This is a genomic window from Serratia sp. LTN-2, assembly GCF_059740205.1.
On sequence record NZ_JCAXDO010000024.1, the window covers coordinates 1 to 56,208 of the forward strand.

General features: G+C 60.7%; 55 protein-coding genes. 16 read left to right on the forward strand and 39 right to left on the reverse strand.

From position 1 onward, the window contains the following. On the reverse strand, positions 1 to 83 hold an 83-nt coding region (locus AC6BYQ_RS25535), incomplete at its 3' end, for a thiamine pyrophosphate-binding protein (protein ID WP_134267863.1). A gap of 238 nt (positions 84 to 321) precedes the next feature. Between AC6BYQ_RS25535 and loiP the strand changes: the two genes are divergently transcribed. Continuing rightward, on the forward strand, positions 322 to 1,074 hold the full coding sequence (gene loiP, locus AC6BYQ_RS25540) for a metalloprotease LoiP (protein ID WP_019456034.1): 753 nt from the start codon (positions 322 to 324) through the stop codon (positions 1,072 to 1,074). 42 nt (positions 1,075 to 1,116) lie between these two features. On the opposite strand, the gene AC6BYQ_RS25545 is transcribed toward loiP, so the two are convergent. From AC6BYQ_RS25545 to AC6BYQ_RS25610, 14 genes are all read right to left on the reverse strand, one after another. Next, positions 1,117 to 2,757: a thiamine pyrophosphate-binding protein gene (locus tag AC6BYQ_RS25545; protein ID WP_498057726.1), complete on the reverse strand. Its 1,641-nt coding sequence runs from the start codon at positions 2,755 to 2,757 to the stop codon at positions 1,117 to 1,119. 52 nt (positions 2,758 to 2,809) lie between these two features. After that, a complete protein-coding gene (locus AC6BYQ_RS25550; RefSeq protein WP_498057713.1) occupies positions 2,810 to 4,279 on the reverse strand; it encodes an aldehyde dehydrogenase in 1,470 nt (489 codons plus the stop codon). A gap of 16 nt (positions 4,280 to 4,295) precedes the next feature. Further along, the gene (locus AC6BYQ_RS25555; protein ID WP_063917993.1) at positions 4,296 to 5,090 is read right to left on the reverse strand and encodes an aspartate dehydrogenase; all 795 of its coding nucleotides are present in this window, start codon (positions 5,088 to 5,090) and stop codon (positions 4,296 to 4,298) included. A gap of 15 nt (positions 5,091 to 5,105) precedes the next feature. Further along, positions 5,106 to 5,900 (reverse strand): SDR family oxidoreductase, encoded by a 795-nt coding sequence (locus AC6BYQ_RS25560; RefSeq protein WP_019456038.1) that lies wholly within the window; start codon positions 5,898 to 5,900, stop codon positions 5,106 to 5,108. Further along, a complete protein-coding gene (locus AC6BYQ_RS25565; RefSeq protein WP_498057714.1) occupies positions 5,897 to 6,715 on the reverse strand; it encodes an alpha/beta fold hydrolase in 819 nt (272 codons plus the stop codon). The genes AC6BYQ_RS25560 and AC6BYQ_RS25565 overlap by 4 nt, the downstream gene beginning before the upstream one ends. After that, positions 6,715 to 7,239, reverse strand: coding sequence for a cupin domain-containing protein (locus tag AC6BYQ_RS25570; RefSeq protein WP_019456040.1), 525 nt, complete (start codon positions 7,237 to 7,239; stop codon positions 6,715 to 6,717). The genes AC6BYQ_RS25565 and AC6BYQ_RS25570 overlap by 1 nt, the downstream gene beginning before the upstream one ends. Positions 7,240 to 7,271: 32 nt before the next feature. Then, positions 7,272 to 8,528, reverse strand: a complete 1,257-nt coding sequence (locus AC6BYQ_RS25575; RefSeq protein WP_016930045.1) for an MFS transporter — start codon at positions 8,526 to 8,528, stop codon at positions 7,272 to 7,274. Between the two features lie 23 nt (positions 8,529 to 8,551). Beyond that, positions 8,552 to 9,763 carry an NAD(P)/FAD-dependent oxidoreductase gene (locus tag AC6BYQ_RS25580; RefSeq protein ID WP_498057715.1) on the reverse strand — a complete coding sequence of 404 codons (1,212 nt, stop codon included), beginning with the start codon at positions 9,761 to 9,763 and terminating at the stop codon, positions 8,552 to 8,554. Then, positions 9,760 to 10,701 carry a VOC family protein gene (locus tag AC6BYQ_RS25585; RefSeq protein WP_498057716.1) on the reverse strand — a complete coding sequence of 314 codons (942 nt, stop codon included), beginning with the start codon at positions 10,699 to 10,701 and terminating at the stop codon, positions 9,760 to 9,762. The genes AC6BYQ_RS25580 and AC6BYQ_RS25585 overlap by 4 nt, the downstream gene beginning before the upstream one ends. 109 nt (positions 10,702 to 10,810) lie before the next feature. Beyond that, positions 10,811 to 11,605 carry an IclR family transcriptional regulator gene (locus AC6BYQ_RS25590; protein WP_004937625.1) on the reverse strand — a complete coding sequence of 265 codons (795 nt, stop codon included), beginning with the start codon at positions 11,603 to 11,605 and terminating at the stop codon, positions 10,811 to 10,813. A gap of 37 nt (positions 11,606 to 11,642) precedes the next feature. Further along, the gene (locus AC6BYQ_RS25595) at positions 11,643 to 12,398 is read right to left on the reverse strand and encodes an SDR family oxidoreductase (RefSeq protein ID WP_498057717.1); all 756 of its coding nucleotides are present in this window, start codon (positions 12,396 to 12,398) and stop codon (positions 11,643 to 11,645) included. After that, positions 12,395 to 13,438: a Rieske 2Fe-2S domain-containing protein gene (locus tag AC6BYQ_RS25600; protein WP_025160349.1), complete on the reverse strand. Its 1,044-nt coding sequence runs from the start codon at positions 13,436 to 13,438 to the stop codon at positions 12,395 to 12,397. Before AC6BYQ_RS25600 ends, AC6BYQ_RS25595 begins: the two co-directional genes overlap by 4 nt. A gap of 20 nt (positions 13,439 to 13,458) precedes the next feature. Then, the gene (locus tag AC6BYQ_RS25605; protein WP_019456046.1) at positions 13,459 to 13,767 is read right to left on the reverse strand and encodes a recombinase-like helix-turn-helix domain-containing protein; all 309 of its coding nucleotides are present in this window, start codon (positions 13,765 to 13,767) and stop codon (positions 13,459 to 13,461) included. A gap of 2 nt (positions 13,768 to 13,769) precedes the next feature. Continuing rightward, positions 13,770 to 14,087: a non-heme iron oxygenase ferredoxin subunit gene (locus tag AC6BYQ_RS25610; protein ID WP_004937614.1), complete on the reverse strand. Its 318-nt coding sequence runs from the start codon at positions 14,085 to 14,087 to the stop codon at positions 13,770 to 13,772. Positions 14,088 to 14,484: 397 nt separating this feature from the next. On the opposite strand from AC6BYQ_RS25610, the gene AC6BYQ_RS25615 reads away from it, so the two are divergent. Further along, positions 14,485 to 15,726, forward strand: coding sequence for an MFS transporter (locus AC6BYQ_RS25615; RefSeq protein ID WP_239043847.1), 1,242 nt, complete (start codon positions 14,485 to 14,487; stop codon positions 15,724 to 15,726). A gap of 110 nt (positions 15,727 to 15,836) precedes the next feature. On the opposite strand, the gene AC6BYQ_RS25620 is transcribed toward AC6BYQ_RS25615, so the two are convergent. From AC6BYQ_RS25620 to yqgG, 7 genes are all read right to left on the reverse strand, one after another. Beyond that, entirely contained in the window at positions 15,837 to 15,989 is a 153-nt protein-coding gene (locus tag AC6BYQ_RS25620; RefSeq protein ID WP_004937610.1) for a Hok/Gef family protein, read from the reverse strand. A gap of 335 nt (positions 15,990 to 16,324) precedes the next feature. Further along, complete coding sequence (gene speB / locus AC6BYQ_RS25625; RefSeq protein ID WP_004937606.1) at positions 16,325 to 17,245, reverse strand: agmatinase; 921 nt, start codon at positions 17,243 to 17,245, stop codon at positions 16,325 to 16,327. Positions 17,246 to 17,606: 361 nt separating this feature from the next. Next, on the reverse strand, positions 17,607 to 18,341 hold the full coding sequence (gene msrA / locus AC6BYQ_RS25630; protein ID WP_498057727.1) for a peptide-methionine (S)-S-oxide reductase MsrA: 735 nt from the start codon (positions 18,339 to 18,341) through the stop codon (positions 17,607 to 17,609). Positions 18,342 to 18,354: 13 nt separating this feature from the next. Then, positions 18,355 to 20,088, reverse strand: coding sequence for a cytochrome c biogenesis protein DipZ (locus tag AC6BYQ_RS25635; protein WP_498057718.1), 1,734 nt, complete (start codon positions 20,086 to 20,088; stop codon positions 18,355 to 18,357). A 13-nt stretch (positions 20,089 to 20,101) separates the two neighbouring features. Continuing rightward, entirely contained in the window at positions 20,102 to 20,602 is a 501-nt protein-coding gene (gene msrB / locus AC6BYQ_RS25640) for a peptide-methionine (R)-S-oxide reductase MsrB (RefSeq protein ID WP_498057719.1), read from the reverse strand. A 181-nt stretch (positions 20,603 to 20,783) separates the two neighbouring features. Next, complete coding sequence (speA, locus tag AC6BYQ_RS25645) at positions 20,784 to 22,760, reverse strand: biosynthetic arginine decarboxylase (protein ID WP_019456053.1); 1,977 nt, start codon at positions 22,758 to 22,760, stop codon at positions 20,784 to 20,786. Positions 22,761 to 22,994: 234 nt separating this feature from the next. Further along, complete coding sequence (gene yqgG / locus AC6BYQ_RS25650) at positions 22,995 to 23,138, reverse strand: small protein YqgG (RefSeq protein ID WP_464017219.1); 144 nt, start codon at positions 23,136 to 23,138, stop codon at positions 22,995 to 22,997. Positions 23,139 to 23,668: 530 nt separating this feature from the next. Between yqgG and metK the strand changes: the two genes are divergently transcribed. After that, positions 23,669 to 24,823, forward strand: coding sequence for a methionine adenosyltransferase (gene metK / locus AC6BYQ_RS25655; protein WP_033654692.1), 1,155 nt, complete (start codon positions 23,669 to 23,671; stop codon positions 24,821 to 24,823). A gap of 123 nt (positions 24,824 to 24,946) precedes the next feature. On the opposite strand, the gene AC6BYQ_RS25660 is transcribed toward metK, so the two are convergent. The 7 genes from AC6BYQ_RS25660 to hrpB form a co-directional block, all read right to left on the reverse strand. Beyond that, complete coding sequence (locus tag AC6BYQ_RS25660; protein ID WP_004937610.1) at positions 24,947 to 25,099, reverse strand: Hok/Gef family protein; 153 nt, start codon at positions 25,097 to 25,099, stop codon at positions 24,947 to 24,949. Between the two features lie 311 nt (positions 25,100 to 25,410). Further along, entirely contained in the window at positions 25,411 to 27,399 is a 1,989-nt protein-coding gene (fhuB, locus tag AC6BYQ_RS25665; RefSeq protein ID WP_498057720.1) for a Fe(3+)-hydroxamate ABC transporter permease FhuB, read from the reverse strand. Then, positions 27,396 to 28,304 (reverse strand): Fe(3+)-hydroxamate ABC transporter substrate-binding protein FhuD, encoded by a 909-nt coding sequence (gene fhuD / locus AC6BYQ_RS25670; RefSeq protein WP_411748787.1) that lies wholly within the window; start codon positions 28,302 to 28,304, stop codon positions 27,396 to 27,398. Before fhuD ends, fhuB begins: the two co-directional genes overlap by 4 nt. Continuing rightward, positions 28,304 to 29,101, reverse strand: coding sequence for a Fe3+-hydroxamate ABC transporter ATP-binding protein FhuC (fhuC, locus tag AC6BYQ_RS25675; RefSeq protein WP_019456057.1), 798 nt, complete (start codon positions 29,099 to 29,101; stop codon positions 28,304 to 28,306). The genes fhuD and fhuC overlap by 1 nt, the downstream gene beginning before the upstream one ends. 47 nt (positions 29,102 to 29,148) lie before the next feature. Then, positions 29,149 to 31,353: a ferrichrome porin FhuA gene (gene fhuA, locus AC6BYQ_RS25680; protein WP_336843803.1), complete on the reverse strand. Its 2,205-nt coding sequence runs from the start codon at positions 31,351 to 31,353 to the stop codon at positions 29,149 to 29,151. 251 nt (positions 31,354 to 31,604) lie between these two features. Beyond that, the gene (gene mrcB / locus AC6BYQ_RS25685; protein ID WP_019456059.1) at positions 31,605 to 34,097 is read right to left on the reverse strand and encodes a bifunctional glycosyl transferase/transpeptidase; all 2,493 of its coding nucleotides are present in this window, start codon (positions 34,095 to 34,097) and stop codon (positions 31,605 to 31,607) included. A 118-nt stretch (positions 34,098 to 34,215) separates the two neighbouring features. Beyond that, positions 34,216 to 36,654, reverse strand: a complete 2,439-nt coding sequence (gene hrpB / locus AC6BYQ_RS25690) for an ATP-dependent helicase HrpB (protein ID WP_498057721.1) — start codon at positions 36,652 to 36,654, stop codon at positions 34,216 to 34,218. Positions 36,655 to 36,842: 188 nt separating this feature from the next. On the opposite strand from hrpB, the gene thpR reads away from it, so the two are divergent. The 6 genes from thpR to folK all read left to right on the forward strand — a co-directional run bounded on the left by thpR (position 36,843) and on the right by folK (position 41,821). Further along, positions 36,843 to 37,385, forward strand: a complete 543-nt coding sequence (gene thpR / locus AC6BYQ_RS25695; RefSeq protein ID WP_019456061.1) for an RNA 2',3'-cyclic phosphodiesterase — start codon at positions 36,843 to 36,845, stop codon at positions 37,383 to 37,385. Beyond that, on the forward strand, positions 37,382 to 38,089 hold the full coding sequence (gene sfsA / locus AC6BYQ_RS25700) for a DNA/RNA nuclease SfsA (RefSeq protein WP_019456062.1): 708 nt from the start codon (positions 37,382 to 37,384) through the stop codon (positions 38,087 to 38,089). The genes thpR and sfsA overlap by 4 nt, the downstream gene beginning before the upstream one ends. 183 nt (positions 38,090 to 38,272) lie before the next feature. After that, positions 38,273 to 38,728 carry an RNA polymerase-binding protein DksA gene (gene dksA / locus AC6BYQ_RS25705; protein WP_004937569.1) on the forward strand — a complete coding sequence of 152 codons (456 nt, stop codon included), beginning with the start codon at positions 38,273 to 38,275 and terminating at the stop codon, positions 38,726 to 38,728. 72 nt (positions 38,729 to 38,800) lie between these two features. Then, positions 38,801 to 39,712 carry a tRNA glutamyl-Q(34) synthetase GluQRS gene (gluQRS, locus tag AC6BYQ_RS25710; RefSeq protein ID WP_074055105.1) on the forward strand — a complete coding sequence of 304 codons (912 nt, stop codon included), beginning with the start codon at positions 38,801 to 38,803 and terminating at the stop codon, positions 39,710 to 39,712. A gap of 61 nt (positions 39,713 to 39,773) precedes the next feature. Next, positions 39,774 to 41,321 (forward strand): polynucleotide adenylyltransferase PcnB, encoded by a 1,548-nt coding sequence (gene pcnB, locus AC6BYQ_RS25715; protein WP_071532880.1) that lies wholly within the window; start codon positions 39,774 to 39,776, stop codon positions 41,319 to 41,321. Beyond that, positions 41,321 to 41,821 (forward strand): 2-amino-4-hydroxy-6-hydroxymethyldihydropteridine diphosphokinase, encoded by a 501-nt coding sequence (folK, locus tag AC6BYQ_RS25720; protein WP_498057722.1) that lies wholly within the window; start codon positions 41,321 to 41,323, stop codon positions 41,819 to 41,821. Before pcnB ends, folK begins: the two co-directional genes overlap by 1 nt. 5 nt (positions 41,822 to 41,826) lie before the next feature. On the opposite strand, the gene qseC is transcribed toward folK, so the two are convergent. Beyond that, complete coding sequence (gene qseC, locus AC6BYQ_RS25725) at positions 41,827 to 43,185, reverse strand: quorum sensing histidine kinase QseC (protein ID WP_239043856.1); 1,359 nt, start codon at positions 43,183 to 43,185, stop codon at positions 41,827 to 41,829. Continuing rightward, a complete protein-coding gene (qseB, locus tag AC6BYQ_RS25730; RefSeq protein WP_004937550.1) occupies positions 43,182 to 43,844 on the reverse strand; it encodes a quorum sensing response regulator transcription factor QseB in 663 nt (220 codons plus the stop codon). The genes qseC and qseB overlap by 4 nt, the downstream gene beginning before the upstream one ends. 167 nt (positions 43,845 to 44,011) lie before the next feature. Between qseB and panB the strand changes: the two genes are divergently transcribed. The 3 genes from panB to panD all read left to right on the forward strand — a co-directional run bounded on the left by panB (position 44,012) and on the right by panD (position 46,210). After that, positions 44,012 to 44,806, forward strand: coding sequence for a 3-methyl-2-oxobutanoate hydroxymethyltransferase (gene panB, locus AC6BYQ_RS25735; protein ID WP_004937548.1), 795 nt, complete (start codon positions 44,012 to 44,014; stop codon positions 44,804 to 44,806). A 23-nt stretch (positions 44,807 to 44,829) separates the two neighbouring features. Beyond that, the gene (panC, locus tag AC6BYQ_RS25740) at positions 44,830 to 45,684 is read left to right on the forward strand and encodes a pantoate--beta-alanine ligase (protein WP_019456066.1); all 855 of its coding nucleotides are present in this window, start codon (positions 44,830 to 44,832) and stop codon (positions 45,682 to 45,684) included. A 145-nt stretch (positions 45,685 to 45,829) separates the two neighbouring features. Next, positions 45,830 to 46,210, forward strand: a complete 381-nt coding sequence (gene panD, locus AC6BYQ_RS25745) for an aspartate 1-decarboxylase (RefSeq protein ID WP_004937544.1) — start codon at positions 45,830 to 45,832, stop codon at positions 46,208 to 46,210. A gap of 35 nt (positions 46,211 to 46,245) precedes the next feature. Here panD and AC6BYQ_RS25750 read toward each other — a convergent pair whose 3' ends face one another. The 3 genes from AC6BYQ_RS25750 to AC6BYQ_RS25760 form a co-directional block, all read right to left on the reverse strand. Beyond that, positions 46,246 to 47,526 carry a polysaccharide deacetylase family protein gene (locus AC6BYQ_RS25750; protein ID WP_498057723.1) on the reverse strand — a complete coding sequence of 427 codons (1,281 nt, stop codon included), beginning with the start codon at positions 47,524 to 47,526 and terminating at the stop codon, positions 46,246 to 46,248. 177 nt (positions 47,527 to 47,703) lie between these two features. After that, the gene (locus AC6BYQ_RS25755; RefSeq protein ID WP_019456068.1) at positions 47,704 to 48,474 is read right to left on the reverse strand and encodes an ABC transporter permease; all 771 of its coding nucleotides are present in this window, start codon (positions 48,472 to 48,474) and stop codon (positions 47,704 to 47,706) included. After that, on the reverse strand, positions 48,471 to 49,394 hold the full coding sequence (locus AC6BYQ_RS25760; protein ID WP_015379030.1) for an ABC transporter ATP-binding protein: 924 nt from the start codon (positions 49,392 to 49,394) through the stop codon (positions 48,471 to 48,473). The genes AC6BYQ_RS25755 and AC6BYQ_RS25760 overlap by 4 nt, the downstream gene beginning before the upstream one ends. Before the next feature lie 210 nt (positions 49,395 to 49,604). On the opposite strand from AC6BYQ_RS25760, the gene can reads away from it, so the two are divergent. Next, the gene (gene can, locus AC6BYQ_RS25765; RefSeq protein WP_019456069.1) at positions 49,605 to 50,261 is read left to right on the forward strand and encodes a carbonate dehydratase; all 657 of its coding nucleotides are present in this window, start codon (positions 49,605 to 49,607) and stop codon (positions 50,259 to 50,261) included. Between the two features lie 37 nt (positions 50,262 to 50,298). On the opposite strand, the gene hpt is transcribed toward can, so the two are convergent. From hpt to cueO, 4 genes are all read right to left on the reverse strand, one after another. Continuing rightward, positions 50,299 to 50,835: a hypoxanthine phosphoribosyltransferase gene (gene hpt / locus AC6BYQ_RS25770; protein ID WP_048234659.1), complete on the reverse strand. Its 537-nt coding sequence runs from the start codon at positions 50,833 to 50,835 to the stop codon at positions 50,299 to 50,301. Between the two features lie 90 nt (positions 50,836 to 50,925). After that, positions 50,926 to 51,039, reverse strand: coding sequence for a hypothetical protein (locus AC6BYQ_RS25775; RefSeq protein WP_498057724.1), 114 nt, complete (start codon positions 51,037 to 51,039; stop codon positions 50,926 to 50,928). Between the two features lie 165 nt (positions 51,040 to 51,204). After that, complete coding sequence (gene relB, locus AC6BYQ_RS25780; RefSeq protein ID WP_004937521.1) at positions 51,205 to 51,396, reverse strand: type II toxin-antitoxin system RelB family antitoxin; 192 nt, start codon at positions 51,394 to 51,396, stop codon at positions 51,205 to 51,207. A gap of 105 nt (positions 51,397 to 51,501) precedes the next feature. Beyond that, a complete protein-coding gene (gene cueO, locus AC6BYQ_RS25785; RefSeq protein WP_019456070.1) occupies positions 51,502 to 53,178 on the reverse strand; it encodes a multicopper oxidase CueO in 1,677 nt (558 codons plus the stop codon). Between the two features lie 217 nt (positions 53,179 to 53,395). Between cueO and AC6BYQ_RS25790 the strand changes: the two genes are divergently transcribed. The 3 genes from AC6BYQ_RS25790 to speD all read left to right on the forward strand — a co-directional run bounded on the left by AC6BYQ_RS25790 (position 53,396) and on the right by speD (position 55,554). After that, a complete protein-coding gene (locus AC6BYQ_RS25790) occupies positions 53,396 to 53,743 on the forward strand; it encodes a YacC family pilotin-like protein (RefSeq protein WP_004937515.1) in 348 nt (115 codons plus the stop codon). A 125-nt stretch (positions 53,744 to 53,868) separates the two neighbouring features. Continuing rightward, complete coding sequence (gene speE, locus AC6BYQ_RS25795; protein WP_498057725.1) at positions 53,869 to 54,732, forward strand: polyamine aminopropyltransferase; 864 nt, start codon at positions 53,869 to 53,871, stop codon at positions 54,730 to 54,732. 27 nt (positions 54,733 to 54,759) lie between these two features. Further along, positions 54,760 to 55,554: an adenosylmethionine decarboxylase gene (gene speD, locus AC6BYQ_RS25800; RefSeq protein ID WP_126171765.1), complete on the forward strand. Its 795-nt coding sequence runs from the start codon at positions 54,760 to 54,762 to the stop codon at positions 55,552 to 55,554. 37 nt (positions 55,555 to 55,591) lie between these two features. Here the strand turns inward: speD and yacL are convergent, their stop codons facing one another. After that, entirely contained in the window at positions 55,592 to 55,954 is a 363-nt protein-coding gene (gene yacL, locus AC6BYQ_RS25805) for a protein YacL (RefSeq protein WP_004937507.1), read from the reverse strand. Positions 55,955 to 56,208 lie beyond the last annotated feature (254 nt).

The following is a 56,208-nucleotide window of genomic DNA, read 5'->3' on the forward strand; positions in this document are numbered from 1 at the left end:
CCCGGGTGGCCGGAATTTGCTTTTTGTACGGCGTCCATGCTGAGTGCGCGGATGGCGTTGGCAAGCTCTTTACGAGAGGACATGTTTTACTCCAGGTCGGATAAAAAAAGCAGTCAAGTTCCCTATTTTCTCAGACTCCACATCACAACGGCAATCCCTAATGCCAAATGAGAGCGAGTTCACCACTTATTAGCACGATTGGACGCTTTTTCGGAATAACACTATTCTCGCCCCGGCTGGCGTACACTAGGCTCTTGCGACAAGATTTCCTCCAAGCAAAATGACTTTTTTACCTTGTTACCTTCACAGGAAGATGGCGTTATGAAGATCCGTACCTCTTTGATTGCGTTGGGCATTGCCACCTTGGCAACCGGCTGTCAAAACCTGAACACCGAAACCTTGATGCAGTCCGGCGCGCAGGCGTTCCAGGCGGCGACCCTGAGCAACAACGACGTTAAGGCCCTGAGTGATAAATCCTGCGCCGAGATGGACAGCAAGGCACAAATCGCGCCGGCCGACAGCACCTACGCCAAGCGCCTCAACAAAATCGCCGCGGCGCTGGGCGACAACATCAACGGCACCCCGGCCAACTACAAGGTCTACGTGACCAAAGACGTCAACGCCTGGGCGATGGCCAACGGCTGCATCCGCGTTTACAGCGGCCTGATGGACATGATGAACGACAACGAAGTGGAAGGCGTGCTGGGCCACGAAATGGGCCACGTGGCGCTGGGCCACACCCGCAAGGCGATGCAGGTGGCTTACGGCACCGTGGCGCTGCGCACCGCGGCGTCCTCCGCCGGCGGCGTCATCGGTTCACTGTCGCAGTCGCAGCTGGCAGACATCGGCGAGAAGCTGGTCAGCGCCCAGTTCTCGCAGAAGCAGGAAAGCGAAGCGGATGATTACTCGTTCGATCTGCTGAAAAAACGCGGCATCGATCCGAACGGCCTGGCCACCAGCTTCGAGAAGCTGGCCCAGATGGAAGCCGGCCGCCAGAGCAGCCTGTTCGACGATCACCCTTCTTCCCAAGCGCGCGCGCAGCACATTCGCGATCGCATCGCGGCAGAGAAATAACCGCGAGAACGCCCGGCGATTGCCGGGCGTTTTTTTTCCGTCTCAATACAGCGTTTTCTGCGGCGGCCCGGCGAAGGTCAGCGGCCCGACCTGCTTCATGTCCACCTCGACCACCGACGGCCCCGGGTAGTTGATCGCCTCGGCCAACACGCCGTTGAACTGCGCCGCAGCTTCCACCTTCCAGGCTTTCAGCCCCATCGCTTCGGCGATCTGGGTAAAGGCCGGCGTATGCAGCTCGTTGTAATACTGGCGCCCGGCGAAATACTTGTCCTGAATGCCGCGCATCACGCCATAACCGCCGTCATTCATGATAAGCAGAGTGATATTCACCTGTTCCTGCGCCATGGTCGCCAGCTCGCCCAGGCCCAGCGCCAGACCGCCGTCGCCCACCAGCCCCACCACCTTGCGCTGCGGGTTGGCGATCGCGGTGCCGATGGCCATCGGCAGCCCCATGCCGATGGCCCCGGCCAGCGAGTGAACGTTGCACAGCGGCGAGATCGCGCGGAACAAACGGCTGCCCCAGACGCTGCCGGAAACGGTGATATCGCGCACCAGCAATCCATCCTGCGGCAGCGCGGCGTCGATGGCGTCATTGAGTTTGGCGTATTCACCGGACTGCTGACGCAGCGCGTTCTCCGCCTGCCGCACCGCTCCGGCGATCTCGGCATCCCACTCGGCGTTGACCTTCTCGCCGGGGGCCAGCCGCGCCGCCAGCGCCGTCAGCAGCGCGACGCAGTCACCGTTGACCTGCTCATCGGCCAGGTAATTGCGGTTGGCCGCCGCCGGATCAATGTCGATCTGCACCAGCGGGCGCGGCAGCGGCAGCGTCCAGGTGCGGGTTTCATTACTGCGCAGGCGCGAACCGGCCACCAGCGTCAGATCGCACTGCGTCAGGATCGCTTCGATGCTCGGTGAGTTATGGAACGCCCGCAGGCTACGTGGATGGCTGTCCGGCAGAATGCCGCGCCCGTGGGTGCTGGAGATTACCGCCACGCCGGCGTCCGCCAGCTTGCGCACCGCGTCGCCGCAGGCCAAGGCGCCGCCGCCTAACCACAGCAGCGGACGCTTGGCCTGTTTCAACCGCTGATGCAGCCGCTCCACCGCCGCATCGTCCGCCTTCGGCAATGGCGCCGGCGCCAACGGTTCGCTCAGCACCGAACGGGAAACCAGGCTGCTTTGAATATCGATCGGGATCTCGACCGCCACCGGGCCGCAGGGCACGGTTTGCGCATCCAGGATCGCCCGCTGGATCACCGCCACCGCCTGCTCAGGCGAATTGACCCGATAAGCGCGCTTGGAGCAGGCGCGCAGGAAGCCGAGCTGATCGCGGGTTTCATGAATAAAGCCGGCGTCGGCGTCCAGATAGGCTTTCTCTACCTGGCCGGTGATATGCAACAGCGGCGTGTTGGCGTTGAGCGCCTCAATCATCGCCCCCACCGCGTTGCCGGCGCCGGCGCCGGTGCTGGTCAACGCCACGCCCAGACCGGAGAAGCGCCCGTGCGCGTCGGCCATGGTGACCGCACCGGCTTCGCCGCGCGCCGGCACGAAACGGATCTTATCGCGCTGCCCCACCGCATCGGCGATCGGCAGATTATGAATCGAAATGATGCCGTACATCGCCGACACCGCGTACTGTTCCAGAGTCCGGGCTATCGCCTCGCCAACCGTGATTTTATCGCTCATCATCTGCCTTCTTAGGGTATTCGTTATTAGGATTATGCGTAGAGGTGTCGGCCTAGTCGCTCCAGCGGTTCACCTGATGGCTCAGCGCCAGATACAGGCTTTTCTGCTGCATGTAGGCCTTGATGCCGTTCAGGCCTTTTTCGCGGCCCAGCCCGCTTTCCTTGAAACCGCCGAACGGCGTGGAAATCGAGAACGTTTTGTAGGTGTTGACCCAGACGGTGCCGGTTTCCAGCCGTTCCGCCAACGCCATCGCCCGCGGGAAATCACGGCTCCAGATGCCGGCCGCCAGGCCGTACACCGAGTCATTGGCCTGTTCAATCAGCCGTTGTTCGTCGTCGAACGGCAGCGCCACCAGCACCGGCCCGAAGATCTCCTCCTGGCAGACGCGAGCGTCGTTGTTCAATCCTTCGATGATGGTCGGCAGGTAATAACTGCCGTTCGCCAACTGCGGATCGGCCGGCGCTTCGCCGCCGATGAGCACCCGGCCGCCCTCCTGCCGCGCCAGCGCCACGTAGTCCGCCACGCTTTGCCGATGTTTGGCGCTGATCAGCGGACCAAGATGCACACCCGGCACCAGCGGGTTGCCGATGCGCAACCCCGCCGTCAGTTCGGTCAAGCGCGCCAGCAACGGCTGATACAGCGAACGATGCACGAACAGCCGCGAACCGGCGATGCACGCCTGGCCGGCGGAGCTGAAAATGCCGTAACAGATGCCGCGCGCCGCCTGTTCCAGATCGGCGTCCTCCAGCACGATGGTCGGCGATTTACCGCCCAGCTCCAGCGACGTGGGGATCAGCTTGTCGGCGGCGATGTGCGCCAAATGGCGCCCGGTGCCGGTACCGCCGGTAAAGGCGATCTTTTTCACCAGCGGATGACGCGCCAACGCCTCGCCGATCACCGAACCTTTGCCCGGCAATACGCTGAGCAACCCGGCTGGCAGACCCGCCTGTTCGAACAGCTCAGCCAGCTTCAGCGCCATCAGGGGCGTGGCTTCGGCCGGTTTGAGCACCACCGCGTTGCCCGCCGCCAGCGCCGGCGCCACCTTCTGCATTTCGCTGGCGATCGGCGAATTCCACGGCGTAATGGCGGCGATCACCCCCATCGGCTGATACTGGCTGAGCGTCATCACCTCGGCGCTACGCGGGGTCGGCAACTCGCCTTCCAACGCTTCGCAGGCGGCGGCGAAGTAGCGCGCGGTCGCCGCCGCGCTGGCCACCAGGCCGCGGGTTTCCGCCAGCGGCTTGCCGTTGTCGCGGGTCTGCAGCTCGGCCAACTGCTCCTGCTGCGCCAGGATCAGGTTGCTGACGCGGTAGAGGATCGAGGCGCGCTGATGCGGCACCAACCCGCGCCACTCCGGCGCGCGCCAGGCGCGTTCCGCCGCCTCCACCGCCTCGTTCACGTCCTCGACGTTAGCAGCGCGCAGCCGCGCGTTGACGCTGCCGTCGGCCGGGAATACCGAAGTCATCTCTTCGCCACGCCCTTCACGCCAGCGCCCGGCGACAAAAATATTCAATCGTTCCATGCTTCGCTCCTGCCCTTCAGGCAATAAAACCGCCGTCCACCAGACGGCGGCAGGCTTGTACCGCGCTCAGCGCCGCCAGGGTTGATGTTTTGGGATTGCTCGCCAGCGGGGTGCCGCTCAGCTCGATGTGGAACTCGCCAAAATCGCCGCACACCTGCAGACGATGGGTATTGCGCCGGGTGGCGGGATCGACCTGCAGACGCACCCGGGTGGCATCCATCCCCAGGCCGTTGAGCGCAATAGTGGCCGCCACGTTGGCGTTGGCCGGGAACAAACGCGCCGCTTCGCGCGCCGATCCTTCAAAAAATACCTGCGCCTCGCTCACCGCATCGAGGTCGATCAACTGCTCCGCCTTGCTGCCGCGCCAGCTGGCCGGACTTTTGCTGGCCTGGTAGGTCACGCTCTCCAGCCCGCCTTCGCGCGCCGACGCCAACCCGTCCATTCCCGCCACCGCACCGGACAGCACGATCAGCCGCCCTTGATGGCTGCGGCAGGCCTGCTGCAGCCGCTGTTGCAATGCGGCGTCCGCCAGCGCGCCGGTCGAGATCACCGCCAGCGGCCAACCGCGTTGCAGCACCGCTTCGCCGAACTCCGCCACCGCCTGCTGGCTGGCGCACTCCAGCACCAGATCCGGCCGCTGCGAACACTGCTCGGGATGGGTCAGCGCCTGCACCTGCCCGCCGAAGGCCTCGGCGATCGCCGCATGATGAGCTGCGCGCGCCAGGATCCAGCCGACCTCCACGCCTTCCGGCAAACGGGCGATCACTTCCTTCGCCATCGCACCGTAGCCAATCATCATGATCTTCTTCATCTTTTTCGGCCCCTGCTACACATGGCGGTTAAAGCCGCCGGAAACGTCCAGCGCCGCGCCGGTGGTAAAGGAAGCCAGCGGCGAAGCGAGGAACAGCAGCGCCTGCGCCGGCTCCTGCGGTTTGCCGAGGCGCTTCATCGGGATGCCGCGCCGTTCGGCGATCGCCGCCGTCCACTGCTCCCAGCTTTGATCTTTATCGCTGCGCTCTTCGAAACGGCGGCGCCATTGGCCCGACTCCACCATCCCCAACAGGATCGAGTTAACGCGAATGCCTTTGTCCACCAGCTCTTTCGACAGCGTCAGCGTCATGTTGAGCAGCGCGGCGCGTGCCGCCGAGGTGGCGATCATGTGTTCTTCCGGCTGCAGCGCCAGCAGCGAGTTCACGCAAGTGATCGACGCGATCGCCGAACGCTCCAGCGCCGGTAAAAACGCCTGCACCGGGTTAATCACGCCGAACAGCTTCAGCTCGGCTTCATGCAGCCAGGCTTCGCGCGGCGTCTGGTCAAAATGCGCGACGAAGCCCTGGCCGGCGTTGTTGATCAGCAGATCCACGCCGCCGAAATGCGCCGTCACCTGGGCGGCGAACTGCGCCACCTGCTGCGCGTCCAACACGTCACAGCGCAGCGCCAGGATCTCCGCCTGCGGGAAGTCCGCGCGCAGGCTGGCCTCCGCGCCGGCCAGTTTGTCCGGATCGCGGCCGCAGAACGCCACCTTCGCCCCTTCGGCCAGCAGCAGCTTCAGGGTTTCGAAACCGATGCCCGACGAACCGCCGGTCACCACCGCCACTCGATTCTCAAGCTGAAAATTCATCGTTGGATTGCTCCCGTAAAGTCCCGCAGATAGCGGTTGAAACACCCCGGTGCATCGAGGTAGCTGGCGTGGCCGGCGGCGGCGATCAGGCGCAGCGTCGCGTCCTGATCGCGCGCCAGCTCGCCCGCGTTCTCCGGCGGCGTAATGCGATCCTGTTCGCCGCACCACACTTCCAGCGGGCCGCGATAGCGCGCCAGATAACGGCCGATATCGTCGTTGGCCAGCATCCAGGCGGCGCGCAGAAAACCGTCGGGATCGAGCTGCTGCATGCCGTTGCGCACCCAGGCGATGTCCTGCGGATCCGCCCCTTCGCGCAGCAACGCCGCCGCCCGCTGCTCGCCGTAGCCGACCGGCCCCAGCGTCTCTATCATTTGTTGGCGCTGGCCGTATACCTGCCGACGTTTTTCCTCCGGCGCCGTGGCGTACCCCTGCGCCGGATCCGCCAACACCAGCCCGCACAGCCCATCCGGATAGCCGGCGGCGTAGGCGCTGCCGATCAGCGCCCCCAGCGAATGGCCGACGATCAGCGGCTGCACCAGCTGCAGCTCATCAATCAGCGCCGCCAACGCCGCCGCATAACCGGCGGCATCGGCCTGCGGTTCCGCCAACGGCAGGCTGCCGCCGTAGCCCGGCGCGTCCCACGCCACCAGACGGTGACTGTCCGTCAGGCCGCTCTCGTTGAACTGCTTGATCCACGAGGCGGATCCGGAGCTGATGCCGTGCAGCAACACTACCGGCTGCCCCTGCCCAGCCTCGCGCCAGCTCAGGGTGTACGCCCCGCAGCGCGCCCGTTGGCGTTGCGCCAGGCCGTTCATCAGTTGCGCTTCACTTTGGACAGCGGGTGATCCGCCGGATAGGTCGGGATCTCCGGCTTGGCGGTGCCGAGCATCACGCACATCAGCGCCTCTTCCTCGCCGTGATTGAACAGGCCGCGATACACCCCCGCCGGCACCGAGATCAGATCGCGCTCTTTCAGCTTGGTCTCGTAATACTCTTCGCCATCCTGGATCATCAGCGTGATGCTGCCTTTCAGCATGAAGAACACTTCCTCCACGTCGTCATGCAGGTGCAGCGGGCCCTCGCACTTCGACGGCAGCACCATGGTGGAAAAGGTGAAGTTGCCCGCCGGAATGGTATTGGCGTCGCTGGCCACGCCGGTGGCGCCGGTACCGATGTAGCGCATCTGCGCACGACGGTATTTCGGATCGAAGTCGGCCTGGAATTTCAGCGCATTCCAGTCGTATTTCCGGCCTTCGAAACGGGCGATGCGCGACTCCACCCAGTTCTCTATCGACAGATCCTGCGGCTTGACGCCGGCTTTGTTCTCAACCTGAGACATGTTGTCACTCCTCTGTTGAATCGATTGATTAATCAGTACTTTCTCAGCAACGGCAGCAGAATGAGGCAACCGACGAACGCCATCACCACCAGGAACAGCAGGCCGTTATCCATATTGCCGGTGGCGGCGATCAACGCCCCCATCAGCACCGGCGCCAGCGCGCCGGCAAAATTGCCCAATCCGTTGAAGATGCCGCCGGCGGTGGCGCTGACCTTGCTGCTGGTCGCCTTTGCCAACAGTGCGAAAATATTCGGCGCGCCGGCGCCCCACATAAAGGTGCTGAAGGCCATGGCGGCGATCACGCTGTAAGTGCCCTGCAGATGCAGCACCACTGCCAGGCCGAGACCGGCGCCGCACAGCGACAGGAAGCAGGCCAGCGCGCGGCGATCCAGCTTGTCCGACAGCCAGGCGCCCAGCACTTCGCCGAGCAACATGGCGATGAACGGCAGCGAAGAGAGGTAACCGGCATGCTCCAGATGAATGCCTTTGCCCTTGATCAGGTAGCTCGGCAGCCAGCCGTTCATGCCCCACAGGTAGGTCAGGAAGGCGATGTTGAACAGGCAAATCATCCAGAAGTGCGGACTGCGCAACAGCTCGCGGCGGTGCTGTTTGCGCTCGGAAACCGCCGGTTTGGCCGCCGCCGCCGGACGCGATACGTTCAGGTGGCGCATGCCGAACAGCACCAGCAACATCACCGGCAGCGTCAGAAACGCCATAAAGAAGAAGGTCGCCTGCCAGTCGAAGGTATTGAGGATGTACAGGGTAACCGGGAAGCCGAGCGCGGCCCCCAGCGGCGTGCCGAGCAGCCACAGCATGGTGGCGCGCGCCTGCAGCTGCGGCGGGAAGGCCTGGCGAATAATGGCGTAAGCCATCGGCAACAGCGGCCCTTCGGCGATGCCGAGCAGAATGCGCAGCGTCATCATGGCGTGATAGGAACGCACCAGCCCCATCAACACCATCAGCACGCCCCACACCACCATCATGCCAATCAATACTTTGACCGGGTTAAGCCGATCGCCAATGCCGCTGAGCAGCATCGAAGAAATGCCGTACGAGAACAGAAACGCGCTCATCAGCAACCCCAGCCGCGCCGGGTCAAAACCGATGCCCAACGCCTGCTGAAACTCGGCGTCGGAAAACAACGCCGCGATGCTGATCTTGTCGAAAAACGCCAGCAGTACGCAGGCAAACAGCGCGATCGGCACCGACCAGCGCACCCGCTGCTGCGGATTTTCGGCAACGGTTTCCCCCGCCCGTCCAGCGCGGGCGTCAATGTCTTGCGTAGTCATAAAACGCTCCCGAGGTTCGGGCGTTATTTCAACGCCATCAAAGAAAACTCCGCATCCGCCAGCTGCTGCGGATCCAGCACCCGGCCGCTCGCCAGCCAACGCTTGCCGAGCTTGATGGTGCGCGCATCGTTGAACGCCACCATCTGCACCAGCTGCCGATCGGCGTTCAACGTGAAGAACACCTGCGACTGCGGCGTGCGGCGCACCACATGGTGCACGCCGCCGCTCGGCACGCCGAGGATCTGGATATTGGCGTCGTATTGATCCGACCACAGCCAGGCCACGTCGTCATACGGGGCGGCGAAGGCATCGAGCATCGCGCAGGCGGTGCTGATGGCCTGATTTTGCGCGTAGGCCCAGGACTGCAGGCACAGGCCGAGCGTCGGGTGGCGCGCCACGTCGCCGGCAGCGAAGATCGCCGGATGGCTGGTGCGCCCCTGACCGTCGACCACGATGCCGGACTCGATCGCCAGCCCGGCGCTGCGCGCCAGTTCGAGATTCAGCTCGACGCCGATCCCCACCACGACCAGATCGAACGCCTGCGGATCGCTGAGTTCGCTGCCGATCCAGGCCGCGCCGTCACGATCTTCCAGCGAGATTTCGCCGCAGCCGCACAACAGCGTGACGCCCTGCTGGCGATGCAGCTCGAGCAACGCCTGTGAGACGTCGGCGCCGACGCTGCGCATGCACAGCGCGGGTTGGCGTTCAAACACCGTCACCTCGGCGCCGAGACGGCGCGCAGAAGCGGCGATCTCCAGCCCGATCCAACCGCCGCCGACGACAGCCAGGCGACGGCAGCCCTGCAGCCCCTGCCGCAACCGGGCCGCATCGTCCCAGGAACGCAACGTCATGACGCGCGGGTGCTGCGCCCAGGCGGCGCCCGGCAAACGCGGCCGCCCGCCGGTGGCGATCAGCAACTGCTCGAATTGCAGCCGTTGCCCGTCGCTGAGCGTGACGATTTGATGCTCTGCGTCGATGGATTCGGCGCGCAGCGGGCGGCGCCAGTCGATGTTCAGCTCTGCCACCGCCTGTTCGCTGAACAGCCGGCTGAGGGGAGCGGCGGCATCCAGCAGCGCCGCTTTCGACAGCGGCGGCCGCTCGTAAAAATCGTAGGGTTCGTCGCTGACAACCGTCAGCCGGCCGCTGTACCCCCGGTCGCGCAGCGTATTGGCCGCCCAGCCGCCGGCCTGGCCGCCGCCGACGATGACGATGCCCGCGTGTTCCGGCTGGTTCATAACGCCTCCGCCTTTTTATGCTGGCGGCGCGTGTCGTGATCGATGCCGCCTTCTACCGCCCATTCGGTGAAGGAGACCAGCGAATGCTCTAGCTCACGCGGCTGCCAGTTTTCCGTCAGATAATCGTCGTTGGTGTAGTACTCGAACGCGCCGCCGGTCGGGCTGTTGACGTACCAGAAATAGGCCGAGGAAATCGGGTGACGGCCGGGGCCGATAAAGGTGCTCCACCGCTCTTTGTTCATGGCGATGCCGCCGCCGATCACCTCATGGATATCGCGCACGGTGAACGCCACATGGTTCAGGCCGCGTGGACGATTAGGCAGCTTCAGCAGGAACAGGTTATGGTGGCCGCCGCGCGGCTGGGTGCGCAGGAAAACGGCGCGATCGATGTAGCGATCCGATACCTGGAAATCCAACAGCTCGCGGTAGAAACGCTCGGTCGCCGCCAGATCCTCAACGAAGAACACCACGTGGCCGATGTTGATCGGCTGCGCTTGCGAATAGACCGGGCTGGGTTGATCGATGCGGCGCACGTCGCCCCATTGGTTGATCGGCGTGACCGGCACCTCGACCGCCTGCTGGCGGCTGACGACGAAGCGCAGCGTCATGCCGTTAGGATCGAGGCATTCCAGCGCATCTCCCACCTGACGGAAGCCGGGCATCAGCGCCAAACGCGGCTGCAGGCGTGCCAGATCGGCGGGCGAGGCCACGCCCCAGGTCATGCGACGCAGGGTGGAACCGCCTTCAAACGCCGCAGGCAGCGCCGCGCTTTGCATCGGATGCAGGACGACCCGCGCCCCGCTCAGGGTAGTGAATTCGCGCTGCGGTTCGCCCTCTTGTTGTGCGGCGGGTTGCAGGCCGAAGTCTCGCATGAATTTTTCGCAGGTTGGCAGATCTTCGACGCCAAATTCCAGTTTTTCGATTCCGATTACGCTCATTGTTCAGCCTCTCGTTCTCGCTGCATACGTTTTTCAGGCATGATCGAACCCCGGCCCCTGTTTGCTATGGACCTTATCCCTGCCTGAGTAAAAGAGTCGGTTCTGTCGGTTAGCCGACGTTGGCCTGCGGCGGCGCGCCCAGGAAGCCGGAAATTTTCTCCGCCGCGTCGCGCACTTCCATGCGCAGCCGCTCGCGATCCGCTTTCGGGATCTCATCGGACGGCACCATGATGCTGACCACCGCCTCGACCCGCTGCTCGCGGTTGAAAATCGGGTAGACGATCGAGGAGATGCCGTGGCGGAAGAACGATTCGCCGATCACATAGCCGCGCGCTTTGTCTTGCTGCACCATTTGCCACAGCGTTTCGCGATCCGCCGGGGTGCCCGGCGCATTGCCCGGCAGCTGGGCATCCGGGTAAAGCTGTTCGAACTCGCTGCGGGTGGCGCTGGTCAACAGCATGCGCCCGAGCGAGGTTTGGTGTACCGGCAAGCGGGTGCCGACGCTGACCTGATTGATCTGTGAACCGGCGGCGCTGACGCGGGCGATATAGATCACGTCGCGTCCGTCGCGGATCGCCAGATGGCTGCTGCACTGGCTGCGATCGCGCAGCTGCTCGATCACTGGCTGGCCGGCCTGTGCCACGTCCAGCGACGCGATGTATTCGAAGCCAAGGCGCAGCACCTTGATGCCCAGCGCAAAAGTGTTGGTGCGCGGATTGCGCTCCAAAAAGCCCAGATGCTCGAGCGTTTGCACCACGCGGTAGGCGGTGGCCTTCGGCATATCGACCAGACGGTGCAGCTCGGCGAAGGTCATTTCCTTATGCTGCTCGCCAAACGCCAGCAGCAACTGCAACCCGCGATCCAGTCCCGGGATCAGATATTTACATGCTTGCTCGTCCGCCATGTTTCGCTCCTGCGCTGTGCGCCTGCCCTGTGGGCCGTCAGTTGAATACGAAGCCGCCGTTGACCGGCAACAGTTGGCCGGTGACGAAATCCGCCAGCGGCGACAGCAGATAAAGCACCGTTCCATTTACATCGTTCGGATGCTGCGCGCCGGCCAGCGCACGCCCCTGCTCATACAGCTGATGACGTTCGGCAGGCACATACTCGGTGGCTTCCACCCGCGTCAGGCCCGGCGCGATGGCGTTAACGCAGATACCCTGCGGGCCAAGCTCGCGCGCCATCGATCGGGTCATCGCGATCACCGCACCTTTGCTGGCGACGTAGGCCATCAGGCGCGGCGCACCCCACAGCGCAGTGTCCGACGCCACGTTGACGATCTTGGCGTGCGGGCTGCGCGCCAGCAGCGGCACCGCCGCCTGGCTGACCAGCCAGGTGCCGCGCACGTTCACCTGCATCACCCGATCCCATAGATCGATATCGTATTCCATCATGGTTTTACCGCCGACGCCGGTCGCCAGCGCCGCGTTGTTCACCAGCCCGTCAATCCCGCCGCCGCCGGCGATCTTATCGAACGCCGAGCGGATCGAATCCGGAGACGCCAGATCGATGGTTTGCGTTTCCACCTTAGCGCCCTGCTCACGCAGCGCGGCGCCGCTCGCCGCCAGCTCATCCGCCAGAATGTCGCACATCACCACCTGCGCGCCGGCGGCGGTAATGGCGGAGGCGAAGCTATAGCCTAGGCCGCGCGCCGCGCCGGTGACCACGATGCGTTTACCGTTCAGCAGGCCGTTCACTGCGCCGCCTCCCGCTCGCGCAGCGTCGCCAGCTGTTTCTGCGCTTCTTTCTGCATCAGGCGGCGCAGGCGAGAAAGGCCGACGTCGTGCTGGTACAGATATTCGCGGCCGCGGGCGTTAGGCGCCATGTTTTCAAGCACGATGCGATCCTGCTCGAGCACGTCCCAATGCAATGATTCCAGGCGATTGCGGTACATGAAGCGCCACATGTCGCGCTGCCAGTCTTTGACCTTACGGATGCGCCAGAAGAACACCCGGCAGTGATCCTTGTCTTCCGGCACCACCATGCCGATGATCCAAAAGTGGCCGCCCGGCCCGAAGCGCTTCTTATACGGGATCGACAGGCGCATCCAATACGCGCCGCTGTTGCCAAACTCCACCCAGTCGAAGTTGACGCCGATCTGGCCATTCTTCTTGAAGATAAACCCGCTGTCGGTCGGCTCCAGCCCCATGTCCGCCTTGCGGTCCCCTTCCGCCATCGAGTGCGAGGAAGAGTGCAGGTAGGTGCCGTGCATCGGATCCATCACGTTTTCCAGGGCGTATTGGTAGTTGCAGTTCCAGCTGGCGGTGCACAAGAAGTGGCTGTACGACGCTTCGTCCGCCAGCTCTTGCGGGAAAGTCAGCTCCGCCGGCGCTTCATCCGCCGTCACGCCGAAATAGAGGAACACGGCGCCATAGGCTTCTTTGGCCGGGTAAGAGCGCAAGCATTTTTGGCCCACCAGCGGGCAACGATCCACCGCCGGCACGTCTTTTACCGTCCCGTCGCCGCCGACTTCCACCCCGTGGTACCAGCAGGCGATGCGATCGCCGAGATTCCACCCCATGGAAAGCCGCGCGCCGCGGTGCGGGCAGCGGTCTTCCAACGCGTGGATCTGACCTTCACCGTCGCGCCACACCACGATTTGCTGCTCCAGACGGGTGATGCCGACCGGGTTGTTGCCCACTTCCCAACTGGCCAGCACCGGATACCACATGCCGCGCAATCCCTGGTCAAGATAGTCCTGCAAGCTCTGTTCGGAGGATGTTGTGTTTGCTGTCATTGTCTTCTCCCGGGTGTCGCTCAGAAACCGTTAACGTGAAGGAATTCGCGGAACGTCGCCTCATTCCACGGCTGGCCGCTGCGATCGAACAGACGGCGCTGATTCAACGCGCTGACGATCTGCTCCAGCTCCTCCGCTCCCTGATCGAAGATCGTTTCCAGCGCCGCCACCAGCGCGGTTTCGAAACCGTCCGGCACGCGGGCGCGGTTTTGCCAAACCACGTTGCGGAACTGGCCCGGCTGATGAATTTGACCGTTGCCGCCTTCGCGGGCCGGCGTCACCTGTTGGGTGTCCGGCAGCCAGGGATTGAAATCGGTGATGTGCTGCATGATTACTCCTCCGCGATAAAGGTGATCTGGATTTGGTTGTCGACCACCCGGGTGGGATAGGTTTGCAGATCGCGGCCGCCCGGCTCGCGCAGACATTGGCCGGTGCGCACGTCAAACAGCGCTTCGTGCAACGGACACTCAACCTTGCCGTCATCTACAAACCCTTGGCTGAGCAAGGCATAAGCATGCGGGCAGACGTCTTCCAGCGCGTAGTAGTTACCGTCGAGCAGGTAAACCCCGATCTCCTTTCCTTCCACTTTGCCGGAGAAAGGAAAATCTTCTTTCACCTGAGACACTTCGCACACATTCTTCCAGCTCATTGCTTTTATCCTCTATCTGATTGTTTCATATATGAAACTCAGTTTCTTATTTAATACAGTCACTATAAGTCTGGCGAAACTTTCGTCAAGCGAGCGGAACGGCAAATGTTAATGAAAGGTTGTTTAAAAATGACAAATGCGGGAAAGATCACGAAATAATGCACCGATATGAAAAACCTATGTCAGTTGTGCGCTCCCCCGCTAATTTATGGCAAAAATTGCATTGATTCCGGCGACGTATTGCGCGTAAAAGTGTTTCCTCACTGTCTCTCACCCTCTATCTGATAACAATAAATTTACATAACTCAGCCTCACCCCCGCGTTTCTGCGCAATGGACTCCGCGGGTAAGTTTACTGCTGCCTGAATTCGTCAACCGCTCACACTGAGGAACGCGCCGTGCAACAACGTCAACGCTGGTTTGGGGTGATCGCCCTGCTGTTTCTGATCGTTATCGCCTATGCCGATCGGGTCAATATCGCCGTGATGTTGGTCAATCCTGACTTCCTGCAACACTTCCAACTCGGCGGCGACCGCGCCCATCAGGGCACGCTGATGACGGTGTTTTTACTCGGCTACGGCCTGTCCGCCATGCTGTTGACGCCGTTTCTGGAAACATTGATGGGTTACCGCCGCGCGCTGACGCTGAGCGTGGTGCTGTGGGCGCTGCTCACCGCCGCCTCGCCGCTGGCGGGATCGCTGATGCTGCTGTGCGTGGTGCGCGCGCTGCTTGGCGTCAGCGAAGGGCCGCTGTTCTCGCTGAAGACCATGTACATCAGCGATCATTTCGCCGCCGACGAGCGCGGCAAGCCCAACGCGGTCAGCGCGCTAGGCGTTTCGTTGGGGCTGGTGCTCGGCTTTCCGCTGGTGAGTTTTTTGATGGCGCATTTCGGCTGGGCGATGTCGTTTCACCTGCTGGCGCTGCTCAACCTGCTGCTGGGGCTGGCACTGGTGCGGCTGTTCGTTCATCCCCTCGCCCGGTCTTCATCCTCGCGCCCCACCGATCCGCAGCCGGTGCTGAGCCGCGTCTGGCACACCTTTGCGCTGGCCTGGCGCACGCCGATGCTCGGCTGGATCCTGCTGATCGAGATCGCCACGCTCAGCTATCTATGGGGCTCCAGCTCCTGGCTGCCGGCGTATCTGACCGATGAAAAGGGCTTCTCCATCAAGCAGATGGGCTGGATGGCCGCGCTGCCTTTCATCGTCAGCATCGCCTCCAAATATCTCGGTGGCGTGTTGCTCGATCGTATCCGCCCTTATCAGGCTCCGCTGATCTTCGTCTGCGGCGGCGCGGCGACCGCGCTGTGCATCTATGGCGTGATGAGCAGCCATCAGCTTGGTTGGATCGCCTTCTTCCTGCTGGCGGCCAATGCCTGTTGGGGCGCGCAAGGTGCGGCGATCCCGACCCTACTGCAACATTATGCGCGGCCGGAGGCGGTCGGCAGCGCCTATGGGCTGATCAACGGCATCGGCAATCTGTTCTCGGCGTTTGTGCCGATGGCGATGGGCATGGTGATGGCCAGCCAGGGTAAGGTGTCTTCAGGCTTTGCGGTGCTGATCGCCTCGCAGCTGCTGACGCTGCTGGCAGGCGGCGCACTGTTTGGCCGCATGTTGCTGGCGCGGCAGATGAAGCGGGCATAACCCCGTTCCCCTCTCCTGCGTAGCGGAAAACCGAATGCTTTAAGTGGGTGCTCAGGGATCTGGACGCCAACAACCAGCAGACGGGGGATATCCCCCGTCGCCGGGTTGCCTTACCGTTCGGATTCGTAAGCCAAAATGGCCGCAACCTCCGTAGTGCCCGATCGGATCCGCAGCTCACACAGCGTGCTGCGGGTTATCCATGCCAGTGATATTACCGTGGCACAAATAACCACCAATTTTAACAGGCTCCGTTTGTTCGGCATCATGCCTTCTTCTCCTTGCCTCGCGGCGGGTAAGAGGCTAACTTAACGTTGTTGGGCGTTAGAGTAGGCCTCGGGTTGATGGATATCGACTCGGGGCTTTTCTCTTTGTACCTTTTACGCAGGCTCCAGATACAAAGATCCAGAGCACCCGCGCGCAGTATATTCATCCTCTCCGTTGCCCCCGTTCCTTTTTACTGACTCAGTTTCATTTCTGCGCAGAATTGCGCAAAGGCGTTGCAACAGGCTGAAAATCGCAGTGCGGAGGGCGACAAATGAAATAAAAAAAGCGGCCCCATACGATGGGAGCCGCTTTTTTAGCGAGGAGTGTCCTGGCGTCAGGCGTGTTTCTTCGCCGCCTGCAGATACAGCATCTCCAGGCCCAGGGTCGCCGCGGCCAGCGCGGTGATCTCGGACTGGTCATAGGCCGGCGCCACTTCTACCACGTCCATGCCGACGATGTTCAGCGACTGCATGCCGCGCACCAGTTTAAGCGCACGATCGGAAGTCAAGCCGCCGATCACCGGCGTGCCGGTGCCCGGTGCAAACGCCGGATCCAGGCAGTCGATGTCGAAGGTCAGGTACACCGGCATATCGCCGACGATGCCTTTGATCTGCGTCAGCAGGTCGTCCACGCTGCGATCGTTCACCTGCGCGGCGTCCAGCACGGTGAAGCCGTTGTCATGGTCGAACTCAGTGCGAATGCCGATCTGTACTGAGTGATGCGGATCAATCAGGCCTTCGTTCGGCGCATGGTAGAACATGGTGCCGTGGTCGAACTTGCTGCCGTTGGCGTAGGTATCGGTATGGGCGTCGAAGTGTACCAGCGCCAGCTTGCCGAAATGCTTGGCGTGCGCGCGCAGCAGAGGCAGGGTGACGAAGTGGTCGCCACCGAACGAGAGCATGCGCTTACCGGCCTTCAGCAGTTTCTCCGCGTGCGCCTGCAGCTTGTCGCTCATGTCCTGCGCATCGCCGAAGTTGAACACGATGTCGCCGCAGTCAACCACGTTCAGACGATCGCGCAGATCGAAGCTCCACGGCCAGCGGTTGCCTTCCCAGGCCAGGTTGGTGGATACCTGACGAATAGCCGCCGGGCCGTGACGGCCACCGGCACGACCGGAGGTCGCCATGTCAAACGGAATGCCGGTGATGACCCACTCTGCATCGCTGTCGTAAGGCATGAAGTTCAGCGGAAAGCGCAGGAAACCAAAGGCGTTGGACACTAATGAATTATCGGACTGATGGCCTAAGGTGCTCATAGTAAACCCTCGTAGTTCAACAAGTTGCCGGGCGCAGACGCCGGGCCGTTACAAAAAAAAATCCCTCCCGCGTCGTTAGCCCGACGAGGAAGGGATTGATACCCTGGATAATTGGAGTTGCATCAAGAAGGCCAGGGCGGGAATCCCCAAGAACTTACTCAAGTAAGTGACTGGGATGAACGCACGCCGCCAACACAGAGGCAACTTCAAGTATGACGGGTAATTCGATGTTTGTTTCGGTATTGCCGATAAGGCGGATTATCACCGTATTTTGTCCGCGCTTCAAGCACGCAAATGATCCTGGCCGCTCGTCGTTAGCAAGTTTAGCAAGTACAGAAGAACGCCGTCCAACTGCAGATGCTCATCGCGCGTTTACGTTGACCAACACCGGCTGTGGGCGGTAGCGGGTCGGGAAACGCTGCTCAAGCTGCTTGATTTTCGGCAGGTCGTTAATCCGAATATAAGGCGCATCGGGGTGATCGGTTAAAAAATTCTGGTGATACGCTTCCGCCGAATAGAAGTGAGCGTTGCTTTCGATACGGGTCATCAACGGCCGCTCAAAACTGCGGCTTGCCTGCAGCTGGGCCAGATAAGCGCTGGCGATCCGCTGTTGTGCGGCACTTTGCGGAAAGATAGCCGAGCGGTACTGGGTGCCGCTATCCGGCCCCTGCCGATTGAGTTCGGTAGGATCGTGCACCACCGAGAAAAATATCTGCAATAGCGCGCCATAGGAAACCTGCCTCGGATCAAAGGTCACCGCCACAGATTCTGCGTGACCGGTCATTCCTGTGCTGACGTTGTCATAATTCGCCGTTTTCGCTGCCCCGCCGGCATAACCAGAAACCGCACCGGTCACGCCTTTCACATGCTGAAAAACCCCCTGTACGCCCCAAAAGCAGCCACCGGCGAAAATGGCGGTTTCACTGTGCGAGGCATTTGCGGGTTCATCTATCGTCGGAGCGGGCAGCGTTACCGCCGCCGCCTCACCGCCCAGCGCCCACGCATTTCCCTGCCAAAGGATCATGCCGCTTAGGGCCATCGCGCCGGCGACGGTGCAAGCGCTCAGCAGCGAGTTAAACCTGTTTGCGCGTTTCATTCTGCCCCCTGGATTAGCCGAAGGTGAAAGCATAGGCCGACACACCGGCCCGCTCGAATTCAATGCTGAAGGTATGCTCTCCCGCCCCGTCGGTTTGACGAATCAGTTGGTAAAGCCGTTGATCGGTTATCACGCCACTGCCATCCGGCGCCACATCGACACCATGCATTTCACCCGGCGCTTTGCCATCCAACGTGACTTTGAACGCGATCGGCTGCCCCGTCGCGGCTGGGCCCAGCACCAAATGCAGATCGCGAGCGTGAAAGCGATAGACGATACGCCCGTCAGGCGTGTTCAGCGTGGCGCGTTCTGCCCCGATGGTCCAATTGCCCGCCAGCGCCCAGTGGTTCAGCGACAACAGGGGCGAGGCCGCATAGTCAGCGGCGCTATCCTGAACGGCAGGCGCCGAAGCGAAGTTTTCGGCACGTTGATATCCCAGGTAGGTTTCCGGCGAGATATCCGTCTGGCGGCTGGCGGCCTGCTCCACGCCCTGCCCATGCACCTGACTGATAGCGGTGCTGGTGTCTTTTCCTCCCGCCAGTCTCAACAACGTCTGAATTACGCGCTCAGACTGCGCATAATCGCCTTCACCAAAATGTTGGTAGCGTATGCGCCCGTTGGCGTCGATGAAATAGTGCGCAGGCCAATACTGGTTGTTGAACGCCTGCCAAATGCGATAGTTGTTATCGATGGCTATCGGATAGTCGATACCGAGTTTTTTAGCCTCTTTAGCAACGTTAGCGACATCTCTTTCGAAGGCAAACTCCGGGGCATGTACGCCGATCACCACTAGCCCCTGGTCACGGTATTTTTCCGCCCAGGCTTTCACGTAAGGCAGAGAACGCAGACAGTTGATGCAGGAGTAGGTCCAAAAGTCTACCAGCACCACCTTGCCGCGCAGCGCTTCGGCCTGCAGCGGCGGTGAGTTCAGCCACTGCACCGCCCCCGACAGCGAAGGCATTTCCCCCAGTTCGGCCAGCGCCGGAGCGGCGTCGGCCGTCGTTTGCAGCGCCGCCGGTCGGCTCGCCGGGTTAAACGCCTGCACCAGCCGCTGCTCGATACCGCCGCCAGATGCGGTGGAAATCCGCGCCAGCACGCCGGTGTCCAGGCCGAATGCAATCGCCGCCACGCCGAGTAACATGGCCACTCCCAAACCGCGGCGTATCCATTCGCCGGCGCCCAGCGAACGCTTCATGGCGCTAAAGACCTTGCCGCCGATCAACAGCGCCAACGCCAGCGACGTAGCGGCGCCGGCGGCATAGGCCAACAGCAGCAACGTCGAACCGACATTGGCGCCCTGCAGCGCCGCGCCGGTGAGCACCAGGCCCAGGATCGGCCCGGCGCAGGGCGCCCAAAGCAAGCCGGTGGCAACGCCCAACAGCAACGATGAACCCACTGAATTCTGTTTGTCCGCCGCAACCCGATCCGATAACCGATTACCGGCGGAGACCAACGGTCGCATTACGCGTTCGGAAAGCGCTGGAAACAGCAGCGTAACGCCAAACAGCGCCATCAGAAACAGCGCCAGCCAGCGGCCATATTGATTGACGGCGACCACCCAGCCCCCGCCGACGGCAGCCAGCGTGGCGAACAAAGCGAAGGTCAGTGCCATGCCAATCAACAACGGCAAACCGGAACGCAAGAACGGACGGTCTGCGCGTGCAAAAACGAACGGCAGCACCGGCAAAATGCACGGGCTGGCGATGGTCAAAATGCCGCCTAAGTAAGCCAGTATCAGGATCCACATATCGTTCTCTCCGCTATGCCGCCCGCGGCGTAAATTGTAAGGCAGCCCCGTTCATGCAGTAACGCAGCCCGGTCGGTGGTGGGCCGTCGTCGAATACGTGCCCCAAATGCCCACCGCAGCGCCGGCAGTGCACCTCATCTCGCACCATGCCAAACGAGAGATCTCGACGCTGGGCGGCGGCATGCTCGAGGGGCCGATAAAAGCTCGGCCAACCGGTGTGGCTGTCAAACTTGGTATCAGAAGAAAACAGCGGCAGGCCACATCCGGCGCACGAGAATATCCCTGCGCGGTGTTCGTCGTTCAATGGGCTGCTATAGGGCGCTTCGGTCCCCTGTTCGCGCAGAATATGATATTGCGCGCCGGTCAGGCGCTGACGCCACTGTTGGTCGCTGTAATTGACTGCAAATTGCTCCGGCGCCCCCGCATTCGCTTGCAGCAAAGGCCGCCATCCCAACGCCAGCAGCGCGGATAAACCGCCGCCGGCCAGAATAAATCGCCGTCTGTTGATCATCATGACCTTCTCCGCATCCAACTACTGCAAAGCCGATAAAGACAACCTATAAAGAAAGTGTTGACCAAGTCCTCACGGGAAGTTAACAAATTTGTGATAACTGATTAGCGGGGAGGGGCGGTGTGAAGGGTACGCGTTGAAAAAAAACGGGCGCTTCGCCAGCGCCCGTTTTTTCCTTACGAAATTACTCGTCTTCCAGATACGTGTAGCCGTACAGACCAGCTTCAAACTCTTCCAGGAACTGCGCCTGCAGCTCGCCGTCCAGATCGGTTTCTTTCACCTGATCGCGGAACTTGGACAACAGCGCGCTCGGATCGAGCTGCACGTACTCCAGCATATCCGCCACGGTGTCGCCCTCGTCGGACAGCTCGGTCTCAACGCTGCCGTCCGGGAACACGTACACGTCAACCGAGGCGGTGTCGCCAAACAGGTTGTGCATGTTGCCAAGGATCTCCTGGTACGCACCGACCATAAAGAAGCCCAACGCCGGCGGGTTCTCCGGATCGTACGGCGGCATCGGCATGGTGGTCGCCACGCCGTCGCCGTCGACGTAATGGTCGATGGTGCCGTCGGAGTCGCAGGTGATGTCGAGCAGCACCGCGCGACCTTCCGGCGGCTTATCCAACCCTTCCAGCGGCAGCACCGGGAACAGCTGATCGATACCCCAGGCATCCGGCATCGACTGGAACAGCGAGAAGTTGACGTAGAACTTGTCGGCCATACGCTCTTGCAGTTCGTCGATGATCGGGCGGTGCGCGCGGTTGCTCGGATCGAGCTGCTGCTGAATCTTGTTGCAGATGTTCAGATACAGCTGTTCGGCCCAGGCGCGCTTGGTCAGATCCAGCATGCCGTGCGCATATTGGGTATGCACGTCGTGCAGATCCATCTGGCTGTCGTGCAGCCATTCGCGCAGCGAGCGGCGGTTCTCCGGCTCGTTCATTTCCAGCCAGGTTTCCCACATGCTTTCCAGCGCGCGCGGCGCGTCGGCTTCCGGCGGCAGCGGTTCGCTGAACTCGTTGCGCTCAACGCCGATCACGTTGGAGACCAGCACCGTGTGGTGCGCGGTTACCGCGCGGCCAGACTCGGTGATCACCGTCGGGTGCGGCAGGCCGTGTTCGTTACAGGCGTCGCCGATGCCCCAAATCACGTTGTTGGCGTATTCGTTCAGCCCGTAGTTCACCGAGCAGTCGGACTGCGAACGGGTGCCTTCGTAGTCGACGCCCAAACCGCCACCCACGTCGAAGCACTGAATGTTGACGCCCAATTTGTGCAGCTCAACGTAGAAGCGCGCCGATTCGCGCACGCCGGTGGCGATATCGCGGATGTTGGCCAGCTGCGAGCCCAGGTGGAAGTGCAGCAGTTGCAGGCTGTCGAGACGGCCCGCTTCACGCAGGGTCTCCACCAGCTTCAGCACCTGCACCGCCGCCAGACCGAACTTGGATTTTTCGCCGCCGCTCGACTGCCATTTGCCGGAGCCTTGCGATGCCAGGCGCGCCCGCACGCCCAGACGCGGTATGACGTTCAACCGTTCGGCCTCTTCCAGCACCAGGTTGATCTCGGACATCTTTTCGATCACCAGGTACACCTTGTGCCCCAGTTTTTCCCCGATCAACGCCAGGCGAATGTATTCACGATCTTTATAGCCGTTACAGACAATCACCGAGCGGGTCATGCCGGCATGCGCCAGCACTGCCATCAGCTCGGCCTTGGAGCCGGCTTCCAGCCCCAGCGGTTCGCCGGAGTTCACCAGCGACTCAATCACGCGGCGATGTTGGTTCACCTTGATCGGGTACACCAGGAAATAGCCACCCTGGTAACCGAAGGACTCACGCGCGCGTTTGAACGCGGCGTTGATCGAACGCAAGCGATGCTGAAGGATCTGCGGGAAGCAGAACAGCGCCGGCAGACGCTGGCCGTCTTTCTGGCGCTCTTTCACCAGTTCTGCCAGATCGACACGCGCCTGTGGGACATCCGGATCCGGGCACACGCTGATATGGCCCAGCTCGTTCACGTCATAGTAATTGTTGCCCCAGTAGGCGACGTTATAAGTGCGCAGCATCTTGCTGGCATTACGATCATTCATGGCAACCTCCTGCATGGAGCGCAAAGATAAAGACTCGCCCGCAACCGGCGGGCGGTGAATCAACAGATCATCAGACATGGTTCGCCTCACATTCCGTACTGACGAAACCGTCAGCCACTATCGCAGCTACAACCCGCGAGAACAACCCAACAAGCCGCGCTGGCGGCAGCGAAGAGAACTGCCGTTCGCGGTCAGCGATCGGTTTATCACTCATATAATTGTAAGACACCCTGTTCAAACCTCGTGAGTCGGGCCAAGAAACATCCCACAGGAAGGCTGCAGGCTACCCTTGTTCAGTTCTTCAGACGACCGTTAGCCGGCCCGAGAATCCTGAGTAGCGGCCAAGTGTTTATCGCACCTGGTAAGTGACAGAGAGACAAGACGGGAAATAGCAGAAGAATGTGCGCCAGAACGGCACTGCTGTTGGGAACCAACAACCGGTAGACAACGGATCATTAATCCAACCACCTCCACGCGCGTCGTTCGGAGTGAACGACCAAGCCTCTAAAATAGTGTAAGAACGTGACCGTTCGATGAAGCGGCGGCGCTCACGGCGAACGCCTGCGACGGATAATAGCGCAACGCCGGCGAATGCAAAGCGGAAGTTTATCGCACCTTCCCCACGTCAGATCGCCGTACTGTGCAGCAAATGAACCGCGCGCGCAGTTTATACCGGTAAGCAGGTGAAAAAGCAAAATGAAAATTCGCCGAAAACTGTTTCAAGCGATGAAAATGGCGCCAACCCGTTTGCGCAAAAGAGCGAAAGCGCAAAAAATTACTGGCAATCTGGCTAAACCCTGACCTAAAATAGACGTCCAGATGTTAATCCATCTATACTGGTTAACTGATAAACTGCTTAACGGCTTTGCCTGAGGGGCGTTGCAGGATGCATCTCGCGCCATCAGCGGAAGACCCTTCGCTTTGATGCCGGATCTCCAGCGCTGTGCAGTAATTTCTAACCCGTCTTATGCAAGGTAAAGAACACAATGGCTAAACACCTCTTCACGTCCGAATCCGTCTCCGAAGGACATCCCGATAAAATCGCCGATCAGATCTCCGATGCCGTCCTCGACGCCATCCTGGAACAAGATCCGAAGGCGCGCGTCGCCTGCGAAACCTACGTGAAAACCGGCATGGTGCTGGTCGGCGGTGAAATCACCACCAGCGCCTGGGTCGATATCGAAGAGATCACCCGCAAGACCGTGCGCGAGATCGGCTACGTTCATTCGGACATGGGCTTTGACGCCAACTCCTGCGCAGTATTGAGCGCCATCGGCAAGCAATCCCCGGATATCAATCAGGGCGTTGACCGTACCGATCCTCTCGAGCAGGGCGCCGGCGATCAGGGCTTGATGTTTGGCTACGCCACCAACGAAACCGACGTGCTGATGCCTGCCCCGGTGACCTACGCGCACCGTCTGGTGCAGCGCCAGTCCGAAGTGCGTAAAAACGGCACCCTGCCGTGGCTGCGCCCGGACGCGAAGAGCCAGGTGACCTTCCAATACGACGACGGCAAAATCGTCGGCATCGACGCCGTGGTGCTGTCCACTCAGCATTCCGAAGACATCGCGCTGAAAGATCTGCAAGAAGCGGTGATGGAAGAGATCATCAAACCGGTACTGCCGGCGGAATGGTTGACGGCGGGCACCAAATATCACATCAACCCGACCGGCCGTTTCGTTATCGGCGGCCCAATGGGCGACTGCGGCCTGACCGGCCGTAAGATCATCGTCGACACCTACGGCGGCATGGCTCGCCACGGCGGCGGTGCCTTCTCCGGCAAGGATCCGTCCAAGGTTGACCGTTCCGCGGCTTACGCGGCGCGCTACGTGGCGAAAAACATCGTTGCCGCCGGCCTGGCCGATCGCTGCGAGATTCAGGTGTCTTACGCTATCGGCGTAGCGGAACCGACCTCCATCATGGTGGAAACCTTCGGTACCGAGAAAGTGCCAACCGAACAGCTGACGCTGCTGGTGCGCGAATTCTTCGATCTGCGCCCATACGGCCTGATCCAGATGATGGATCTGCTGCAGCCGATTTACCGCGAAACCGCTGCCTACGGCCACTTCGGCCGCGAGCACTTCCCGTGGGAAGCGACCGACAAAGCCGCGCTGTTACGCGATGCCGCCGGCCTGAAATAAGCCCCGACATCAACATGAAAACGGCGAGCCTTGGCTCGCCGTTTTTTTTGAACGGATGGGTGCTCATGGATCAACGCATCGACTGCCGGCCGGCGGAGGCAAAACCCCCGCCGCCGGGTTGCCTTACCGTTCGGATTCGTAAGCCAAAATGGCCGCAACCTCCGTAGTGCCCGATCGGATACGCAGCTCACACAGCGTGCTGCGGGTTATCCATGCCAGTGATATTACCGTGGCACAAATAACCACCAATTTTAACAGGCTCCGTTTGTTCGGCATCATGCCTTCTTCTCCTTGCCTCGCGGCGGGTAAGAGGCTAACTTAACGTTGTCACGCGTTAGAGTAGGCCTCGGGTTGATGGATATCGACTCGGGGCTTTTCTCTTTGTATCTTTCGCACGGGCTCCAGAGACAAAGATCCAGAGCACCCACGCGCAGTATATTCACCTTCCCCTTCCTTCCCGCGTTCCTTTTCAGGCTAAATGTCTTTTTTGCGCAATGGCACGCAAGGTATTGCAATAGCTTGAAAATATAAAAAAGGCCCAGCGTCGCTGGGCCCTTGATGGCAGAAAAAGCACGCAGGGACGCGCTCTATGACGTCTGCTTGCGTAACAGGTAAACGAAGTACGGCGCGCCGATAAAGGTCGCCAGTAACCCGGCGGGGATCTGATACGGGAACAACAGCATCCGCCCGCACCAGTCGGCAAAGACCATCAGCAAACCGCCCAACAGCGCGGCGATCACCATCTGCGGCAGCGCACGGCGGAAGCCCAGCATGCGCGCCATATGCGGTGCCATCAGCCCGACAAAGCTCAGCGGCCCCACGGTCAGGGTCGCCATAGCGGTCAGCGTGGCGGCCAGCAACAGGATGGTCAATCGCGCAGGCGTCAAGGCGATCCCCACCGAACGAGCGGTAGCGCCGCCGAGCGGTAGAATGGTCAGCCAGCGGCGGCACAGCGGCGCCAATATCATCAATCCGGCGGCGATCAGCGCGGTGCGCAGCGCCTGCGCCGACTCCACCGAATAGGTTGAACCGGAGAGCCAGGTCAGCAAGCCCCCCATACGCGGATCGCCGCTGGCCAGCAGCAGGAAGATGACGGTGGTAAAAGCCGTGCTGAGCGCGATACCGGCCAACAGCATCCGTTCGGTCGAGAAACCGCCGCGGCCAGCGGCGATCATGATGATCAGCAGCGTCGCGGCCGCCCCCAGACTGCCGGCGGGCAACAGCCAAACGAAGGCGTCGCCCGGCACCATAAACAGCATCATCACGACGCCAAAAGCGGCGCCGGAACTGATGCCCAACACTTCCGGGCTGGCCATCGGGTTGCCGGTCAGTTTCTGAATCAGCGTGCCGGCGACCGCCAGCATCATGCCCGCGGCCAGCGCCGACAGCACCCGCGGCCAGCGCCACGGCAGCAGGGAGTCCAGTTCCGCCCCCTGGCTCCAGTGCCAGCCGCCGGCATTTTTGCCCAGCATCAGTGCCAGCGTCAGGCCAATCAGCAACACGATGCCGGCCAGGCCAATCCAGCCCGCCAGATGCCCGCGTTCGGCAGGCACCTTGTCGCCCAGGTTCATCGGTGGCGGCGTGGCGGCGCTGCGCAAACGCGGCAACAGCCACAGCAGCAGCGGCGCGCCGAACAACGCGGTGGCCGCACCGGTCGGGATTTCACGCCACACCTGCGTCACCCCGATCATCACCTGATCGGTCAACCACAGCAACAGCGCCCCCAGCAGCGGCGCCAGCATCATGCGGTGCGCCAGACGACGGGCGCCCAGCATCTTCGCCATCAGCGGCGCGAACAGGCCGATAAAGCCGATAACGCCCACCGCGCTCACCAACATGGCGCTGAAGATAATGGCCAACCCGAGAGCGCAGAAACGCGCCATCGACAGCCCCAGCCCCAGGTTGCGCGCCACGCCGTCGTCCAGCCCCAGCAGCGTCAGCGGGCGCAGCAACAGCGCCGCCAGCGCGCCGGCCACCAGCAAGCGCGGCAGGATAAACTGTACCGCGCTCCAGTCCTGTTGGTTCAACGCGCCGGTGCCCCACAGGAACATGCCCTGCAGCTGATCGTAATTAAACAGCGCCAACAGGCTGTTGACTGCGCCGCAGTACAGCCCCAGCACCAGACCAGCCAGAATCAGCGTAACCGGCGACATCCGCTTGCCCCAGGCGACGCCGAACACCAGTCCTCCCACCACGACCGCCCCCACCATAGCGGCCAGCTGCCGGGTGAATTCGCCCCCCGGCAGCACCCACAGCGTGGCGATGGTCAAGCCGAGCTGCGCGCCGGCGGCAACGCCGAGCGTCGACGGCTCCGCCAACGGGTTGCGCAACACCTGCTGGAACAGGACGCCGACCAGCCCCAGACCGGCGCCGGCCAACAGCGACACCGTCAACCGCGGCAGCAGACTGTAATGGAACAGCATTTGCCGCACATCGTCGATGTCCGGCGCGCTGAGCGCCTGCGCCCATTGCGCCGGCGGCAATTGCTGCATCAGGTTGTATATCGTCAGGCCACCTGACGCCGCCAGCAACAGCAGGATCAGCGTCAGCGGTAATTTCCGGATGCCCGAATTCATGACGCCCTCTCCTGGGCCTGCGCCAACAGGCGGCAAAAGCGCATCGTCGACAGCGTGGCGCCGTAGAACCACACCGCCGGCACCTGCCGCAGCTGGTTTTGCCGCACGAAGGGCAACGACTGCCACAGCGGTGTCGCGCTGACCTTGTCCATCATCGCCTGATTGCCGTGATCGAGATAAATGACCCGGGCGTTACGCACCGAGGCCAACCGTTCAATCCCCACCACCGCCGTGCCCCAGAAGTTGGTTTGCTCCTGCCAGGCATTGCGGATGCCCAGTTGATCCATCGCTTCCTGGAACAGGCTTTTTTGGCCGATGATCAACGCATGGCGCGTGTCGATCAGGGAAAACAACAGCAGCGGTTGCCGGGTGTAGCTTTGCAGACGCTGACGTGCGTCCTGCATAAAGCTGTCGAACTGCGCCAGGTGGTTTGCCGCCCGGCTTTCTATGCCCAACCGCTGCCCCAACGCCAGCAGCGACTGGCGGGCCACGGTCAGCGGTTTGCCGCTGCCGTCGTTGAAGCCGAAGCTCATGGTTGGCGCGATGGGTTGGATTTTTCGCGGTGTCGGGCCATAGCCTTGCGACAGCAACACCAGCGAAGGCTGGAGCTGCTGCAACAGTTCGAGGTTAGGCTCGGTGCGCTGCCCGACGTCGACCACCGTCGCCGGCAGCTTCGGTTCCGCCACCCACAGGTTGTAGTTATGGACATCGGCCACCGCCAGCGGCGTCACGCCCAATGCCAACAGCAGCTCGATCGGCAGCCATTCCAGCGCCGCAACGCGCGCGATATCCGGCGGCGCATCTGCCGCTCGACCGGGCAACGAGCCCAACAGCGGCGACAACGCCAACGCCATCAGCAGACGGCGGCGCAGCGGATCGTGAGAAGATGTGAATGCAGAAGACATCAGTAGACAAAACTCACCGGCGCGCCGCCGCTCGGGTGCGGCAACGTGCCCATAGGGATACCGTAAATTTGCTCCAGCACCGGCCCCTGCATCAGTTCCAGCGGGCCGCCCTGGGCGATCATTTCACCGCCGCGCAGCGCCACCAAATGGTCGCAGTAGCGCGCCGCCATGTTGATGTCGTGCAGCACGGCGATCACCGTGAGATCGCGTTCGCGGCTTAAACGCTGGATCAGCGCCAGCACGTCGACCTGGTGCGCGATGTCCAGCGCCGAGGTCGGTTCGTCGAGCAGCAGGCAGCGGCTGTCCTGCGCCACCATCATCGCCAGCCAGGCGCGTTGGCGCTCGCCGCCGGACAGGCTGTCCACCAGCCGATTGGCGAACGGCTTCAAGCCCACCAGCGCGATGGCCTCTTCCACCTGTTGACGATCGTTGGCACCAAAACGCCCCAGCGCGCCATGCCACGGATAACGGCCGACGGCCACCAGCTCGCGCACCGTCATGCCTTCCGCCGCCGGCAACTGCTGCGGCAGGTAGGCCACCTGGCGGGCGAAAGACTTGCTGTCCCACTGCGCCAACGGCTGCTGATTGAGCAAGACCTGGCCGTCGCTGGGCGCATGGTGCCGCCCGAGCAGTTTCAACAAAGTGGATTTACCGGAACCGTTATGGCCGATCAGGCCGCAGACTTTGCCCTGGGGAAAACCGAGCGACAGCGGTTGCAACAGCACCCGACCGGGGACGGCGAAGCTGGCGTTATCCAGCGCGAAGGTCGCGCCGGGATTAAGAAGTTTGTCCTGCATAGATCCTGCTTTGTCCAGGGCGACGCGACGCCGCCCCGGCTATCCGGTTAGAAACGGAAGGTTGCGGTGGCGACCACCTGGCGTTCTGCGCCCCAGTAGCAGCCATAGGTTGCAAAGCAGCTGGAGACATATTCTTTGTCAAACAGGTTATTCACATTGATACCAATTGAAGAGCCAGGCAAATTGAAACGCGCCAGGTCATATTTTATCGCGGCATCAAACACCGTGTAATCCTTCACTTTAAACGTGTTGGCTTCGTCACCATAGCTGGAACCGACATAGCGAACGCCTGAACCCAAGGTCAACCCGCTGATCGCGGTTTCATGGAAGGTGTAATCCGCCCACAAGGAAGCCATATGTTTAGGGATCGCCGCCGGCGTGTTGCCCTGTAGCGTAGTGTCTTTGGTATATTCAGTGTTTGTGTAAGTGTAAGAACCCAATATATTCAGATTGGCCGTCAACGCCGCTTTGGCTTCAAGCTCAACACCACGTGAACGGATTTCACCGCCCAATATACTAGCGAAGGCATGTTCGGGATTCGGATCGGCCACTTTATTGTTGGTTTTAGTCAACTGGTAAAGCGCCAAACTGGCAGTGATCGGACGATCCTTGGGTGCGTATTTAACCCCTGCCTCATACTGCTTGCCTTTAGAGGCAGCAAACGTATTGCCAGAGAAATCAGTACCCGAGGTTGGCTCAAACGATTCGCTGTAGCTGACATAAGGCGCGATGCCGTTTTCGAAAACATAGTTCAAGCCAGCACGGCCGGTAAACTGGTTATCCTGCTGCTTAGAGACGGAATTCTGGTTTAGGCGATTGGTGCTGTTGGTATCGCTCCAATCATAACGCCCCCCCATCGTCAGAACCCAGTTGTTCCATTCAGCCTGATCTTGCACATACAGGCCGGTCTGCTCCTGACGGTTAACCTGACTGGCACCACCGGTAATGGTATAACTCCGGTTGCCATATTCTGGAGCGATGACATTCAGATTGGATGCACTGCCATATTGATAAACGACATCATTGCGCATACGCATATAATCAACGCCCATCAGCAAGATATGGTCAACTTGCCCGGTAGCAAATTTAGCCTGCGCCTGTGTGTCTACTGCAAAGCTGGACATATGTTCTTTAGAGTTCATCACGCCACGCTTCAGCTCAGCGGAATTATCAGGATCAATGCCTAGGCCATAAATAGAACGGTAGTCCACATCCATTTTCGAATAGCGCAGGTTTTGGCGCACGGTCCAAACATCATCGAAAGCATGTTCAAAGGCATACCCGACCATTTGCTGCTTGCGGGAGATGTTGTTATAGCCCGGTTCACCATCGTTGAAGCTGGTTGGTAACTTACCATTGACGCCATTTTGCACTGTGCCTTCTTTCGGCAACCAGCCATAGAAGCCAACGCTAGGATCATCCTGGAAACTGCTGAGGAAAGTCAAAGAAGTGCGATCATCCGGTCGCCAGCTGAAAGAAGGAGCAATAGCATAACGTTTGCTTTTCTCGCCAACCTGCTGCTGATCTTCATCGCGCGCCACACCTGTCAGACGATATGAATAAACACCCGCATCATCCAAGGCGTCACTGAAGTCAAAACCAGTCTGGAACAGATTATCTGTCCCCATTTTGAATTGAACTTCGCGCAGCGTCTCTGTTGTCGGCCGCTTACTGACCAGAGCGACCACCCCACCAGGATTGCTTTTGCCATACAATACCGAAGATGGGCCGCGCAGCACTTCCGCTCGCTCCAGGAAGTATGGGTCGATCTGATAAATCGAATAGTTGTCGTCCTGCAGTTTCAGACCATCCAGGTACATATTGGTACCTACAGAGCTGAAGCCACGAATGTTCACAGCATCATAGGCGGTAGAGGCTCCGCGATTCCCAATCATCACACCAGGAGTATAAGCCAGCGCATTTTTCACCGTATCCGGTTGGCGCATATCCATCTCTTCACGCGTCACCACGGAAACGGACTGCGGATTCTTCTCTATTGGCGTATCGGTTTTGGTGCCGGTGGCGCTGCGTTTGGCGACATAGGTGCCGACCGGCCCCCAGGCGCTTTCCTGCTGGGCGGTATTGCTGCCGCCCACAACGGTAATCGTGTCTTCCTTGGCGGCCGGCTTGGCGTCGGCGGAGAAAGCCGGCATCGCCAGCGTGCCCAACGCCGCGGCGACGGTGATCGCTAACGCGCTGACGGGAGTACGGCCCTGCTTGGCCGCAGATGATGAAAGACGCTTGGTCGGCATAGTTGATTTCTCTGATGAATAATTAAATGACGAATGTAAACGATAATAATTATTATAAGCGTCGCATTTTATGCAGAAGCCAAATTAAACTGCAAGCCGAATTCACAGGGCAAATAGGTTAAGGATTAGGCGCTTAGCCTTGCGGTTAGCAGGGAAATAAAACGAGCGGAAAAACAAAAAAACCCGCAACCAAGGTTACGGGCTTAATAACAAAGAAAAAATTTTCACCGGGGCCGGCGCCCCGGTAGCGATTACTGACCGAACATATCCTTGATCCAGCCGGCGACGCCATCGCCATCTTTTTGCTCACCCGCCGCCGGTTGCTGCTGTTGCTGCACCGCCGCCTGGCTGGCCTGGCACAATCCCTGCGGATTGTCGGTCCAGACCGGGATGGTGCGCCAACTGCCACCGCCGCAGATAAAGTTGCCGGCAGAGTCGATGCTCATCTGGTTAATGCCTTCCGGCGGCTGCAGCATCAGCGGCAGCGGCGTCTGGTTTTCCAGATAACGGCGATACAGGGTCAAGGCACCGTTGGCGCCGGTCAGCTTGGCCGGGCCGTTGTTGTCGCGCCCCACCCAGGCGATCGCCACCTCTTTACCGTCGATGCCGGCAAACCAGCTGTCGCGCAAATCGTTGGTGGTACCGGTTTTCGCCGCCAGGTTGTAGTTCGGGAACTTCACCGACAGCGAACGGGAGGTCCCGCGCGCTACGCCCTGCTGCATCGCATACAGCGTCAGGTAAGCGGCCTGCGCCGGCACCATGCGTTCCGCCTGCGGGAAGCTCTGGTACAGCACCGTGCCGTCTTCGGCGATCACCGAACGCACCGCCGACAGCGGCGCACGGTTACCGCCGCTGGCGATGGTCTGATACTCCTGCGCCACTTCCATCGGCGTCAGGCCGATCGCCCCCAGCAGCATCGAAGGCACCGGGTTGATCTCCGCTTTTGGGATGCCCAGACGTTGCAGCGTGGCGCTGATCTGATCCAGCCCAACCGACAGACCGAGGTTCACCGTCGGCACGTTCAGCGAGTTGGCCAGCGCATCCACCAGCATCACCTGACCGCGGAATTTACGGTCATAGTTGTTCGGCTGCCAAACGGCCCCGTTCGGCTGTTTCAGCGACAGCGGCGCATCCGCCAGCCAGGTGTTGAGGCGGTATTTATCCGGTTCGGATAACGCGGTCAGGTACGTCGGCGGCTTGGCCAACGAGCCGACCAGACGGCGCGCCTGCATGGCGCGGTTGAAACCGGCGAACTGCGGGTTGGCGCCGCCGACCATGGCGCGCACTTCACCGCTGAAGCGATCGACGATCACCATCGCCGCTTCCAGATCCTGCAGATGACGCGCAGCGCGCAGCGCCGGAATGCCGTCTTCGACCGCTTTTTCCGCCGCGTCTTGCGACACCGGATCCAGCGTGGTGAAGATCTTCACGCCGGACAGGTCATTGACCTTATCGCCCAGCTTGCTCTGCAGTTCCTGGCGCACCATCTGCATAAACGCCGGCTGTGGCGTAATGACGCCGCCTTTCGGCTGCACGCCCAGCGGACGCGCGCTCAGCATGTCATACAGCTCGCCGTCGATCACGCCCTGGTTCTGCAGCAGCTTGAGCACCAGATTGCGGCGCTCCAGCGCCAGTTTCGGGTTGCGCCACGGGTTGTACAGCGACGCACCCTTGACCATGCCGACCAGCAGCGCCTGCTGATCGAGGCTCAGCTCGTCCACCGGACGGCCGAAGTAGTACAGGCTGGCCAACGGGAAACCGCGGATCTGATCGCTGCCGCTCTGGCCGAGGTACACCTCGTTCAGATACAGTTCCAGAATGCGGTCCTTGCTGTAACGGTAATCCACCAACAGCGCCATATAGGCTTCGTTGGCCTTACGCCACAGCGAACGTTCGTTGCTCAGGAACAGGTTCTTCACCAGCTGCTGCGTCAGGGTACTGCCGCCCTGCACCGCACGGCCGGCGGTCAGGTTGGCCAGCACCGCACGGCCGATGGAGTATGGGCTGATGCCGTCATGCTCATAGAAGTGGCGGTCTTCCGTGGCGATCAGCGTATCCACCAGCAGATCCGGGAAGCCGGAGCGCGGTACAAACAGACGCTGTTCGCCGTTCGGCGACTGCAGCATGGTGATAAGACGCGGATCGAGGCGGAAGAAGCCGAAGCTGCGGCCGCTGTCCAGATTTTCGATCTTCGCCAGGCGGTTGTTCTGGAAATCGAGGCGAGCGCGGATCTGGCCTTCTTTACCATCCGGGAAGTCGAACGGGCGGCGCAGCATCTCGATGCTGTTAGCCTGCACGGTAAACTCGCCCGGACGTGTCATGCGGCTGACCTGGCGATACTGCATGCCTTCCAGCAGGTTGACCATTTCCTTCTTGCTGTACGGCATGCCCGGTTCCAGGTTGACCATGCGGCCGTACACCGCCGCCGGCAGCTGCCAGACTTTACCGTCGATGCGGCTGCGGATCTGCGAGTCCAGGTAGACGCCATAGATCGCCAACAGGACAGCGATCACCAGGATCAGTTTGATAAACAGGCCGAGCCAGCGGCGTTTTTTACGCGGCGGAGTCGCTTTTACCTTACGCGGCATGCGTTCCTCCTCCTCTTCATACTCATCATCGTCATACTCGTCTTCTTCGTAATCGTCATAATCGTCGTCTCGGCGACGGCGCGGCGGCTTGCGCGACGCGGTGCTTTTTGGTTGTTTTCCTTTGCGCCCGATGGGCTCGCGGTCATCCCCAGCCATGGCTGTTGTTCTCCGAGCTTGCCGACACTGCCGGCCATAATGAGTCGCTTAATCTGTGCCGACGCCATGGCGCTGACCAGAAGAAACATCTGAATTCCAAACCTTAAATGCTCGCGGCCTACTGATATTTCTTCGTTCGGCGCGTCGGTACCGCCGTGGCCGGGTCGTCCGGCCACGCATGTTTCGGGTAGCGGCCCTTCATCTCTTTTTGCACCTCACGATAGGCGCCTTGCCAGAAGGCCGCCAGATCGCCGGTGATTTGCAACGGCCGGTGCGCCGGTGAGAGTAACTCAAGCACCACCGGGATGCGACCCTCCGCCAGCATCGGGCTGCGCTGCTCACCGAACACTTCCTGCAATCGTACCGCCAGCGCCGGCGGTTTGCCGGCCTCATAACGGATTGGCAAGCGGCTGCCGGTCGGCACAGTGTAATGAGTGGGTAGCGCATTATCCAGCCGCTGCTTTTGCTGCCAGTCCAACAGCCGTGACAGCGCCTCGGCGATGTTGACCTGCTTCAACCTGCGCAGATCGCGCACGCCGCTCAGCGACGGCAGCAGCCACTGTTCCAACGCCGCCAGCAGCGGTTCTTCGTCCATCGCCGGCCATTCCGCCTCCGGCAGCCAGGCTTGCGCGCACTGCAGGCGCACCCGCAATTGTTCGGCGGCGCCCTCCCAGTTGAGCACCGCCAACCCCTGCGCGCGCACCCAATCGAGCAGCGCCTGCTGCAGCTCTTCATCCGCCGGTTTGGCCAGCGGCTGGGCGCGCAACGTCAGACGGCCGATCTGCTGGCGCTTCCAGGCGCGCAGCGTGCCCTTCTCTTCATCCCACTCCACCGCCGTACGCGGCGTGACGATCGCCGGCAGCTGCGCCGCCAGCGCCTCGATATCGACCGGCAACGCCAGCAAAATACGCGCATCGGGGCTGTTGTGGCCCTGCAACAGACTGGGGACGATCAGCCACGGCGCACGCGACAGCGCTTCGTCCTGGTTCATCGCCGCGCCCATGCCGTTGGCCAGCAGGTAGCGGCCATCCTGACCGCGCCGCTGGGCGATGCGATCGGTAAACGCCAGCGCCAGCAGACGCGGTGCCAGATCGATATCGATTTGCCCCGCACGCTGCGGCAGGCGTTTGGCCAACTGCGCGGCACGCTGCCGCCAGTTCGGCTGCGGGCGGCTCAGCCAGTAGCCGATATCCATCTGCCCGCCGCGCGGCGGCTCCTCCAGCAATGCCGCCAGCAACGCCGCCGTTGCCAGGCCATCGGCGCTCAGCGCCGCGCCGGCGACCAGCATCGCCGCCAGCCGTGGCTCACAGCCCAATGCGGCCATCTGGCGCCCCGACGCGGTGAGCTTGTCGCCGTCATCCGTGGCCCCCAACCGCTGCAGCAACGCCCTGGCCGCCGCCAATGCCACCGCCGGAGGCGCGTCAAGCCAGGTCAGCTGCGCCGGATCATGACAACCCCACTGCAGCAGTTCGAGCCAGAAACCGGTGAGATCGCTCTGTAAAATTTCCGGTTCAGCGTGTTCCACCGCACGCTCCGCCTGCTCCTTGGCGAACAGGTGCCAGCAAATGCCCGGCTCCAGGCGCCCAGCACGCCCGGCGCGCTGCACCATCGAAGCCTGACTGATGCGCTGTGTCGCCAGCCGCGTCAAACCGTTGCGCACCTCGTAGCGCGCCACGCGCTCCAGGCCGCTGTCCACCACCAACCGAATGCCTTCAATAGTCAGACTGGTCTCGGCGATGTTGGTCGCCAGCACCACCTTGCGGCGGCCAAACGCCGCTGGCTGAATCGCTTTTTGCTGCTGCGCCAGCGGCAACGCGCCATACAGCGGGCAAAGATCGGTATCGCTCGCCACCTCGCCGGTCAAGCGCTCCAGCACCCGATTGATCTCCGCCACACCCGGCAGGAACAGCAGCAACGACCCCGCCTGCTCGGCCAGCAGGCGCTTCACCGCCGCCGCAACGCCGTCTTCCAGCCGCAGATGGCTGGCCAACGGCTGATACTGGCGCTCAACCGGGAAGCTGCGCCCTTCGGACACCACCACCGGCGCTTCCGGCAGCAGCTGCGTCATACGGGCGTTATCCAACGTAGCCGACATGATCAGCAGTTTCAGATCGTCGCGCAGCCCTTGCTGCACATCGAGCAGCAGCGCCAGCGCCAGATCGGCCTGCAGGCTGCGCTCGTGGAATTCATCGAGGATCACCAACGATACGCCCTGCAGCTCGGCATCCTGCTGCAGCATGCGGGTGAGAATACCTTCCGTCACGACCTCCAGCCGGGTCTGCGGCCCGCTTTTACTTTCGGCGCGCATGCGGTAGCCCACGGTCTGACCGGGCTCTTCTCCCAGTTGCTGCGCCAGACGGTAAGCGACGTTTTTCGCCGCCAGCCGCCGCGGCTCCAGCATGATAATGCGCCCCGGCAGCCCGGCGTTAGCCAGGATCTGCAGCGGCAACCAGGTGGATTTACCGGCGCCGGTCGGGGCGTGCAACAGCACCTGCGGGGCAGACTGCAGCGCAGCCAGCAACTCATCGAGCACCGCGCTGACGGGCAATGAAGACACTGAATTCTCCGTAGTGGTTAACGTTAAACGGCGTACAGTGTAGCATTAGCTGTATCCCCGTAGCCTTTCAAACTGCGGCGGCGTTAGCTATAGTACGGAGCTCATCCATGTGCCCCGCCCCTCGTGGGGCCGTTGCAAGCCGCATTCCTGTCTGTCCCGACGGATTCGTCATTATTTACCGAGCCCCCATGTCCAATTCGCGCCGCCTGTTTTTCGCCTTGTCCTTGCCTGATGCCCTGCAACAGCAGGTGATCCGCTGGCGCGCCGAGGCGTTTGCGCCAGAGGCCGGCCGACCGGTGGTGGCGGCCAATTTGCACCTGACGCTGGCGTTTCTCGGCGAGGTCTCCGCGCAAAAAGAGCTGGCGCTGCGCAAGCTGGCCGGCCGCATTGTGCAACCCGGCTTCAGCATGCGGCTCGACGATCTCGGCCATTGGCCGCGCCCCGGCGTGGTCTGGCTCGGCACCCGCCGCGCGCCGCGCGGGCTGTTGCAGCTGGCCGAGCTGTTGCGTTCGCAGGCCGCCCGCAGCGGCTGCCATCAAAGCGCGTTGCCGTTCCATCCGCATATCACGCTGCTGCGCGCCGCCACCCAGCCGGTGGCGATCCCGCCGGCGACGCCGGGTTGGACATTCAGCGCCGACGCCTTTTCCTTGTATGAGTCGGTATTCGAACACGGCCGCACTCGTTACCAACACCTCGAACAGTGGCCGCTGGCCAAGCAGGCATCCGCATGATTTTCTCTCCACCGCTGCGCTCCGCCACGCTGATCAAACGTTACAAGCGCTTTCTGGCGGACGTGATCACCCCGGAAGGGGAAACCTTTACGCTGCACTGCGCCAATACCGGCGCCATGACCGGTTGCGCTACGCCTGGCGACACCGTTTGGTACTCCACCTCGGACAATCCCAAACGCAAATACGCCCACAGCTGGGAACTGACCCATACCCAACAGGGGCACTGGATCTGTGTCAACACCCTGCGCGCCAACGCGCTGGTGCGCGAGGCAATCGAACACAATTTAATCAATGAATTATCCGGTTACAGTAAAATTAGCGGCGAAGTGAAATACGGCGCTGAAAACAGTCGTATCGATTTGTTATTACAGGCAGAAAACCGGGTTAACTGCTATATTGAAGTTAAGTCAGTCACATTACTGCAACAACAACGTGGTTACTTTCCTGATGCGGTAACGCTCAGAGGGCAAAAGCACCTGCGTGAGTTGCTCAGCGTGGTTGAAAGCGGGCAACGGGCGGTGTTGTTCTTTGCCGTGTTACACAGCGGTATTGAGCAGGTCGCACCGGCACATCATATAGATGAGCGCTATGCGGCGCTGTTGGCACAGGTCCGGCAGTTGGGAGTGGAAGTGGTTTGCTACGGGGCAAAATTATCACCTGACGGTATTTATCTCTGCGATAAGCTGCCGTTTTTTATCGATTAGCGCAGTCGGGTCCCTATAAATAGACAACCGACCAGCACGATCGCCAAATACGCCTTCCTTCACACGATTGTCAAGCGGGCGACAGGAATAATTGCCAACCTACCTTCCTTCTGTTATTTATAGCGGCCTGTTTTTCCCCCGCATTGGGGATTCGATAGTGCGTGTGTATGTAGGAGAAGCAACATGCAAGAAGGGCAAAACCGTAAAACCTCGTCCTTGAGCATTCTCGCCATCGCTGGGGTGGAGCCGTACCAAGAGAAGCCGGGCGAAGAGTACATGAACGACGCCCAGTTGTCGCATTTCAAGCGCATTCTTGAAGCGTGGCGCAACCAGCTCAGGGACGAAGTGGACCGTACTGTATCGCATATGCAAGAAGAGGCAGCCAACTTCCCTGATCCGGCCGACCGTGCCACTCAGGAAGAAGAGTTCAGCCTTGAACTGCGTAACCGTGACCGTGAACGCAAACTGATCAAAAAGATCGAGAAAACGCTGAAGAAAGTGGAAGACGATGATTTCGGCTACTGCGAATCTTGTGGCGTGGAGATCGGTATTCGTCGCCTCGAAGCGCGTCCGACCGCCGATCTGTGCATCGACTGCAAGACGCTGGCTGAGATCCGCGAAAAGCAGATGGCCGGCTAATACCGTTGTTACCGCTGCGGCGTGCGCACCCTCGCGCGCCGCACAGAGAAAAGGGAACCTCTCCCCTCTGATATGCAAGAAAGTCATTATGTGGGGCGCTTTGCCCCATCGCCTTCCGGGGATCTGCATTTCGGTTCGCTGATTGCCGCTCTGGGAAGCTACCTTCAGGCTCGCGCCCAACGCGGGCAGTGGCTGGTTCGCATCGAAGATATCGACCCGCCGCGTGAAGTCCCCGGCGCCGCCGCTCGCATCCTGTCCGCGCTGGAACATTATGGTCTCCACTGGGACGGCCAGGTCATCTATCAATCCCAACGTCACGATGCCTATCGCGCCGCGCTGGATCTGTTGCAGCGCCAGGGGCTCAGTTATTACTGCACCTGCACCCGCAGCCGCATCCAGCACATCGGCGGATTGTACGACGGCCACTGCCGCGATTTGCAGCTCGGCCCGCAGGGTGCCGCCATCCGCCTGCGCCAGACCGCGCCCGTTTACGGCTTTCACGATCGCCTGCAGGGAGAGCTGCACGCCGATCCGGCTCTGGCGGGAGAAGACTTCATCATTCGCCGCCGCGACGGGCTGTTCGCCTATAACCTGGCGGTGGTGATCGACGACCATTTTCAGGGCGTGACCGAGATTGTGCGCGGCGCCGACCTGATCGAACCGACGGTGCGCCAAATCGCCCTCTACCGCCAGCTGCAGGCGCCGGTGCCCGCCTATGTGCATCTGCCGCTGGCGCTGGGCGCCAACGGCATCAAGCTGTCGAAGCAAAATCATGCGCCGGCGTTGCCCGCAGGCGATCCGCGCCCGGTGCTGATCGCCGCGCTGGAATTTCTGCGCCAACCACTGCCGGAAAGCTGGCAAGATCTTGACCTGCCATTATTATTGAGCTGGGCAGTCGAACATTGGCGGTTGGAAAACGTGCCGCGTCAGGAGGCTATCCCTCTGGATGAAAACACGCCGGCATTCTCAAAGGAGCCCTGGTGAGCTATGATTAGCCGCTATTTTTTGTTAGCTCCATTTTTATCAGTCACTATCGAGGTGTACCATTTTTACCCGAGTAGCCAACTTCTGTCGTAAGGTACTGACCCGCGATGACAAGCTGCCCCGCGACGACGCGGCGGCCGGCGATAAAAACGTAGTCCGCGAAGAGCGTGCCGCGGCGCCAAGCCGCCCTGCGCCACAGCCGCGCGCCGCCGATAACGGCAGCAGCGCCCCTGCCCGCCGCTCAACGCCGCGCAAACGTCCTCCTTTCCCCCTCGCCGAGAGCAACGACTCGATGACCGTGATCCCGCGCGAACAGCACTCGATTTCCCGCAAAGACATCAGCGAGAATGCGCTAAAAGTGCTTTATCGCCTGAACAAGTCCGGCTACGAGGCCTATCTGGTCGGCGGCGGCGTACGCGATTTGTTGCTCGGCAAAAAGCCGAAAGACTTCGACATCACCACCAACGCCACGCCGGAGCAAGTGCGCAAGCTGTTCCGCAACTGCCGCCTGGTCGGTCGCCGCTTCCGCCTGGCGCACGTGATGTTCGGGCCGGAGATCATCGAAGTGGCTACTTTCCGCGGCCACCACGAACAAAATCAGGAATCCGACAAGAACTCCTCCCAGCAGGCACAAAACGGCATGCTGCTGCGCGACAACATCTTCGGCTCGATCGAGGAAGACGCCCAGCGCCGTGATTTCACCATCAACAGCCTGTACTACGGCGTGGCGGATTTCACCCTGCGCGATTACGTCGGCGGCCTGAACGACCTGAAACAAGGCGTGATTCGCCTGATCGGCGATCCGGAAACCCGCTACCGCGAAGATCCGGTGCGCATGCTGCGCGCGGTGCGCTTCGCCGCCAAACTGGATATGCGCATCAGCGAAGAAACCGCCGAGCCGATCCCTCGTCTGGCCTCGCTGCTGCATGAGATCCCACCGGCGCGTCTGTTCGAAGAATCCCTCAAGCTGCTGCAGGCGGGTTACGGTTTCCAGACCTACCTGAAGCTGTGCGAATACCAGCTGTTCCAACCGCTGTTCCCGCTGATCGCCCGAAACTTTACGCCGAACCACGATACGCCGATGGAACGCATTCTGGTGCAGGTGCTGAAGAACACCGATCATCGTCTGCAGAACGACATGCGCGTCAATCCGGCGTTCCTGTTCGCCGCCATGCTGTGGTACCCGCTGCTGGAGCACGCGCAGAAGCTGGCGCAGGAAAGCGGCCTGGCCTATTACGACGCCTTCGCTCTGGCGATGAACGACGTGCTCGACGAGCAGTGCCGCTCGTTGGCCATCCCGAAACGCATCACCACGCTGGTGCGCGATATCTGGCAGCTGCAGCTGCGCCTGTCCCGCCGCCAGGGCAAACGCGCGCACAAACTGATGGAGCATCCGAAATTCCGCGCCGCCTATGATTTGCTGGCGCTGCGCGCGGAAGTGGAAGACAATCAGGAAATGTTGCGTCTGGCCGAGTGGTGGGGCGAATTCCAGGACGCCACGCCGGCGCGGCAGAAAGCCATGCTGAGCACCCTGGGTGACGATCCGGCGCCGCGCCGCGCGCGTCAACGCCGCCCTCGCCGCCGGGCACCGCGTAAAGAAGGGGCATAATGATCCGCGTTTATATCGCGCTGGGCAGCAACCTGGCGCAGCCGCTGCAACAGGTTAAAGCCGCACTGGAGGCGCTGGAGCATCTCCCGCGCACCCGGTTGGTCACCTGTTCTCCGTTTTACCGCACCAAGCCGCTGGGGCCGCAAAACCAGCCGGATTTTCTCAATGCGGTGGTGGCACTGGATACCCTGTTGCCGCCCGAACAGCTGCTCGACCATACCCAGGCGATAGAACGCAATCAGGGGCGCGTGCGCAAGGACGAACGCTGGGGGCCGCGCACGCTCGATCTGGACATCATGCTGTACGGCGACAAGGTGATCCATACCGAGCGTCTGACGGTGCCGCATTACGGCCTGAAAGAGCGCGAATTCATGCTCTACCCGCTGGCGGAAATCGCCCCTGACCTGATTTTCCCCGATGGCGAACCGCTCGCCAGCTGCCTCAAGCGCGTGCCGGAAAACGGCATGGCGCTGTGGCATCAGCCCAAACCGAAGTCCTGACCCGCCTACAGCGCCAGCCGCGCAACGAACCCGCCCGCCGGGCGATTGGCGAAGCTGACCTGCAAACCATGCAGCCCGGCGATGCGCTGCACGATCGATAATCCCAGCCCGCTGCCGGTTTGTTCCTGCCCCGGCGGGCGATAGAAGCGTTCTCCCAGCCGCGCCAGATGCTCCGTGGTCACCCCCGGACCGTCGTCCTCCACCGTCAGCGAACGTTCGCTCAATGTCACGGTGACCACGCCGCCCTTCGGGGTGTAGCGCACCGCGTTGTCCAGCAAGTTGCGCAATAGCAGCGACAGCAGCAAGGTCTGGCCCTGACGCGCCGGCGGCGTTCCCTGCTGTTCATAACGCAGCGTCACGCCCGCCGCATAAGCCTGCTTATCCTGTTCCGCCAAGGTCATCGTCACCAGTTCGTTCCAGTCGATCGGCGCCAGCTCGGCCAGATCCGACAGCGAATCCAGCCGCGACAGCGTGAGCAGCTGATCCACCAGCCGGGTGGCGCGATCGATGCCCACCGTCAGATTGTCCAGCGCATGCTCGCGCATCGGCGCATCGTCCCCCGCCAGCTGCACCACTTCGGTCTGCACCCGCAGCGCCGCCAGCGGGCTACGCAGCTCGTGCGCGGCATCGGAGGTGAAGCGCCGTTCCCGCACCAGCAAAGCGTTGATGCGGGCGAACAGCGCATTGAGCGCATCCACCAGCGGACGCACCTCGGTCGGCACCTGGCGCGCGTCCAGCGGCGTCTCGTCATCGGGTGCGCGCCGGCGCAAACCGGCCGCCACCGCGCGCAGCGGCCGCAGTTCGCGCCCTACCATCAGCGCGATCAGCAGCATCAGCACCGGCAGCGTCACCAGCCAGGGCACCAGTTGGCCGGTCACCATGCCCAACGCCATATCGCGCCGGTAATCCCATTCCTGACCAACCACGATACGGTAACGACCGTCCGGGCTGGTCAGCCACAGCAGACGCCAGCTGTCGTCATCACCTTTGCGCTCGCCGTCGGTAAAACCTTCACGCTCTTCGTCAAACAGGAAGTCGGCGCCGTTCTCGCCGTCGTTGAGCAGCATCTTGCCCTGGCGATCGAAGATGGCGAACGCCAGCGCGTCGTCGTCCTGCTCGCCACGCTTGCCGTGGTGCACCAGCTTCTTGGTTTTCGGCAGGCTGCGCGCGCTTTCATCGGCCAGCAGATCGCCGAGGTTGGCGGTCGCCAGCCGTTTGGCGAACAGCATCTGTTGGGTGTCGAACACTTCGTTGATGGTGTTGCGCGACATCACCCAGGCCACCACGCTGGCGGTGCTCCAGGTCAGCAGCGCCAACAGGCTGAAGATCAGGATCAGGCGCAGCCGCAGGCTGAGACGCTTCACGGCGCATCCCCCAGCGTGTAACCCACGCCGTGGATGGTGCGGATGAAACCGTTGCCCAGCTTGCGCCGCAGGTGATGAATATGCACTTCCACCGCGTTGCTGCTCACCTCGTCGTCCCAGTTATACAGCTTCTCCTGAATCAACGGCCGCGCCAGCACCCGCCCCTTGTTGTGCAGGAACAGTTCCAGCACCGCCAATTCACGCGGCGTCAGCGTCACCGGCTCGCCGTTGCAGCTCACGCTGCGGGTGGCGCTGTCGAACACCACGTTGCCGTGCGTCAACTGCGGCATCAGTTGGCCGTGGCGACGACGGATCAGCGCCTGCAGCCGCGCCGCCACTTCGGCCAACGCGAACGGCTTGCACAGGTAATCGTCGGCGCCGCTTTGCAGCCCGCTGACCCGCTGCTCCAGCGCGTCGCGGGCGGTGAGGATCAATACCGGCACATCCTGTCCGGCCTGGCGCCACTGGCGCAGCAGATCCAGGCCATCGAGGCCCGGCAGACTGAGATCGAGGATCACCGCGTCGTAGGGCGCGCTGTCCAGCGCGTTTTTACCGACGGCGCCATCGGTGAACCAGTCCAGATTGAAGCCGAGTTTGGTCAGCCCGGCCTTGATGCCGTCCCCGATCAGTTTGTCATCTTCGATCAGCAAAATTCGCATGAGTATCCCTTTTAAGTCATGGCGCCATTGCACCACAAGGTTCTTAAGAACCGCTTAAGCATGGCGATCCGCGCTACCCACCCCGATCGGGTTACAGTAGAATGGCTGCACTTTTTTTGCAGCCTGGGCCTGCGTACGCCGCACGGCCCGTTTCAGGAGACGTTGTGATGAAACCCACCACCGTGACCCATTTGCGCCAGTGGAAACAGGAGCAACGCAAGTTTGCTACCCTTACCGCCTACGATGCCAGCTTTGCCAAACTGTTTGAAGAGCAAGGCATCAAAGTCCTGTTGGTGGGCGATTCGCTGGGCATGACGCTGCAGGGCCACGACTCCACGCTGCCGGTCACCGTCGCCGACGTGGCCTATCACACGCGCGCCGTGCGCCGCGGCGCGCCGGCCTGCCTGCTGCTGGCCGATCTGCCGTTCATGAGTTACGCCACCCCCGAACAGACCTTCGCCAATGCCGCCGAGCTGATGCGCGCCGGCGCCAACATGGTGAAACTGGAAGGCGGCAGTTGGCTGTGCGACACGGTGAAAATGCTCGCCGAGCGCGCGGTGCCGGTGTGCGGCCACCTGGGCCTGACGCCGCAGTCGGTCAACGTGTTCGGCGGCTATAAGGTGCAAGGGCGCGACGAACTGGCCGCCAAACAGCTGCTGCAGGACGCGCAGAATCTGGAGCTGGCCGGCATTCAGCTGCTGGTACTGGAGTGCGTGCCGACCGAGCTGGCGCGCCAGATCACCGAAGCGCTGTCCATTCCGGTCATCGGTATCGGCGCCGGCAACGGCACCGACGGCCAGATCCTGGTGATGCACGACGCCTTCGGCATCACCGGCGGCCACACGCCGAAGTTCGCCAAGAACTTCCTGGCGCAGAGCGGCGATATCCGCACGGCGGTGCAGCACTACATTCAGGAAGTGGAGCAAGGCCTCTACCCGGCGGCTGAACACTCTTTTAACTAAGCGATGGTTCCAGGAGTCACCCAATGATTATTATCGAAACCCTGCCGATGCTGCGCCAGCAGATCCGCCGCTGGCGCCAGGAAGGCAAACGCATCGCGCTGGTGCCGACCATGGGCAACCTGCACGACGGCCACATGACGCTGGTCGATGAAGCGCGCGCCCGTGCCGACGTGGTGGTGGTGAGCATCTTCGTCAACCCGATGCAGTTCGAGCGACCGGACGATCTGGCGCGCTACCCGCGCACGCTGCAGGAAGACAGCGAGAAGCTGACCCGCCGTGGCGTCGATCTGGTGTTCGCGCCGGCCCCGGCCGCGGTCTATCCGCAGGGGCTGGAGCAGCAGACCTACGTCGACGTGCCGGGCATCTCCACCATCCTGGAAGGCGCCAGCCGGCCGGGCCACTTCCGCGGCGTTTCCACCATCGTCAGCAAGCTGTTCAACCTGGTGCAACCTGATTTGGCCTGTTTCGGCGAGAAGGATTACCAACAGCTGGCGCTGATCCGCAAAATGGTGGCGGACATGGGTTACGACATCGACATCGTCGGCGTGCCGACCGTACGCGCCAAAGACGGCCTGGCCCTCAGTTCGCGCAACGGTTACCTGACCGCCGAAGAGCGCAAGATCGCGCCGCAGCTGAGCAAGATCATGAACGCGCTGGCGCAACAGCTGGCCAATGGCGAACGCCATGTCGAAGAACTGCTGGAGCAGACTGCCGAGCAGCTGCGCGCCGCCGGCTTTACGCCGGATGAGCTGTTTATTCGCGACGCCGACAGTCTGCAGCCGCTGACGGTGGACAGCCAACGGGCGGTGGTGCTGATGGCCGCCTGGTTGGGCAAGGCGCGTCTTATCGACAACCAGCAAGTCGATCTGACGCTGTAAGCCATTTTTTATACTGTCGTCACCCTGAAGCCAAGACCATTGGTAGACAATAGCGGGGCAATCGGTGACGATAGAGATTGCAGGGATGCAGGAGAGATGTTCAACCCCAGCGCCTGTGAAGGCCGATATTCAGTTAGGTAAAGCTATGATACGTACTATGCTGCAAGGCAAGCTGCATCGCGTCAAAGTCACTCAGGCTGACTTGCACTATGAAGGGTCCTGCGCCATCGACCAGGATTTCCTGGAGGCCGCCGGCATTCTGGAATATGAAGCGATCGACATCTACAACGTGGATAACGGCCAGCGCTTCTCCACCTACGCCATCGCCGCCGAGCGCGGTTCGCGCATCATTTCGGTCAACGGCGCCGCCGCGCGCTGCGCCTGCGTGGGCGACAAGCTGATCATCTGCTCCTATGTGCAGATGACCGACGCCGACGCTCGCCAACATCACCCGAAAGTCGCCTATTTCGAAGGTGACAACAACCTGCAGCGCAAGGCGAAAGCCGTGCCGGTTCAGGTCGCCTGACAATAAAAACGGGCGCCTTGCGCGCCCGTTCTCCCTTACTGCACCACCACCGTGCCCGGCTTGTTGGCTATTCGATCCGCCATGGTCTGGATCGAATCGGTGCGCAGAATATACAGCCGCTTCAGCGTATAGGGATTATCCCCCGGCTTCACCTTGCCCTGCACCGTGGTCACCGCCATGTGGAAGCCGGCATCCTGCGCCGCCTGAATCGCCCGCTGATTGTAGCCGCCGAACGGATAAGACAGATACAGCACGTGCGGATTGAACTGCGACAGCGCGCGGCGTGAACGCTCAAAATCGAACTCGATATTGTGCAGCGAACGGCTCAGCAAAATCGGCTGGCGATTGCCGTCGGTGCGGTGCAGGAAGTGGGTATGCGACTGCACGTCGAACACGTCCTGAATCTGCTTCAGCTCCGAGATGCTCATAAACTGCAGCGAGTCCGGGCTCCATTTTTGCGGGTGGCGCTTGATGCGCGAAGAGATGATGAACGCCGTCGCGCGGAAACCGTAATCCTTCAATACCGGATAAGCATAGCGATAAACCGATTTCAGCCCGTCGTCGAAGGTCAGCACGATCGCCTTGCCCGGCAGGTTGATCTGGTTCTTCAGGTAGGCTTCCAGCTGATACAGCGAAATGGTGTCGTAGCCCGCCTGTTTCAGGTAGGTCATCTGGTTGCTGAACGCCGCGTCTGAGGTGGTGGTCGACGTGTGGCGGAAGCGCTTGTTCTCTTCGTTTTTAAGCAGGTGGTGGTAAGTCAGCACCGGTATGCCGTTATCGATCTCGCAGTCCAGTTCATTGACGAACCCCAGCCGATCGCCGATGTTGACCTCGTACCAGGTGTTGTTAAGCCGATCCTTCAGCTTGCCGATGATCGGGTAACGCAAGTTGCCTTCCAGCGTGCCAAAGACCTCGCTCTCTTTGTCCGCCGCAGTGTAAACGTCGATCGCCTTTTGGGTGATCAAATTCTGGTTGGTCAGCGGCTTGTTCAGTTCGCCCAGATCGTCTTGCACCTTGCGCGACTTCTTCAGCTCACGCACGTCGTCTTTATCGATAAAGCCGGTGCCGTGCCCGAATTTGAATTCGTAGTATTCCGCATCTGCCGGGAACACCTGGATCAGCTGCCCGCGTTTCACTTCCCCTACCGGGATCACATGTTCGCCCACCAACGCATAAACTTCGCTGTCGCGTTGCGCTTCCATGTATTCAGATTTAACCGCGCTGTCTTCCGACAGCAAATTCGCCAGGCTCACAGGGGAAACCAACGACATCAGAATGCCGAGTAACCCAGCCGCTAACTTGTATTGAGGCCGCATGATGATGTTCTGCTTACGAGTGCGTAATGACAAAAGTGAAGGAAATGTGGAGCGCCAGCATAGCACGATTTGAACAACGGGGAACTAACGGTTATTTGAGCAATTCTATTGATTTACGCGCCGTCTGCGCCAGATCAAGGAAAGCGCCCCCGCCGGGAAAGCGAGGGCGCGCCGGGATCAGCTGCGCAGGCCGCGGCCGCGCTCGATCAGGTACCAGGACGCCAGGTAGAACACCGCGATAAACGCCACCAGCACCGCCATGGTGAAGACCAGCGGCACGTCGTTAACGCCGAGAAAACCGTAGCGGAAACCGCTGATCATATAGACGATCGGGTTCAGCTTGGACACCGCCTGCCAGAATGGCGGCAGCAGCGACAGCGAGTAGAACACCCCGCCCAGGTAGGTCAGCGGCGTCAGCACGAAGGTCGGGATCAGACTGATGTCGTCGAAGGTGGTGGCGAACACCGCGTTGATCAGCCCCGCCAGCGAGAACAGGATCGCCGTCAGCAGCAGCGTCAGCGCAATCACCCACCAGGCGTGCACCTGGAGCGGTACGAAGAACAGCGAGATGATGGTCACCAGCACACCGACGCAGATGCCGCGCGCCACGCCGCCGCCGACATAACCGGCGATCACCACGTGGGTCGGCACCGGCGCCACCAGCAGTTCCTCAATGTTGCGCTGGAACTTGGCGCTGAAGAACGACGAGGCGACGTTGGCGTAAGAGTTGGTGATCACCGCCATCATGATAAGGCCGGGCACGATGAACTGCATGTAGCTGAAGCCGTGCATATCGCCGATGCGCGAACCTATCAGGTTGCCGAAGATGATGAAGTACAGCGTCATGGTAATCACCGGCGGCACCAGGGTCTGGATCCAGATGCGCGCGAAGCGGTTCACCTCTTTGGCCCAGATGCTCTGCAAGGCCACCCAATACAAACGCGTCATGCTTTCTCTCCATTGCCGTTAACCAGGGTGACAAACAGCTCTTCCAGGCGATTCGCCTTGTTGCGCATGCTCAGCACCTGCACGCCCTGCGCGCTCAGCTGGGCGAACAGGCCGTTCAGCCCCTGCTCGCGCATCACTTCCACTTCCAGCGTCGAGGTATCCGTCAGGCGGCTATGATAACCGTCCAGCTTCGGCAGCGGGCTTTTCGCCGCCAGATCGAGGATGAAGGTTTCCGACTTCAGTTTGGCCAGCAGCCCCTTCATCGACGTGTTTTCCACCAGCTCTCCGTTCTGGATGATGCCGATGTTGCGGCACAGCATTTCCGCCTCTTCCAGATAGTGGGTGGTGAGGATGATGGTAGTGCCCTGGGCGTTCAGCTCTTTCAGGAAGCCCCACATTGAGCGGCGCAGCTCGATATCCACCCCGGCGGTCGGTTCATCGAGGATCAGCAGCTTCGGCTGATGCATCAGCGCGCGGGCGATCATCAGACGGCGCTTCATGCCGCCGGACAGCATGCGGGCGCGCTCGTTGCGCTTGCCCCACAGGTCCAGCTGATTGAGGTATTTTTCGGCGCGGGCCATCGCTTCACGCCGCGTGACGCCGTAGTAACCCGCCTGGTTCACCACGATCTGCAACACGGTCTCGAACGGGTTGAAGTTGAACTCCTGCGGCACCAGGCCGAGCTGGCGCTTGGCGTTGACGATGTCTTTATCGATGTCGTAACCGAACACCCGCACGCTGCCGGCGGTTTTGTTCACCAGCGAGCTGATGATGCCGATGGTGGTGGATTTTCCGGCGCCGTTGGGCCCCAGCAGGGCATAAAAATCCCCCGCTTCGACGCTCAGGTCGATGCCGCGCAGCGCCTTGACGCCACCGGCGTAAGTCTTGGTCAGCTGCGCTAATTCCAGTGCATAATTCATATGTAAAATAGTACCTTATGACGATGAGTATGCCGCCGCGCCCCTGTTTGCGAGGCTTGAGACAATAACAATAATCCTAGCATTAGCGGCGTTTTCACTGAGTCGAATCCGTGCGGAAAATGAGGTTGCGCCACTGTTCCGATTTCCAAATTGTGACGCTTACCCTATATTACCCCAACGCAATCTGTTCGTTACGAGTCAATAACCTCCATGAAAGAAATCGAAGAGCTTATCGCCAACAACCAGGCTTGGTCGGCCAGCATCAGCCAGGAAGACCCGGAATTTTTTGAACGTTTAGCCCAGGCGCAAAAGCCCCGTTTCTTATGGATTGGTTGCTCTGACAGCCGCGTTCCCGCAGAACGCCTGACCGGTCTTGAGCCGGGTGAACTGTTCGTCCACCGCAACGTAGCGAACCTCGTTATCCATACCGATCTTAACTGCCTGTCGGTGGTGCAGTATGCGGTAGATGTGCTGGAAGTCGAACACATCATCATCTGCGGCCACCTGGGTTGCGGCGGCGTACAGGCGGCGGTGGAAAACCCGGAGCTGGGTTTGATCGACAACTGGCTGCTGCACATTCGCGATCTGTGGTACAAGCACAGCTCGCTGCTGGGCGAGCTGCCGCCGGAGCAGCGTTTCGACATGCTGTGCGAGATCAACGTCATTGAGCAGGTATACAACCTGGGCCACTCCACCATCATGCAGTCCGCCTGGAAACGCGGTCAGAAGGTGATGATCCACGGCTGGGTATACGGCATTCAGGACGGCCGTCTGCGCGATATGGAAGTGCTGGCGACCAGCCGCGAGAGCCTGGAGATGGGCTACCGCAAAGCGATAGCCAAACTGAAGCAGGATAAAGGCGTATAACCCCGCTGCGGGCGCGGTTTGCCGCGCCCCACATCGATCACTCGTCCAGCAGCACCACTTTGCCGACGTACGGCAGGTGACGATAGCGCTGAGCGTAGTCGATGCCATACCCCACCACGAATTCATCCGGGATCGAGAAGCCGACATATTCGACCGGCACCTGCACTTCACGGCGCTCAGGTTTGTCCAGCAGGGTGCAAATCGCCAGCGATTTCGGCCCGCGCAGCGCCAAAATCTCGCGCACCTTGTTCAGCGTGTTGCCGGAATCGATGATGTCTTCCACGATCAGCACGTCTTTGCCACGAATGTCTTCGTCCAGATCCTTGAGGATCTTCACGTCGCGGGTGGTGGACATGCCGCTGCCGTAGCTGGAGGCGGTCATAAAGTCGACTTCGTGCGGCACGTCGATCGCGCGGCACAGATCAGCCATGAACATGAAGGAGCCGCGCAGCAGCCCGACCAGCACCATGTCACTGCCGCTGTCGCGGTAATGTTCGGTGATCTGGCGGCCAAGTTCGGCGATACGGGTCTTAACTTCCTGCTCGGAAATCATTACGTCTACAGTGTGTTTCATAGTATTCAGGTCAGTTGCCGGAAGAAAGGCGCAGAGTTTAGCATAGGCCGTTACGAGTTGCCTCTCTCCCGGACAGGGGAGTTTTCTTTATTAAGGGTATTCCTGACAAGCGTGCAGGACACCCACTATTTCAATGTGCGCAGCCAGCACGCGGTAAACCACAATGTAATTAAGATGAACGACCATTTCACGCGTCCCGTTCACCCTGCCTGGCCGGAATAGATAAGGATGTTCCGCTAACGGGATAACCGACTCTCATGCGTTGCAACAGAGCCTCAGCGGCAACGGGATTTCGCTCCGCGATAAAGGCAAGCAGCGTGTATAAACCTGTTTTTGCTTCGTCAGTCCATTTGACGATTAACATGAAGGTCAGGCCGATTTTCTTTTGGCTTTTGCCTGTTCGATAATGTGGCGAGCACCGGCCATGACCTCGTCATGGGGGACGCGAGGGGTGTCGCTATTGATGGAAGATTCCACCGTGCTTCTGAACCAACGATCATAGCTATCAGCCTGCTCTTGAGTCTCAAACTCAGAAACGATGGGATCCAGTTTTGTCGGCATGACGCACTCCTCAACAGCTGATATTTTAATCAGTATAACGGCATCCTTTCATTGAACCAAGCGGTGGCGACGCGAGCGCACCGCCACCTGAGCGCCGGACCGCGATCAATCGGCGACGGTGAAGCCCATCATCATGCCGGTATCTTCGTGCTCCAGCAGGTGGCAGTGGGCCATATACGCATGTTCGCTGCTGGCCGGATGGTCGAAACGCACCAGCACTTCGCTGCGCCATCCTTCGACGCGCACCGTGTCCTTCCAGCCACTGCGGTGCGCCGCCGGCGGTTTGCCGTTTTCCGACAAGATGCGGAACTGAGTGCCGTGAATATGGAACGGGTGCAGCATCATGTCGCCCTCGCCGGAAATGGTCCATTTTTCATACTGGCCCCGTTTGGCGGCGAACATCGGCTTGGCCATATCGAAGGCCTTGCCGTTGATCATGTTGCCATGGCTGAAATCGAACGGTTTGGCTTTGCCCTGCGCACCACCGTGATCCATCCCGGCCATCTTGCCATGATCCATGCCTTTCATGTTGCCCATGTTGCCATGGTCCATGTTCTGCATGCCGCCCTTTTCCATACCCGGCATGTTGCCGTGGTCCATGCCTTTCATGTCTGTGCCGCCCATCGCGCCGTGATCCATGCTCATGCCGGCCATCGCCTGGTGGCCATAGCGATCCATCAGCGCCTGCATGCCCAGCATATCCAGCTGCGGATCCATCATCAGCTGTAGCCAGCGCTCCTGGATGCCGGCGGTGGCAGGCAATGCCGGCAGCTTCACCAGGCTGTCCGGCATGGTTTTGACGCCCTGCGCCAACGATGGCTGAATGCGCAACACCGGCAGCGCTTGATCGAACGGCGCCAGCGTCATGCCCATCTGTTTAACCGGCAGCGTCACGATATCGAACGCTTTCCCGTCGGAAGCATCGACCAGCACTTCAAAGCGTTCACCCATCAACATCGGCAACTCGGTCAGTTTCACCGGCTCTGCCAGGAAACCGCCGTCGCTGGCGATGACGTACAGCGGACGATTGTCGCTGGCCGCCAGATTCAACGAGCGGGCGTTGCAGCCGTTAAGGAAACGCAGACGCAGCCAACCGCGCGGCGCCAGATGCTGCGGATACTGCGCGCCGTTGGTGAACATGCGATCGCCAAACCAGCCCACCGCCGCGCTCATCACGTCCAGGCGGTATTCGATCTGCGCGTCTTTGCCCAACCGCTTATCCTGCAGGATCACCGGAATATCATCCTGCCCCCAGGTTTTCGGCAGCGGCAGTTTGGCGCTTTCCTCATCTTCCAGCAGCACCAGCCCCGCCAGCCCCATCATCACCTGGCTGCCGGTTTTACCGTGGGTATGCGGGTGGAACCAACAGGTGGCCGCCGGCTGTTCGACGGTGAAATTCACCGTGCGCGTCGCGCCGGGATGGATCAGCGCCTGCGGGCCGCCATCGACATCGCCAGGAATTTCCAGACCGTGCCAGTGGACGGTGCTGGCCTCCGCCAGGCGGTTTTTGATATCGACCGTCACCGGTTGGCCCCGCTGCAGTTTCACCGCCGGCCCGAGCAACGCGCCGTTGAATCCCCAGGTTTTGGTCGCGGCACCGGGCACCCAGCGGGTTTCCCCCGCCTGCAGCGCCAGCGCAATCTTTCCCTGCGCGTCCGGCGTCAACAGCGGCGGCACCGGTAAAGACGGCCGATCGGCCGCCCAGGCGGCCCGGCTCCATAACGGCAGTGCGCTCGCAGCGCCCAGCGCGGCGGTTAATTTAATAAAATCACGGCGTAACATCGCTGACTCCCTTTTCCCAGTGACATAGCTCAATGCCGCCAGCCTAAACCTTCCCCTTGGCGGAAGGTCAAGCCTTTCCTGGCGGTATTTTAAGCTATGCCTCACAATCAAGAGAGTGCGACTGGCGAACGTGACGCTGGCCCGCCGGTAATAAAATTTGGTGCCTTTACAGGCAAGTGTGGTAACGTCTGCAGACGACAAACAGGTCTATTTCATGATGAAAAAAACAACGTTATCGATGCTGCTGCTGGCGATGCTGGGCTTCTCCAACGCCAGTCTGGCGCTGAATGAATCCGAGGCGGAAGATCTGGCCGATCTGACGGCGGTATTTATTTATTTGAAAAATGATTGCGGCTACAACGATTTGCCAAACGCGCAAATCAAACGCGCCATCGTCTATTTCGCGCAACAAAATCGCTGGGATCTGAGCAACTACAACAGCTTTAACATGAAGGCGCTGGGCGAAGACAGCTATCGCGATCTCAGCGGCATCGCCATTCCAACGCCTAAAAAGTGCAAATCGCTGGCGCGCGACTCTTTGAGCCTGCTGGCTTACGCCAATTAATTCCTCCCCCTTCTCCCGTCCGCCTTCCGCTCCCTCTGTCTGAAATTCAACCGTGCATCGCCAGGCAGAGTTAGCTATTATGTTGCGCCGATTTTTCATGGCTGTTATTACGGAGTTTCCCGCACATGACCCAGAAAGAAATTTGGTACGAAACGCTGCATACGGGCTTCGGCCAGTACTTCTCGGTAGAGAAGGTACTGTACCGCGAGAAGACCGATCATCAGGATCTGGTGATCTTCGAGAACCCGGTGCTGGGGCGCGTGATGGCGCTCGACGGCGTGGTGCAAACCACCGAGCGTGACGAGTTCATCTATCACGAAATGCTGACCCATGTGCCGCTGCTGGCGCACGGCGCGGCGAAGAAAGTGCTGATCATCGGCGGCGGCGACGGCGGCATGCTGCGTGAAGTCAGCCGGCACCCCGGCGTGGAGCAGATCACCATGGTCGAGATCGACGCCGGTGTCGTCGAATTCTGCCGCCAGTACCTGCCCAACCACAGCGCCGGTGCCTATGACGATCCGCGTTTCAAACTGGTGATCGACGACGGCGTCAATTTCGTGAATCAAACCGACGAAACGTTCGATGTGATCATTTCCGACTGCACCGATCCGATCGGCCCCGGCGAAAGCCTGTTCACCTCGGCGTTTTATGAAGGCTGCGCCCGCTGCCTGAATGAGGGCGGCATTTTCGTCGCGCAAAACGGCGTCTGTTTCCTGCAGCAGGACGAGGCGGTCAACAGCCACGCCAAACTGAGCCGCTATTTTACCGACGTCAGCTTCTATCAGGCAGCGATCCCGACCTATTACGGCGGCATCATGACCTTCGCCTGGGCGAGCCAGAATCCGGCGCTGCGCCAGCTCGGTCAGCCTGCCCTGCAACAGCGCTTTAACCAAAGCGGCCTGCGCTGCCGTTACTACAACCCGGCAATTCACGTCGGCAGTTTTGCCCTGCCGCAATATTTGCTCAATGCCCTGAACGTAACACGTTAAGCGAGAAGATAAAGGAGGTGGCCCAAATTGCATAAGCTAAAACTGCACGGCTTCAACAACCTGACCAAGAGCCTGAGTTTTTGTATTTACGATATTTGTTACGCCAAGACCGCAGACGATCGCGACGGCTATATCGCCTACATTGACGAACAATATAATGCCAACCGGCTGACCGAGATCCTGAGCGAAACCTGCTCGATCATCGGCGCCAATATTCTGAATATCGCGCGCCAGGACTACGATCCGCAGGGCGCCAGCGTCACCATCCTGGTCAGCGAAGAACCGATCGACCCGAAAGACGTCGATACGTCGGAACACCCCGGCCCACTGCCGAATACGGTCGTCGCGCACCTGGACAAGAGCCATATCTGCGTGCACACCTACCCGGAAAGCCACCCGGAAGGCGGGCTTTGCACCTTCCGCGCCGATATCGAGGTTTCGACCTGCGGCGTCATTTCGCCCCTCAAGGCGCTGAACTACTTAATTCACCAGTTGGAATCCGACATCGTCACCATGGACTATCGCGTGCGCGGTTTTACCCGCGACGTGAACGGCGTGAAACATTACATCGATCATGAGATCAATTCGATTCAGAACTTTATGTCGGAAGACATCAAAGCGCTGTACCACATGATGGACGTGAACGTTTATCAGGAAAATATCTTCCATACCAAGATGTTGCTGAAAGACTTCGATCTGAAGCACTACCTGTTTAACGCAGAACCGGAAGCGTTGAGCGCCGCCGAGCGCAAACAGATCACCGATCTGTTATGGAAAGAGATGCAGGAAATCTATTACGGCCGCAATATCCCGCATCTGTGATGGAAGGGGCGCGACGCGGTGCGCCGCGCCCCGATGCTTAATACTTCAGCATGAAAGAACGATAGGCCTTCAACACCAGCAGGAAATCCTCAACGCCGCAGAATGAGAGGCTTTCTTCGTCGTAGTAATTCATCCCCTCTTCCATTTCATCGCCTTCGAACTCCAGCTGATTGGCGCGGATCATCACCTCTTCACCATCCATCAACAGCGTATATTCATGGCCTTCCAACTGCCATTGACGCTCGCTGCCTTTTACCTCGGCCGCACCGGCTTCAATGCGGTCCAGCAGGTTGAAATCGCCTTTGACTTCTTCGTTGATCCAGTGGCCAATCGCTTCATGCCCCATCGAAAATCTGACGATCACCTGACCGGTAACGTCACGCAGAAATTCGTAATCCATAGCATGCCCTCCTGAGCCCTTTTTCTTAGTGTAAACATAAATTGATTGCTAACTCAGTGAGCGCTCGCAAAGTTGGCAACTCGGCAAAATAAAACCTCGGCGGCGCGCAATATAGCGGCTTGCGGCGGTGATGGGAAGACGCCGGATGCGATCTATCAAGGAAAGGGAAATGAATACATCATCGCCGTGCGGCGCAGGCTCGCCATGCGGAAAGTGTGCCGAGCGTCGGCAGATAACAGGCTATTTATTTGAAT

What these genes read in the sequence shown, in the direction of transcription:
- AC6BYQ_RS25570 (WP_019456040.1), bottom strand. Translation starts at nt 7,239, where the DNA reads ATGTCTCAGGTTGAGAACAAAGCCGGCGTCAAGCCGCAGGATCTGTCG.
- can (WP_019456069.1), top strand. Translation starts at nt 49,605, where the DNA reads ATGAAAGAAATCGAAGAGCTTATCGCCAACAACCAGGCTTGGTCGGCC.
- fhuA (WP_336843803.1), bottom strand. Translation starts at nt 31,353, where the DNA reads ATGCCGACCAAGCGTCTTTCATCATCTGCGGCCAAGCAGGGCCGTACT.
- AC6BYQ_RS25750 (WP_498057723.1), bottom strand. Translation starts at nt 47,526, where the DNA reads ATGCGGCCTCAATACAAGTTAGCGGCTGGGTTACTCGGCATTCTGATG.
- AC6BYQ_RS25635 (WP_498057718.1), bottom strand. Translation starts at nt 20,088, where the DNA reads ATGTGGATCCTGATACTGGCTTACTTAGGCGGCATTTTGACCATCGCC.
- relB (WP_004937521.1), bottom strand. Translation starts at nt 51,396, where the DNA reads ATGCCGACAAAACTGGATCCCATCGTTTCTGAGTTTGAGACTCAAGAG.
- gluQRS (WP_074055105.1), top strand. Translation starts at nt 38,801, where the DNA reads ATGCAAGAAAGTCATTATGTGGGGCGCTTTGCCCCATCGCCTTCCGGG.
- msrB (WP_498057719.1), bottom strand. Translation starts at nt 20,602, where the DNA reads ATGATGATCAACAGACGGCGATTTATTCTGGCCGGCGGCGGTTTATCC.
- AC6BYQ_RS25760 (WP_015379030.1), bottom strand. Translation starts at nt 49,394, where the DNA reads ATGAATTATGCACTGGAATTAGCGCAGCTGACCAAGACTTACGCCGGT.
- AC6BYQ_RS25580 (WP_498057715.1), bottom strand. Translation starts at nt 9,763, where the DNA reads ATGAACCAGCCGGAACACGCGGGCATCGTCATCGTCGGCGGCGGCCAG.
- speA (WP_019456053.1), bottom strand. Translation starts at nt 22,760, where the DNA reads ATGTCTGATGATCTGTTGATTCACCGCCCGCCGGTTGCGGGCGAGTCT.
- AC6BYQ_RS25605 (WP_019456046.1), bottom strand. Translation starts at nt 13,767, where the DNA reads ATGCAGCACATCACCGATTTCAATCCCTGGCTGCCGGACACCCAACAG.
- cueO (WP_019456070.1), bottom strand. Translation starts at nt 53,178, where the DNA reads ATGTTACGCCGTGATTTTATTAAATTAACCGCCGCGCTGGGCGCTGCG.
- AC6BYQ_RS25790 (WP_004937515.1), top strand. Translation starts at nt 53,396, where the DNA reads ATGAAAAAAACAACGTTATCGATGCTGCTGCTGGCGATGCTGGGCTTC.
- speB (WP_004937606.1), bottom strand. Translation starts at nt 17,245, where the DNA reads ATGAGCACCTTAGGCCATCAGTCCGATAATTCATTAGTGTCCAACGCC.
- panD (WP_004937544.1), top strand. Translation starts at nt 45,830, where the DNA reads ATGATACGTACTATGCTGCAAGGCAAGCTGCATCGCGTCAAAGTCACT.
- thpR (WP_019456061.1), top strand. Translation starts at nt 36,843, where the DNA reads ATGTCCAATTCGCGCCGCCTGTTTTTCGCCTTGTCCTTGCCTGATGCC.
- folK (WP_498057722.1), top strand. Translation starts at nt 41,321, where the DNA reads ATGATCCGCGTTTATATCGCGCTGGGCAGCAACCTGGCGCAGCCGCTG.
- AC6BYQ_RS25660 (WP_004937610.1), bottom strand. Translation starts at nt 25,099, where the DNA reads ATGCCGAACAAACGGAGCCTGTTAAAATTGGTGGTTATTTGTGCCACG.
- AC6BYQ_RS25545 (WP_498057726.1), bottom strand. Translation starts at nt 2,757, where the DNA reads ATGAGCGATAAAATCACGGTTGGCGAGGCGATAGCCCGGACTCTGGAA.
- speE (WP_498057725.1), top strand. Translation starts at nt 53,869, where the DNA reads ATGACCCAGAAAGAAATTTGGTACGAAACGCTGCATACGGGCTTCGGC.
- AC6BYQ_RS25565 (WP_498057714.1), bottom strand. Translation starts at nt 6,715, where the DNA reads ATGAACGGCCTGGCGCAACGCCAACGGGCGCGCTGCGGGGCGTACACC.
- hpt (WP_048234659.1), bottom strand. Translation starts at nt 50,835, where the DNA reads ATGAAACACACTGTAGACGTAATGATTTCCGAGCAGGAAGTTAAGACC.
- AC6BYQ_RS25610 (WP_004937614.1), bottom strand. Translation starts at nt 14,087, where the DNA reads ATGAGCTGGAAGAATGTGTGCGAAGTGTCTCAGGTGAAAGAAGATTTT.
- AC6BYQ_RS25555 (WP_063917993.1), bottom strand. Translation starts at nt 5,090, where the DNA reads ATGAAGAAGATCATGATGATTGGCTACGGTGCGATGGCGAAGGAAGTG.
- fhuD (WP_411748787.1), bottom strand. Translation starts at nt 28,304, where the DNA reads ATGTCTTCTGCATTCACATCTTCTCACGATCCGCTGCGCCGCCGTCTG.
- AC6BYQ_RS25755 (WP_019456068.1), bottom strand. Translation starts at nt 48,474, where the DNA reads ATGACGCGTTTGTATTGGGTGGCCTTGCAGAGCATCTGGGCCAAAGAG.
- fhuC (WP_019456057.1), bottom strand. Translation starts at nt 29,101, where the DNA reads ATGCAGGACAAACTTCTTAATCCCGGCGCGACCTTCGCGCTGGATAAC.
- AC6BYQ_RS25620 (WP_004937610.1), bottom strand. Translation starts at nt 15,989, where the DNA reads ATGCCGAACAAACGGAGCCTGTTAAAATTGGTGGTTATTTGTGCCACG.
- yqgG (WP_464017219.1), bottom strand. Translation starts at nt 23,138, where the DNA reads ATGATCCGTTGTCTACCGGTTGTTGGTTCCCAACAGCAGTGCCGTTCT.
- loiP (WP_019456034.1), top strand. Translation starts at nt 322, where the DNA reads ATGAAGATCCGTACCTCTTTGATTGCGTTGGGCATTGCCACCTTGGCA.
- fhuB (WP_498057720.1), bottom strand. Translation starts at nt 27,399, where the DNA reads ATGAATTCGGGCATCCGGAAATTACCGCTGACGCTGATCCTGCTGTTG.
- AC6BYQ_RS25585 (WP_498057716.1), bottom strand. Translation starts at nt 10,701, where the DNA reads ATGAGCGTAATCGGAATCGAAAAACTGGAATTTGGCGTCGAAGATCTG.
- sfsA (WP_019456062.1), top strand. Translation starts at nt 37,382, where the DNA reads ATGATTTTCTCTCCACCGCTGCGCTCCGCCACGCTGATCAAACGTTAC.
- msrA (WP_498057727.1), bottom strand. Translation starts at nt 18,341, where the DNA reads ATGAAACGCGCAAACAGGTTTAACTCGCTGCTGAGCGCTTGCACCGTC.
- qseB (WP_004937550.1), bottom strand. Translation starts at nt 43,844, where the DNA reads ATGCGAATTTTGCTGATCGAAGATGACAAACTGATCGGGGACGGCATC.
- panB (WP_004937548.1), top strand. Translation starts at nt 44,012, where the DNA reads ATGAAACCCACCACCGTGACCCATTTGCGCCAGTGGAAACAGGAGCAA.
- AC6BYQ_RS25560 (WP_019456038.1), bottom strand. Translation starts at nt 5,900, where the DNA reads ATGAATTTTCAGCTTGAGAATCGAGTGGCGGTGGTGACCGGCGGTTCG.
- yacL (WP_004937507.1), bottom strand. Translation starts at nt 55,954, where the DNA reads ATGGATTACGAATTTCTGCGTGACGTTACCGGTCAGGTGATCGTCAGA.
- mrcB (WP_019456059.1), bottom strand. Translation starts at nt 34,097, where the DNA reads ATGGCTGGGGATGACCGCGAGCCCATCGGGCGCAAAGGAAAACAACCA.
- AC6BYQ_RS25590 (WP_004937625.1), bottom strand. Translation starts at nt 11,605, where the DNA reads ATGGCGGACGAGCAAGCATGTAAATATCTGATCCCGGGACTGGATCGC.
- AC6BYQ_RS25550 (WP_498057713.1), bottom strand. Translation starts at nt 4,279, where the DNA reads ATGGAACGATTGAATATTTTTGTCGCCGGGCGCTGGCGTGAAGGGCGT.
- panC (WP_019456066.1), top strand. Translation starts at nt 44,830, where the DNA reads ATGATTATTATCGAAACCCTGCCGATGCTGCGCCAGCAGATCCGCCGC.
- AC6BYQ_RS25600 (WP_025160349.1), bottom strand. Translation starts at nt 13,438, where the DNA reads ATGACAGCAAACACAACATCCTCCGAACAGAGCTTGCAGGACTATCTT.
- dksA (WP_004937569.1), top strand. Translation starts at nt 38,273, where the DNA reads ATGCAAGAAGGGCAAAACCGTAAAACCTCGTCCTTGAGCATTCTCGCC.
- metK (WP_033654692.1), top strand. Translation starts at nt 23,669, where the DNA reads ATGGCTAAACACCTCTTCACGTCCGAATCCGTCTCCGAAGGACATCCC.
- AC6BYQ_RS25575 (WP_016930045.1), bottom strand. Translation starts at nt 8,528, where the DNA reads ATGACTACGCAAGACATTGACGCCCGCGCTGGACGGGCGGGGGAAACC.